Here is a 57,671-nt window from a genome sequence, read left to right as displayed (position 1 = left end):
TAAAGGGTAATTTTTTTTAATGCATTTGTCATGTGACCTTCAATGGTATTGGTAGAAATACTTAAAATTTCGGACACCTGTTTATAGCTGAACCCCTCATTTTTTACCAGTCTGTAAACCACCTGGCATTTAGGAGGTAAGCTATCAATAGCTGTTTTCAAATGATGCTCAAGTTCTTTCTCAATAATGTGGTCAACCGGGCTTGCATTGCTTACCGGCATTAACTCCAGATCATCCAGTCCTACATAACGGAGGCCTTTATTTTTTTTCAGATGGTTGAAGGCCGAATTTTTTACCATAGTGAATAGATAAATTCTAAAATCTATTACCAGCTCCAATTTTGGTCCCATAAACCAGATTTTCATCATGGCATCAGCATACAATTCTTCAGCAAGTTCTTCAGAATGTACTATGGCTTTTGCAAAACGGATGACAGGTGTATAAAACAATACAAACAATTTGCGGTAGGCAGATTCATCCGCATTTCTTGCCACAGCGGTTTGTAAAGTAAGTATATCTGTTAAATCGGGCGCCATGCTTTGGTTTGTATTTTCTTAAGGGGCATCCAAACTTACTGATTTCTAATTAATATATTTTAAGGCTATTTGGAAATGCCTTTTAATAATTCTTTGGCCGGAATAGATTTTACATTTCCATCCTTATCACCAATGATTAAGCTCTCGTTATTTAGAGCGGCTTCTTCGGCCAATTTTCGCAAAGCTTTTTTGAGCCCAATCATTACCTTTTCAGTGAATGTAGAATTCAGATTTATAGGGTCAGGGTTTTTCATGGCTTTGTTGTATTAATATATCCCAAAGTTCATCATTAAAAATTACTTCGCAAAATTGTCGCTTTTAGCAATAACTTTCGGTATTAGGGCTACGCCCCAGTCGATTAGCTTTGTTCAACATGATTCAGATAACGTGGTAAATATTACTAAGAACCAATTCTTAAGCGAGCAACTATTTGTGTAAACAAAAAATTACGCAAATAAAAATATTGACAATCAGTGTGTTAATTGTCGTTTTCAGAACTAAAGGGTCAGATGTATTTTAGGGATCTGATAAGGCATCATTATTGAAACCGTTTCGGTACACACACAAATAAACACATGTATGAAAAAAGTAATTTTAATCTGCCTGGCGGTAGTGGCTTTAGGCTGTAAGAGCATGTCCTATCAAGAATCGCCAATTAAGATCGGTATGACAGAAAATGAATTCAAACGAACTAACCGTTCTGCAGAATTGATGTCGATCGATAATAGTGGGACAAATATTTATCGCATTACCTCCAAATCATTTGTTCCCAAAACTGAACCTTATTCATTCTTTTATTTTTATGAGGGGAAATTGACACGTTTTGTAAAATCAGATCGTATAGATGATTATAAATTTATTTGGTAAATCTGAAGCAAACGTTCTCATTTATTGAACTCACAAAGCCTCCAGAAATGTGAGGCTTTTTTGTGTTAAAAAAACCTATACTTTCTAGGAAATTTTAAAACCAATACCTGTTTTTGTTGTTTAGTTGGTACAATACATTTTAACTACGAGACTATGACTATTCAATTGAACACCGACAAAAACTTAACAATACATCAGGAATACGAAGAAAAAATTAAAAATGAAATCAATGAAGGTCTCGGGATGTTCGATGATTTAATCACCCGGCTGGAGGTGCATCTATCAGATGAAAATGGAAGTAAGGAGGGCTTAGATGACAAACGTTGTTTATTGGAGGCAAGAATTTCAGGTAGAGAACCTGTTGCTGTTTCCAGCTTAGGAAACAGTTATGATTTTGCTCTTCGTGGCGCCATTACCAAGCTAAAAAGCAGAGTGGAAACAATAGTCGGCAAAATTAAAGCCCGCTAGCAATACGTGTCTGAGCGATTTGTTCCAGCTCAACACTATAATTTATAGACTGGGTTTGAATCTCAGCAGGATCACACACAGCCTCACAGAAATGTGGGGCTGTGTACGTTTATACGTTGCGCGATAAGAAACCTATATCAGGTCAGTCCTTGTGTAAAAGTATTTTACATAGCACCGGCTCATTACCTACAAAATCTAAAATCTCGCAGCAAAAAGGCTTGTCTGTTTAAAATAAGGCTTAGATACTAAAATAATTATGGATATTTTTGTACCGAAATACAATTCCATTTTGACTACAGATCTTTTCCTTGTTACGCCACCCTTTACACAACTGAATACACCGTATCCAGCAACCGCATATATCAAAGGTTTTTTAAATACTAAAAATATCTCCTCAACTCAGGCTGATTTAGGTATTGAAGTGATTTTGGCCTTATTTTCCAGAAAAGGTTTGGAAGATCTTTTTACTCATGCAGAGGGGCTATCGGATCAGTCAAAAAGCCCAAATTCAAAACGAATCCTCGCCTTAAAAAACGAGTACATCAAAACGATTGATGCAGTTATTGCATTTTTACAAGGCAAAAATCCAACCCTAGCTTTGCAAATCTGTCAGGAAGACTATTTGCCAGAAGCTTCAAGGTTTGAGCAATTGGATGAGTTGGATTGGGCATTTGGTACCATGGGGACTCAGGACAAGGGGAAGCACCTGGCGACGCTATACCTTGAGGATATTTCGGATTTTATCATTGAGTGTATCGACCCTAATTTTGGTTTTAGTCGCTATGCCGAAAGATTAGGTAGGAGCGCAAACTCATTTGATGAGCTTTACGGCGCTTTAAATCAGGAGTGTACCTATATGGATAAGCTACTGATGGCTATTTTAGAAGAGAAAATTGCTGTTATTCAGCCTAAGTTGTTCGTCATTTCTGTTCCATTTCCAGGAAATTTATATGCCGCTTTCCGTTGTGCACAGTATGTGAAAAGAACTTATCCCAATATTAAAATATCAATGGGTGGCGGTTTTGCCAATACGGAATTACGTTCTCTTTCTGACCAAAGGGTATTCGAATTTTTCGATTATATCTCCCTGGATGATGGGGAATTGCCTATTGAGCTGATCTACGATTCGATCACAAAAGCAGGGGCTTTTCATCTATATAAGAGAACTTTTTTGTTAGAGGATGGAGCTGTAGTTTATAAAAATGATGCTTTAAGGAGCGATTATAAGCAGTTCGATGTGGGAACGCCCGATTATAGTGATTTACAATTGGATCGATATATTTCTGTTATAGAAATTGTAAATCCAATGCATAGGATGTGGAGTGATGGCCGCTGGAACAAGTTGACAATGGCACATGGCTGTTATTGGGGGAAATGTACATTTTGTGATATTTCTCTGGATTACATCAAGGTATATGAACCAGTTGCTGCTAAATTGATCGTCGACCGCATAGAAGAGTTAAGTGAAAAAACTGGCCAGAATGGCTTTCACTTTGTAGACGAGGCTGCACCGCCAGCTTTGATGCGGGAAGTTGCATTGGAGATTTTAAGAAGAAAGATCTCCGTAACCTGGTGGACAAACATTCGGTTTGAGAAAAGCTTTACCAGGGACTTATGCATTTTACTTAAAGCATCAGGCTGTATAGCCGTTTCTGGCGGTTTAGAGGTAGCATCGGATAGGTTGTTAAAGCTAATAGACAAGGGCGTAACGGTTGAGCAGGTTGCGCAGGTTACACGAAACTTTACGGAAGCAGGAGTGTTGGTTCATGCTTATTTGATGTATGGGTATCCAACGCAGACCATTCAAGAGACAATAGACAGTCTGGAAATGGTGAGGCAACTGTTTGAAGCAGGAGTTTTACAATCTGGCTTCTGGCATCAGTTTGCCATGACCGCTCATAGTCCTGTTGGTATGCATCCAGAAAGATTTGGTGTGGTTAAGGAGACAGAAGTGGTCGGAACTTTTGCCAATAATGACATCAATTACATCGATAAAACAGGAATAAACCATGATCAATTTAGTTTCGGACTAAAGAAGTCACTCTTCAATTTTATGCATGGTATCTGCTTCGAATACAAATTGCAGGATTGGTTTGATTTTAAGATTCCGAAAACAACCATTCCTTCAGATTTTATCGAGAAAGCCATAGGGGAGGAAAGTAAGTTGAACACTAAACCCACTGCCAAAGTAGTTTGGTTAGGAGGTAAGCCTGATAAAGAAATCTTTACAAAGTATAAGAAGAACAAGCCTTTGGAGATGTTGATTTTAACCTTTTATGATAAAAAGGAAACCTTTAACATCCAGGTTAATAAAAATGAGGGAGAATGGCTGGCTTCCATCTTACAAAAAACAGCGGTATCCAATACACAGGTTTATACTTTTCAGGAAATTAAAGCCGATTTTGAAAAGACAATGGAATACTTTGAATTGTTCTGGTATTCGGAACCTATTTATAGCTTAAGAGATTTTGGACTGTTGGTTTTATAGCTCAATGATTAAGAAAATCACCATTTAAAGCGCTGGACGGCTGTAATGTCCATTATCTCTAATTTCTCCATTTTCATCCAAATAGATATCCACAAAAGTGTCTCCTTCAAGATAAGTCTCATAGGGTGTATCTTTTGAGGCTTGCATTTCCTGAAGCATTGGGATTAACTGTTGACCAGCCTGTTGCTGTTTTTCTCTTACCTCTTCAGCTTCCTGCTTGCTGAGGACACTCTTGCTTAGTTCTGATAAACTATACCAGCTACTGGCCAGTTCATTTAATTCTTTATTGAGGTTAAGCATAATTTATTTTTTTTTTGAAACATTTTTAGTGGCGATGTGTTTATATCCTTGAGAGCGTTAATTTAGAAACGGTGGGTGATCGGAAGGGTCGTCCACCGTTCGTTTTTAGCCCGAAACCAAAAATGTTTCGGTTGCTCTATATAAACAACGGCTAAGCACTAGTGTTTCAATTTTTTTGAATATTCGCTTAGTGTACCTGCTTAAATGAATCTTTCAATAAACGATTTTCGGGGAATCATATGGAGGTAAGCGTAAGCGCCAGAAAGCTGAGGTCGTTGCTTCAACTGGTATAAGAAATGCCCACCCAGGTCTACAATGATGGGGCATTTAGCCTGGTACCATACAGCATGTGGATGCTTCCAGCAAAAGGAATAGTAATGAGAAGTAAGTTTGATCGTCTTTAATTCCGCATGATAGAAGTTTAATCTTTTGGCATTGTTGCCTAATAGCAAATGATCTGATTTGCGGACCATAGAAAGATGATCCGTATGACAAAACTCATAACCATCAAGTCTGGGATCATCCACATCTGGCAAACTTTTAAGAATCCTGAATCCTTTAAACTTTTTACCGTTCAATATCCAGATCAACTTGGGATAAAACGCCTCTCTGCTTTTCAGTTCCGCCATGCTGATTGGGGAATTTTGAAATTCGAGAGTAGTGCCGCAAGGTGTATGTACATCTGCACGATGAAGGTCCCCTAACAATTTGTCCGGAAAACTAATCTCCCGGAAAGTAGGGGGAAAGGCAAGTTTCCAGTTTTTATGCCAAGGCGTTTCACCAGGATAACATCTGGGTATATCTAAGTTTAAATTCATCTGAACACTGCTAAAACACCAACGGGCTTCAAATTTATACTAAAATAATTAGTATTCAAAAAATTAGATAAAATCCCATATTTTTGGGTTCTATTCCATAATAATAACTTTCTAGCTATGAATATTGAAGATTTGCGTGATTATTGTCTTAGTAAACCTGGAACCACCGAAGGAATGCCGTTCGGAGAACAGACACTGGTATTTAAAGTAGGGGGTAAGATCTTCCTGTTAATTGGATTAGAGCAAGCCAACCGATTCAATGTTAAATGCGATCCTGAACGCGCTATAGAATTACGGGAACAGCATCATGAAATTATCCCCGGCTTCCATATGAATAAGAAACATTGGAATACCGTTTATCTGGATGGTGGTCTAAGCCCGGCATTAGTCCGAGAATTGATCGACCATTCTTATGAGTTGGTATTGAAAAGCCTACCTAAAAACTTGCAGAACTTGTAAAGTAAATTCCCATAACCGATAGACTCATTTTTTTATTTTTATTATCTTTGGATATGAAATTAACGTCACTTATGCTCTCTGCATGCTTTTGTATGGCTTTATCGAATGCCGCTCTAGCACAAAATGATTATATAATTACCCTGAAAAATGATACGCTAAGGGGTGGAATAACGAAGCCGCTGATTGGTAAGCATAGGTTCAAGGAAACGGAGGAATCAAAACCGATCGTGATCAGCGAAAAGAATACCAAGGTTTACCATCGGACTTTCAGCACAAAAGAGCCGGAAACTTTTGTAGCCAGAGCTTTGCCCAATCAATCGAAGCTGAGATTTTTGCAGTTGCACGAGCAGGGCGAGATTCAATTATATGAATTTGAGAGGACAAGCCCTGGTAAGTATGGTAATGTTACCGTTACTTCCTGGTATGCCAGTAAGGGGGATGGCCTTTTGCTTAGTATAAAAACGGATGCGCTTTCTTTTTCCCGTGCTGAGAAGGAAAGCAATTTCGAACAGTTGTTGGGCGATAACCCTACCTTATGGGCAAGGTTTAAAGCCGAAAAGAGTTTTAGCTTTGATGTACTGAGAAATTACATCAAATTATATAACGAAGAGAAAAAAAATACTACTACAACTAAGTAATTGTCACATTGAAATGAGATCTAAACGTTTTGTATTTATAGTAGTTACAGTTTTTGGGGCTGTACTTTTGATAAGTGGATGTGAAAAGAAAGGGTGTCCTGATGGTATGCATGAGCAAACCATTGCCGGTGGTTCGACTATATGTGTGCCAGATGATCTTGGAAAACGATAGTTTTTTCTGATTATAATGATCATTCTTTATTAATATGCTTCATATGAGTAATTTAAAGATAGCATTTCCTCCTATCGTAAATAAGAATAGCCGAATCCTTATTTTGGGGACTATGCCAGGTGATAAATCCTTAAAGTTGCAGCAGTACTATGGTCATGCTGGTAATCATTTTTGGAAAATCATATTTACTCTTTTTGATCAACCATTTTCAAAGGATTATGAAATTAGGAAGCAGCTATTGCTTGATAATGGTATTGCGCTTTGGGATGTTTTAAAAGCCTGTGAATGTGAGGGCAGTTCCGACAATAACATATTGAATGAAGAAGCGAATGATTTTCAATCATTCTATAATAAGTATCCGGAAATAAAAACCGTTTTTTTTGGAAGCCAGAAAGCAGAGACATTTTATAATAAATATGTTCTCAAATCTCCTAATAAGTCATATTATAAATTGCCTTCTCCAAGTAGTGCAAACACATGGAAAACATTTGAACAGAAACTGGACGAATGGAAATTAATCAAACATTCTTTATTCCTTTCTGTTTATCAGAAGTTATAAAGAATTCCCCCGAAGTCTATTGATAAATAATAACTCATGGAAGAAAGCAAACAACACTGGGAAAATATCTATGGGCATAAACAGCCCAATGAGGTCAGCTGGACACAGGAAGTTCCTGAAACCTCTATGAATTTTATTAGTAGCTTTAAATTACCTAAAACAGCAAAGATCATAGACATTGGTGGTGGCGACAGTAAGCTAGTTGATTTTTTAATAGATGAGGGGTATGAAAACATCACCGTGCTGGACATCTCGGAAAAAGCATTGGAACGTGCAAAAGAACGACTTGGTCCTAAAGCAGATAAAGTAACCTGGGTAGTGTCGGATATTCTTGATTTTGTCCCGGAAGGGCAATATGATGTTTGGCATGACCGCGCTGCTTTTCATTTTCTAACCAGTCCCGAACAAATTTCAACGTACCTGAATATCGCAACGGCTGCAGTCACAAGTCGCTTAGTGATTGGGACTTTTTCTAAAAATGGACCACTGAAATGCAGTGGGCTACCTATCAAACAATACTCCGAAGCTGAATTGCAAGAGACATTTGCATTAGGGTTTGATAAAATCAACTGTATCACTGAAGATCATATAACGCCCTTCGGTACCAAACAGAATTTCCTGTTTTGCAGTTTTTCTAAACGTTAAGCTTAAGAAAGGGTAAATAATCGCTGATGCCTATTCGGCATCTTCATTCTTCCATCGTCGCCCTAAGCAGATTCACCCAACCACAAACCTAAACATTCGTGATCGGGTGAATGATTACTCTGTTAAAGCAACTCCGCTTTTATGGTTTTAACAGGATTGCCTCGTTCAAGTGCATTATGCTCTTGCCAATGACTGTGCTGCTTTTCCATTAACTGGGCCGCTTGCCAAACCAATAGTTTGGCCTCAAGCCTTGCCAGACAAAGCTTCTTGTTTTCCAGTTGCGAACGCGTATCCATTGCCATTACCTGTAAGCCAGATGGTAGGTGAGTGCCTCTTACAGCAGTTTCTACTTTGTTTACATTCTGACCGCCAGGACCGGATGAGCGACAGGTTTCCAACTTCACATCTTTAGCGTTCCATTGCATCAAATCCTCAACATCAAAAGCAGCTACACCAACAAACCAGTTTTTGCGCTTATGGTACTTTCTGTAAGGACTTTGTGCTATCCATTGTATAGTGCCAACCCATTCTGTTATAAAAGCACCCAAGCTATCTCCTGTTGCCATCATCGTTGCGGATAATAGCGTTCTGTTTAAATCACCAGCCTTATTTTCCAACACCTGCAATGCTATGCCTTGCTGTTTAGCCTGTTTCATCATTAGACTTTGCACACAAGCTACAACCCGGCAGCATTCTGCCGGGCCTTTGCCTGATGTGATTTGTATCATCATCTTCTTCATGGCTAGTCCTTATTCATTCTAACGATCCGTGGAAAAAACTTGCCTTGAATATCAACCAGCTCTCTTTGAGCTGTGATCACAGCTTCGATATCCTTATATGCTAAGGGATTTTCTTCAACTGTTCCGCCAATTAAGGCGACACCTGCACTGCTTAACAATTTCTTCATCGCAGAAACGGTCATGCTGTCTTTTGCCTTTTGGCGACTCATCGCACGACCTGCGCCATGCGAAGCTGAGAACAAAGCATCTACCGAACCTTTACCCGAAACCAGATAGGCAGGGGTAGTCATGCTGCCCGGAATAATGCCCAATTCGTTCTGATGCGCCGGTGTGGCACCCTTGCGGTGAAGAATCACTTCTTTGCCGTCAGCAAGTTTGTCCTTCCATGCAAAATTATGATGGTTTTCTACAACATGTAAAGCAGTTAATCCTAATGCTTTTAATAAATTGGCATGTATGCGCTCATGACAGGCTTTTGCGTAATCTCCAGCCAAGGTCATTGTGAGCCAATATTCCTGTCCGGCTTCGCTGTTCATGTCTAACCATGCCAACTGTTGCGCGTGGCGTGGAAGTTTACAAGTGTTCATGGCAATCTGGGTATAGTGCCTTGCAATGGCCGAGCCCAAACCTCTGCTTCCAGAGTGAGTTAATAAAGCCGTATACCTTTTAGCAGGTAGCCCCAAGGTGTTATCAGGCAGCATTTCAATCTCACCGAATTCTACAAAGTGGTTTCCGTTGCCAGAAGTTCCCAATTGCCTTGCCGCTTTACCGCGCAAGGGTTTTAAAAAAGGAATCTCATTAAACACTTGACTATCCAAAACCTCATGTTCCTGTCTGATATCCAGACCACCTTCCATCCCGAAATGAGTATGGCTTTTTAAAGCCTGTTTGATCTGGTATTCAAACCGCTTCAGAAAACCATCACTCTCGTCGATAATAGAGAGTGCCATTCTACAACCAATATCCATTCCTACTGCGTAGGGGATAACCGCATTATCAGTAGCCAGCACACCGCCAATTGGCAAGCCGAAGCCCATATGCGCATCAGGCATTAGCGCACCCTGTATACTGATTGGTAGCAGGTTGGCCAACTCCATTTGCTTTTTAGCCGACGACTCAATATGCTTCCCACCGTAGGTTTTACAAAACACAGGTTCATCTCTCAACTCATAAGTTTTGAAGGATGGTGTATTAATCTTGCCTATAATTTTTTCAGCTATTTTGGTCGTTAATTCATTATCCAGAAATGCTTCCGGATCGTTTTTTATATCCACTAACAGATCCAGCAATTGCTGTTTACTGTAGTGTTTAAAATTTTTGGAGGCTATGCCAATAACCAGGCTTCGCAGCTGATCATTATGATAACCTATTTTACTTAAATCTTTTGTTCTTAAATTGCCCATGTGGCTTATATTTCTGATTCCAGGAACGCTTTTTTTATGCGCATACCGGGATATGTTATCAATTTGGTTTGTCCGTAGGACTCCCAATTAATTTCTTTTAAAATTGATTTTTGATTTCGATTCGTCCTTGAGAAAGGATATACCCTTTTTAATGGGCTCAATGAAATCCAATGAATTGAAGCAGGCAAAATAAGTTATAGGGTTACCAATGTAACCCTCAACGCATTCAATAAAACACAGTGTTTTCCTGCCTAATTAGGCAATGAGCGAAAGGGGCGATATGTAGATTTGCTCTGTCATGATTCCTTGATATTTAAATGTTAACAAATCAGGAATTGGCTGCAAATATATAGAATTAATTTTAAAAGCATTATAATCATTCGATATGCAAACCGATCCAGTAATGATATATCAAACTACAGAAGGCGAAACTGCTATTGATGTTAAACTGACAGATGAAACCGTTTGGCTTACTCAAAATCAAATAGTAGAGTTATTTCAATCCAGTAAGGCTAATATCAGTGAGCGCACATTAAATCTATCTTTCAATCAAAAGAATTGATAAAAGACTCAACTGTTCGGAAATTCCGAACAGTTAAAGCGGAGGGTGCGCTCTCTTCGGAAATGAAAAGGACGATTCTTTGAAAGGGTCTATCGGTGCTATTTATCAAACTTTTGGTGGCTTGGATTTATATCCCAGTGTGGAAGAAAAGGCTGCTAATCTCTTATATTTCGTGGTTAAAAACCATTCTTTTTCTGATGGTAATAAACGAATTGCTGCTTACCTTTTTGTTTGGTTTTTGGAAAAGAACAGAATCCTCTACAGAGCTGATGGTTCGAAACGTATTGCCGATAATGCGTTGGTCGCGCTAAAATTAATGATTGCTGAAAGTAAATCAGATGAGAAGGGTTAAAATGAATGAGAATAACTCCCGAATCTATATCTCGGACCCCGCAAGTTACCCTGCAAGTTATCCCGCAAGTTACCCCGCAACTTGAAAAACTATTTTTTATGGCTTACATCTGCTGCATGCAGTATATCCGTTAGCTATAGCTTCCTTTTTTGTGGTTTTAATTTTACTTTGTCTAAGGTAACTGCAGCCTTCAAGATGGTATTTTTCGCCTGTTTTAGTAGTGTATACAACTGTTTGGACTGTCTCAACGAAATTCACTTTTGGATGAGTGTATCCAGGTTGAGATGGACTAAGCATAAGACATAGAGATGTCAGTACTAGAAGCATTAATTTATTCATAGTCAGTTTGTTGGTTGTAATAGTACAATATATGTAATTCAGAACAGTATATTGGAATTTTATACAGTTTTTTGTAGAAATAAATACAACTGCGAATTAAACCACTCAATTCGACAATGAGCGAAAAAGCGCAATTGCTGACTTGGTCTTTAGAGTATCAGGAATTGCTAGCAAAATAAAAAATTAATTTACCCAGCATTATATCTCGATAATAATCTTGCTTTACTGGAATAAAATCCCAAACTTAGAGCATCGAAACAACCAATACGCTACTCATTCATGAACAATCTTACTTCTGACTACTGTTCTTCAGTATGTTCCTCAACATCAAACTCTCTACATCTAGATTATTTGAAGAGCAATGTTCATTTTCCCAAAGCAAAACATCACTAAAATCATAAAACATAATGAAGAATTATTTTATAATGCTATTATTTCTTAGCCCTCTTTTTGTTACTGGACAGAATAAAGAATCCGAAACGAGGAAGTTTATTGGGGAAGGAAAGTTTACTCAAATAAATAAAGATTGGAATATAATAGCCGAGTTTAGCTCTGGAATTGGGGAGTATGTTAATTTCTTCCCGATAAATGTAATCAATTTAAAGACTAATGAAGCTCAGAAAGCTCTGGAACTTAATATGTATATTAAAAAACCTGAGGTGTATAAAACGGCTTGGGTTGGTTTAGATGAAATAGATGAGTTTATATTTTTTATAGAAAAGCATGTTATTCCAAACTTGAATTTGAAGTTTAAGAAGAAGTCAACAGAATACATTTTCAAAGCTAAAGAAATGACTTTCTCATATTTAGTAGATGAAAAGCAAAAACGGATCTCTATTAGCTTAAATAATTATGAAAAGGATGGCCTAGTGAATTACTATTTCTGGACCGAGACTCAGGTCAATAAGATACCAGAATTACTTAAGGTTCTAAAGGCAATTAAATAGTATAAAAGAGCTGAAATTCCAAGTTCAATAGAAGAAGTCGCTATTGATTAGTATCTGAAAAAATATATAATAAAAGGTAAATAAATGATGAATAATACGCAGGTTCAACAATCCAATTCAAAAACATATACTTTAAATGATCTATTTGATTCCAACTTTTTTATAATCCCTGATTATCAAAGAGGATATTCCTGGGAAACGGAGCACTTAGAAGATTTGGTAAAGGATATTGAAAATATATCCAGATTAGAGAATTCTCATTATACAGGTACTATAGTTGCGACACTTCATAATGTATTACCAAATACTTATGAATTAGTAGATGGTCAGCAAAGGTTGACTACCCTTGTTATATTGTTGAGCGAAATTTATCATTCTGATCCACTACAATTTAAAGAAATTGAATCTTTGTTTCTTGTGCGTGGGAGTTTAGGTAATGAGCGTACTGTGTTTACACCAAATAAAGAGACTCGGGATTGTTTCGAACAGGCAATAATTAACCGTAATGTAACATTACCCTCCATTAAATCTCATGAAGCTATTTTAAATGCTCAATCTTTTTTTAAGAAATGGTTGTTGCAGGGGGATGCAAAATTGATTTACTATACGATTGTAAAAAAGCTTAATTTCTTGTTTTTTACTCCTTCTTATAATAAAGAAATCGGGATTATGTTTGAGGTAATCAATAACAGAGGAAAACAGCTTTCTGAGCTTGAGAAGATTAAAAATTTCTTTATTTATTATTCTACAATTTTTGATAAAAATAAACTCAGGGATGATATAAATCTAAGGTGGGCAGATATTCAAAAAAATCTAAGCCTGGCCCATAGGACTAGTAACGATGATGAAAATGCTTTTTTAAGAAATTGTTATTTGGTCTATTTTGCAACTAGTAAAGACAAAAGCTGGTATGTATATGATGAATGTAAAGTAGAATTCGATGTAAAAAATGATGATCCTCTGCAAGGGGATATTTCTGTTGCAAAAATGAGAGGATTTGTGGAGTTCCTTGCGAATGCATCATTACATTATGCGTGGTTTTTTAATAATAGATATTTATTGGCAAGCTATAGTGGTGATTTAAAGGATGAACTATATAAATGCATAAAATATTTAAAGTGTCAGCCGGTATTTGCCTCAATAATGCCGTTGTATCTGTCAATTATGACTAGGTTAGATAAGCCAGAGCAGGTTGTTAGGATGCTAGAATTGCTTGAGATAGTTAATATGCGTTTGTATGTGCTTCCTGATGTATTTAGACGATCGGATAGTAAACAGGCTGATCTTTTTGGCTTTGCTTATGAATTTTATAATGATCAGGGTTGGAACTCTGAAACGGACCCAGCAATTACAGCTTATGGAAGCATTCAAATAGAAGGTGATATTTTCGAATGGCTTTATCATAATCTGGCGCAGATTACTTATACTTTTTGTAGTTCTGATAAGTTTATTGACAATTTATTCCTTGATGATACCGAGCAGTTTAATTTTTATCAATGGCAAGGGGTTCGCTATTTTTTGGCTTGTTATGAGGAAGAAATTAAAAATAAGCGTGCTAAACGATCCTTTAACATTGAGCGGATCTTGAGTGGTAAGAAAAGCGTAGGTGAAAACTTTAACGATCAACTTTCATTAGAACATATATGGGCATCAAAAAACAGGGAAGATGAATTTCCTACATATTTTCATACTAAGAGGCGGTTGGGCAATTTTGTTTTATGCGGTTTAAGTAGTAATATTTCATTAAGTAATAGCGATATCCCAAACAAGATCGAATTGCTTACAGCTAATAATAAAGTTGGTGATGGCGCATTGGATATGTTGCAAATATCGGAGCTAAGTAAGATTTTGGATATAGTAACGGGAGAAATGACAGATTACAAGAGGCAAACCAAAAATTATTGGCGAGATATGGCAATTAAGATCTGTGATAAACGGGAAGAGTTATTTTTAAATTTTGCTTTAAAGAGATGGCGTCTACCAAATGAGAAGATTCAAAAAAGGAGTTAAACTGGGATTGCTTGTTATGGAAACAGAAGCTATTGGAAGGCATTAATTATGTATTATTGGTAATGTTCGCTCGAAAGAAATTCGTTCCTATAATATTAGCAAAATAAAAAGGAAGTATAACAAGATTACTTTAAGATTCACTATTTTTTTCACATTTCAAGATTTATATAATGAACTTTATTCGATGGAATAATCTGATAGGTGGATATTTCTTTAAACCAGAGCATGCTGGGAAAGATGTACATCTCTTTATGACGAAAGGTGATATCATTGCTCTTGGGAAACCCAATATGAAAGATGATCACACCGATGAGGAAGTCTGGCAAAACTTTCTGTGGACACTCCGATACGGATTATCAGGGTCAGGCAATGTATCTATATTTGAAAAGGCTCTTTATGCCGCTGAGAAATGGAAAACCTCAGGTTTTAGGACCATTGAGTCCAAACCGCAGCAATTTCCACCTTATATTTCCTACCTTGTATTTACTGTATTGCCGTTGACTGAGGTGCAAGGAGATTATAATTCTAATAATTATTATGACAGATTGGCCGAGTTTATTACCGTTAATCAGATTTTCGAACTTACTCCAGGGAGAGTTAAGAAATTGCAGAATCTCAAAAATAGATTGCGCGAGATCGACTGCCTGTGGGACGAACTTTCGCAATGGGCTAATCATAGGATGAATGGGCAATTAGGCAACTTCCATGTTATCTCTTTCAGCCATAGTACTTGGAAGTTTGTAGGAAAGCCTTTTTCACAGTGTGTACTTCCTCCAAAGTCACTTAAGCAAATACCTAATTTCTTTTACCAGTCTGATCTCGTGCCCAATACCTTTTATCGGGATGATATATTCAAACGCTTGTTGTTAAAGAATGGTGTATCACTGTTAGGTCTCAAAAATAGCGTGGTTGAGCTGATTAGGAAAGGTGAAAAGGATGAAATAGGTAGATCGGTGATTGGGATGGTTCGCGCAGAGTTTCTGAAATGGACTGGTGAGGCGCATGATACAGTCCTCAAGGACGGAAAGCAGAGAGAGATTAGAAAAATGACTGTGGTTCCACTAAAATTACAATTTAAATTAAGCGAAGACGGCGAACTAATATTTTCCTACAGGGCAAAATATGCCAGTGAGCCACCCTCATCATTAAAACTAGGTGAGTATGAGGATATATACGAAAATGAGAATTGGTCTAAAACTCTTGCGGTAGGCTTTAGCGAATCAATTGTGCTTAAAGACCTAGTTAATAAATGGAAGGCTTTATTTGATGTCAAAAGAATACACTTTTTCATTACAGGTTCATATTTTAATATGAATAATCGCTTTTGGATTGAAACAGATGTGCTTTCTAAAACAGAAAGAATGTATATGCTTTGCAAGATAGGTATTCGTGATATTATATCAGGATGGGGCAGGGAAAGCTGTCAAAGCTTTAGGGAGGAGTTAAGGTTCAAAGGCCTGCCAAAAGGTTATTCCCTTTTTTCCTTTCTTGGCCCAAAAAGTAGTCATCAAACCCTTAGTGAGCTAACTGTATATGACCTAAAGGAAGTTTCAATTAGGGAAGGAACTGGTCTGAGGGTTGGATATTTAAGCTACCTTAACAGATTGCTGCCTGAAGTTGAGATAACCAATGCCGATGGGGATGAAACGGTGTTTATCCAATATGCCGATGAACAGGAACATATTATACTAAAACAGCACCAGGATCTAAAAAACATCTGGCTTTTGCCAGCTGATCTCCACCTATATAAGAGGTTTACTATACAGGTATTAGGCTCAACCATTTTTGGTTCGAGCAAAGCATATCAGCTCTTAGATAGTTTCCATGAACATTTGGATTCTACAGATTTTCCTAAGCGAAATAGATTCTTTAGCGAGGACGAACTGGCAAAGGACTTTGTTATGGGTAATCAGGTTGAGTTGAGCAGAAAGATCAATATTGACGGGAATATAAGTTATTTTTCTTCTTCTATAAAAGTTGGGGATGATGCCCAAGAAGAGCTGGAAGTCAATGGAAGTTTTCTTTTGGATTGGTTGCTCGCAGTCAAAGACTGCAAAATAAATCGATTTTATGAGGCTTTTGGTGTCGTCCATCAGCATCTTTATCCAGAGGACAATGACCATATCCAGGAGAAAAGGAAAGCAAGCGTCAATTTGCTCGATTATCTTGGATTTATCGACTTTGACTATAGGACAGAAAATATTTTTGCATTACCTCCAAAATTGATCTATGTAACGACAGATAAAGGCCGAAAGGCCTTATTAATCGGATGTAGGAATAAACGACTTATTGATAAAATGGTTGAATATTGCAGGAAAAGTAATGGTGGAATCAGGATGTCGATAAAGCCACAAACGAAGTCGAACCAGTTAAAGCTCATTCCGGAGGCAATCACATTAGAAAGCAATTATGAACGTGAATTTAAAGGCATCGCTGAATATTGTGGAATTGGTTTCGATGATTGGCATATTTTGAAGTTAAAAGAGCTTGTTCCATCTCTTGGCGAGTACGTTGAGTTTATGAAGTCTAATGGGACAACGGAACCATGGGACAGTAATGTTACAACAAGTATATTCAATAAAGATAGTTTGAAGTTTGTGCCCATAGAAGAATATCCAAAGGTTTTTACCCTTTGTGAGTATAGACCAAGATATGCGCCAGAGTATGGTATCTGGATTGATAATAACCATTTTGTAGTCGATAAGAGCTGGGGAAAGTACATGCTGTTAAACCATAACGCTGCAAAAATAGCCGGTTGGGAACCTGGTAGTGAATTTGCCAAGACAATGGAACTATTTTTTAACGGTTCCAATATTGCCATACCAACATCATTGCCGTTTCCGAAGCTTTTCTCAAGGATGATTCTGCAGCTCAGTGGAGTAGCCCCCGAGTTCAAGAAAATGAACTTGAAGGGGAAGGAAGTGTATTACAACGTTTACAGGAGTATACCGAGATTATTCCTGGAAAATTTTTTGAAAAAAAAACTCAATATTTTAATCGAGTCAACAAAACAGCTTTTATGAAAGATCCAATAGGTTCATTTGAAACCATTAAAAATAACTTTATCCGTTATGTGGAGACTGCCTTTGCCACGAAGTTTAAAGGTGTCGAGTTAGAACGTAACGATTTACTCAATAGAGATAAAGTTTTATACCGTAAACCTTGGATGGAGCCATTGCCAGATTATGTAAGTAGCGAGCTCACAATAGATGATATTACTTCAAGTTACTTTAACGAAACAATGAATGAAGCACAGGTAGACTTATTTCGTAACCTTACAAAAAATGGTCTTTTTCCTGAAAAAATGAAAATGCATGCTCACCAAGCAAAAATGCTTAAAGCTGCTATGGCAGGTAAGAATTGTATTATCACCTCTGGTACAGGGTCCGGAAAAACAGAATCCTTTCTGTTACCACTATTTGCACAGATCTCTAAGGAGTTTGTCAAGTGGCCAGCCGCAGACGAGAAGAGCCAAAATTCAGACTCATGGTGGAAAGCCAGGAAAGGACTTACCCCCCGTAATATCACAGATTCAACCCGACAATGTCTTAGCAAAGAGGCAGCCCAACGATCTCAAGATAATAGGCCAGCCGGCATGCGCGCACTTATATTGTACCCAATGAATGCCTTGGTCGAGGATCAGATGAGCAGACTTAGAAGAGCATTGGATTCTGATGAGGCAAGAGAGTGGCTCCAGCGGGTTGGAAAGGGGAATGCAATATATTATGGACGTTACAATAGTGATTCACCAGTTGCAGGAGAGTTGTTTAATTCGAAAGGTGAAAGGAATGACAGGAAAATAGCAAAGCTCAAAAATAGGCTCCAAAAAATTGATGATGAATTCTCTAAGGTAATCGACTATATTAAAGATAGTCTTCCTCAGGAAAAAGAGTTTGTTGAGCTTTCTGAAGAAAAACAAAAAGAAAAAATCAAGGAACTGAAGTCATTTTTTCAAAGATTGGATACTAGTTCGGAAATGCGCTGCCGATTTGATATGCAGATAGCTCCCCCGGATATCCTTATTACCAATTATTCGATGTTGAGCATTATGCTCATGAGAACAATAGATTCGGGAATTTTTGAAGAAACCAAGCGTTGGCTCAAATGCGAGGACCTTCCTCTATTGGAAAGAGCATCAGAGCGCCCGAATCGGGTATTTCATCTCATTATTGATGAGTTGCACTTATATAGAGGGACGCAAGGTACAGAGGTTGCTTATTTAATCAGGCTGCTACTTGATCGATTAGACCTCGATCCTGATCATAGTCAACTCAGGATATTGGCCTCCAGTGCTTCCATTGTTGCGGATGAGTCTATAGAAGGAAAGAAAAGTCAACAGTTTTTACAGGACTTTTTTGGGGTAAATTGGAAGGTGAATCCATTTACTATCATCACTGGAGATAAAACCCCTGTTGATTCTCTTCCTGAAGACTATAAGAAATTGCCAATTCTTCCTTTTAAAGAAATTGCAAAAAAATTCTCTGAAGTTGGAGGGGATATTACCGGTGTTGAGTTTGATATTACCTGTGAAATGGCGGCAAGTGTATTAAGTAACCGTTTTGGGATCGTAAAACAATCTCAGGGGGTGGAAGGGCTACTCAAGGTACTTGTTGACCCAGTGATGATGCTTAGAGAAAGGCTTTTCTCACCATGTGGAAATTACCAAGCAGTGTGTTCAGTCAAGGCAATAGGAGATCTCTCTTCTGAGAAATGTTACGCCGAGCAAGTTTTTGAGGGTTCTGACAATGAGGGTGATTATCGTGATGCTTTGAGAGGACTGCTCATCGCAAGGGGGGTGATCGATAGTGATAAATATTCAAAAATTATTCATATTGCCGATGACAAGAAACTACCACGATTCCGATTCCATTATTTTCTTAGGAATGTTGAAGGAGTCTGGGCTTCGGTAGACCCTGATGATATAGATAGAAAGACCGGATATGGTGACGGTAAGAGAACTATCGGAAAGCTGTATCCTAGTATGAGGATCACCTCTGGCAAAGGAAATCGTGTCTTGGAGTTGTTGTATTGTGACAATTGTGGGACGACGATGTTTGGAGGAAGTCGATCTCTTGGTCGTGGGGCTTTCGAAATGCTTCCATTAAGCCCTAAAATAGAGGGAATCCCAGAAAAAACACCTGGAAAACTCGTGGAGCAACGGAGTTACCAGGAATATGCAATCTTTTGGCCGCAAGGCACACAGAGTTTTGTGCCTAATGCTCGGCAGCGAGGACCACACTCCGGGCAAGAGGCTGATGATTGGAATGATCAAACCCTCATTATTCCAAATAATGGAATGGAGTACATCTCCAAATGGGAGCCGGCGATACTCCATAAAAAATCAGGTGATGTTGATTTTGGACAAATAACTGAAGCAGATAACCCAGAAGACTGGGTGATTGGACGGGTTTTTCAGATTACACATAACAGGACAGATATCTCAAAGGAAAGCTGGCTTAGCTACAATAATCTCACCGAGACCCATAGTGCTCTTCCATGCGTGTGCCCAGGATGTGGAACCGATAACTCAGAGAAGCGAAATAGGCAAAGTACTATACGGGCTTTTAGAACCGGTTTTGCAAAGACTAGTCAGATCTTCGCTAAGGAACTTATGCTACAACTTCCAGATAAGGAGGATGAGCGAAAGCTTGTAGTATTTTCCGATAGTAGAGAAGACGCTGCGCAAGTGGCAAATGGAATAGAAAGAAATCACTTTACAGATTTGCTGCGAGAAACACTTCTTGTAGAGCTCCACACCAACCTCTTGATCAGCTTTCAGATTATAAATGCAGTTGAGAACAATGATCAAAATACCCTTGGACGGCTAGAAGAACAGCATGAGAAATTGGTTGGGGAAATTGAGTTACTGATTATGGAATCGAAGCTAAGTCGTCATCCCAAACGACAGGAACCCGCCCTAGAAACTATTTCCAGGCTTAAGCGAAAATCTATTAGGATATTAGACTTAGTAAATATAAACAATTCAGATGAACTGGCTCCACTGATCTTGGGGCTTGCCAAACTTGGCGTCAACCCAGGCGGGGTTGATATCGACATTAGCCGACAATTATTGGCCAATCGATGGACAGATTGGTTTGATCTAATCGATTTCAAAAGAAAAGCATGGGAAAATAATGCAGATTTAGAATCCTTTATTAAGGATGTCAGGAGTAATATTTTCGAAGAGCTTGGTAAAATGTTTTTTGGTCAGTTGTTCTACTCATTCGAATCCTCGGGCTTTGGTTATCTATCTATAGATCCTAATTCGGTTCATTTGAACAAAAATGCCAAAGCACTAGGCATGGATGATAAATTATTTTTGAGTATTATAAATGGTGCGATAAGAATACTTGGTGACAAGTTTAAACATAATTATTCGGAATATAAGAACAAGACACTCTTCGATAGCTACCAAGTCCTGCCTGCGGCATTGCGTAGATGGATAAGAAATGTCGCGGCCAAGAACAATCGCGATGAGCAGGATTTGGGGATGGCAGTCTTTAATACTTTGGTCGATTCTAATACTATGCATCGTAATGATGGGTTGGTGATTGAAAACTTATATATAACTGTATGCGAAGAGAATGACCTAGTGTGGATGGGATCCTTGGTTAACCGACCGCATCTTCATCAGGCTGGAGGGATTTGTACTTTTGCTGGTTCAATGCGGGAGGATATTCACAAAATAGCTCTAGAAAAAAGTTCTGAGGTATGCGTTGAACTATGGGAAAGAAATTACCTTTCTTATAATTCCTTGATCAAGAAGCGCAAGCCCATCAGGTTGCATTGCGAGGAGCTTACCGGACAGACTGATAACCAGTTTGAAAGGCAAAGGCATTTCCGGAACATTATCCTACCAGAAGAAGGGAAAAGGGAAGTTAGGAAAATAGATCTTCTAAGTGTAACTACCACCTTAGAGGTGGGGGTGGATATAGGTTCACTCCAAGCGGTAATGTTAGGGAACATGCCGCCACAACGCTTTAATTACCAGCAGCGCGTCGGACGCGCGGGAAGGAGGGGACAACCCTATTCGGTTATTCTTACCTTTTGCAGGGGGCGAAGTCACGACGAATTCTATTTTGCCAATCCTGAGAAAATTACAAATGATTCGCCACCTACGCCATTCCTGACGATGGACCAGGACCGCATCTTTAGGCGACTCTTAGCCAAGGAGGTTCTGAGACAGGCGTATATAGAAACCCCTATTAATATCCCAACTGGAGAAGCTGGAGGAATACATGGAGAGTTTGGTAGTGTTGGGATAAATCAGTCCAGTTGGCTTACCTACAAATCTCAGATTACCAGTTGGATTGATATGAACAAGCCTAAGGTCGTACGAGCTGTGGATGCCTTGCTTACACCTCAACTCCAGGATCTTCGCCAAGAATTTATTGATTGGATCTATCAATTTGACGATGAGAAAAGTATGGTTAATTGGGCACAACGTATAATCGACAATACTGAGATATCCACTGAGGATATTTCTCAAAAATTGGCTGAAGGCGGGCTCCTTCCAATGTTCGGCATGCCAACGACGGTAAAGAACTTATACCATGGACTTAATCAGGATCTGGAACCATTAGTTATTGACAGGGATCAAAGCATGGCTATTTACGAGTTTGCCCCTGGTGCCCAAAAAACCAAGGACAAAGCTATCCACACCGCCATAGGTTTCAGCTCTGATTTTCCAGAAAAGTTTTCAGCCTATGCAGACTCAAATTACAGGGGGGGAGCATTTTACATTAATAGATGGATGACAAGATGTAAGAGTTGTGGCAGTTTTCGTACTTATGATAACGATCATTCACTTGAAGGGTTGCAGGATTATTGCCTAGATTGTAGCGAATCTGGTTCGGCCTACCAAAGGCCTATAATGCTCAAGGCACCACGTGCATATCGAACCAATCTATCTCCAGGAGCGAACTCAAGAGAGGATTCTACTCTATCATTCTCCAGACCTCCTATTTTTGCCGAGTCAGTTCTAGACCACCAGGGTATTACAACTGTTGCTAATACCAATATTTCCATCAGCGATCGAGCGGTCACTTGGAGGGTCAATACTAATGGTGATGATTTCTTCAAGGGACGAACTTATAATACACAGAATATTTTTCCTTATCAAAACAAACCTACGTTCACCTTGAGGGAGCAGTGGCTGCTAGATGAACTTGCGGGAAAATCGAATGATGATAAAGGGCATATGATGAATACCTATGCTAATGATGCAGGGGAAGAAACTATTGCCCTAGGCAGCCATAAGAAAACAGAGGTCCTTAGACTTTCGCCAAATTCGGTCCCATTGTCATTGAACTTAAGTATGTCAAGCAATGAGGAGGATCCCCCACATCTCAAGGCTCAATCCTACGGCGTGAGGGCTGCGTACTATTCTGCAGCGTTTTTATTACAGCGTATAATTGCCGATAAACTTGATGTGGATCCTACTGAGATAGAGATAGCGGACATTTCCAGAAAGTCGCTCAAAGATGATACTGGACGTTTTGTGGCCGAGATTATCTTAACTGATGAGCTGCCAAACGGATCTGGATTTGTTAGGCAGCTATTCAATGAATTTAAGAATATCTTAGCACTGACACTTAAACCTACAGATAAAGAAAAGTACTTAAAGTCTATACAGAGCTCAGATCATGGCGATAACTGTGATAGTGCTTGCTATGAATGCCTAAAAGTATATCGGAACATGAGCTACCATAGTCTATTGGACTGGCGTTTGGGACTTTCTATGATTAGATTATTAAATGACGCGAAATATCGTTGTGGTACGGATAATGAATTCAGCTTACCCGAATTGAAAGGCTGGAAAGATCACGCTAAGGAATTAAGAGATAATTTTGCAAATAGTTTTGGGTATACGGTAATGGAAGAAATATGTGAGCTTCCCATCATCAAATGGGGGGCTGATCGCGAGAATGTTATTGTAATTGTACATCCGTTATGGAATGTTAGTAACATTAACTTTGAAGATGATTGGTTAGCCAAAGTTATGACAGATATTTATTCCTATACTGCAGGATCTAATGGAACAGTGAGTATTATAGATACCTTTAATTTATTCCGCAGGCCGGGGTGGTGTTACGAAAAATTAGTCATTAGGTTGTGAGAACAATAATCGATTTTAAATTCAAAAGACTCAGCAGAATATCGCCTAGCCAGTTTCACGCCATGAAGAATTGCATTTATCGAACGCTCTTGGCTGAAGCATTTGAGCGAAAACCCTTACTTTGTGCATCTCCTAGTGCGTTCTATGGTACGGTACTACACAAAATGCTTGAGTTGATCTCTACTGGAAGAATCAAAACAACAGAAGCATTTGATGAGGCATTTGAAGGGGAGGTTAGGATGATGGAGTTAAGGCTTATTGAAGAAGGAAATTCTTTTCTGACGCCGCTATCTTACAGAGTTAAAGACTTTACTTTGAAAAAGATTTTGGTAAAGAAACATCTAAGTAGTGGTATTGGAAAATGTGAAGAACATAGGTCTGTGGACTTTATCAGTGAGAAATGGCTTGAATCCAAAGACGGTACCGTTGGAGGAAAAGTAGATCTAATCATTGAAAGAGACGGTGAAACAGAGATTGTTGACTTTAAGACTGGAGCTGTTATGAACGTGACAATCTCAGAAGGTAGTGCCCCTCAAGTAGAGGTCAAGACTGAATATATTGATCAGCTCAGACTCTATGCTTATTTATATTTCGAGCAGAAAGGACGCTATCCTGATAAACTAAGTTTAGTTGATCTACACAAAAAAAAATATGAGTTAGATTTTTCTCCTCAGGAATGCGTTACTATCTTTGAGGAAACAAAAGCATTACTTCAAGCGGCGAACGAAAGTGTAGAAAATGGCAATTTCTCTGCAAATCCCACAACGAAAAACTGTCAATATTGTGGGTATCGGCCAGCTTGTAAATTCTATCTTGAATCAAAAGGAAATGCAGTTGACCTTGGAGATGTATCCGGAAGGATCAGCAAGGTTACTGCTTTTCGAAAAGGACAAGTAAGTGTACAACTAGAAACTGATGGCGGAATGCTAACGATTTCGGACTTTCCTGAGCATAGATTCCAAGAATTTGATACTAATGTTGGAAAAATGATAAATATTTTCAATCTTAAAAAGACTTTTATGCCAAACTTTTTTAGTGCGATCAGAACAACAATGGTCTATGAACAACCATAATAATAACATTCCCGTACTTTCTTTTTACTCCGGTGGGGGCTTCATGGACATGGGTTTTGAGCAGGCTGGCTTTAAGACGGTATGGAGTAATGAATTTGATAAAAGTTTTGCTGAACTTCATGCTGCTGGTATTACTTCTTGGAGGAAGTCTCTGGGAAACAATGCAAAAGCGGAGATCTTCAATACTTCCTCCATAGCTGAGGTATCCTCCTGTGATATCATACGTGAAGCTTTTCCAGATGGGCTTCCTACACATTTTGGGATGATAGGGGGACCTCCTTGCCAGGATTTTACCATTAACGGGAAAATGAAAGGTTTCAATGGGGATCGTGGTAAGTTGACGATTATTTACTTAGAAAAGGTAATGGAGCTGAAGCCTTCTTTTTTCGTAATGGAGAATGTAACAGGGCTTATCAAAAATGAAGAATCTCGGGTCTTTTTGCAGAAACTGCTTAAAAAGGTTGGACGGAAGTATTTGATTGATTATCAAATGTTAAATGCACTGGATTTTGGCGTGCCCCAGTCCAGAGAGCGAGTGTTTTTTATAGGTGTCCGAAAGGATCGACTGGAAAAAAAACTGGTAAAAAGGAATCTAAGAAGGAAATGGTTTCCATTTCCTGTTAACAGGGCTTATCTTGGTGCAGAATGTCTATATACCTGGCCTATTACCTCTGAATTAGGTACAAGGCCTGAAGCGCCTGCTGATATTCCTCTAGAACTATGTGTACAGAGTTGTTTGGTAGAGGAGGAGCTGATTTCGACATTGTCGAATTCTAATGAGTTTTTTAACATGCGGGTAGATGTCGAAAAATTGAGGGCGATCAAGGAGGGAGAAACGACCAGGCCTTCCTTTAAGCGGCTTCACAGGTATCGTTATAGTCCTACGGCCTGTTATGGGAATAATGAAGTACATTTGCACCCTTTTTTGCATCGAAGAATTTCAGTTAGGGAGGCACTTCGGATACAAGGTGTTCCCGATGCTTATATCCTGCCAACGGGTACCTCTCTTTCTAAAAAGTTCAAGATGATAGGTAATGGAGTTCCCGTACCTCTAGCAAAGGCGGTAGCCGAGTCTATTAGAGATTTCCTTAATGATAATTTGAAATTAGATATTAATCATTGCGAAAATTGATTCGTTTTAGTATCTGAATATAGATTTAACCTCTGCAATTGTAAGACATGGGTTTCGTTTATGTATTATCGCATGACAGTTTGGACATACGGGTATTAAATCTGTTATGGGGTCAATCACGTAATCTTTTTTGACGAGTGAAATAGGAGTAATGTGATGTACATGAATAAACTGTTTTCCCATCTCTCCGTATTCTTTTTCGAAATCGAATTTACATATCTGACATAAATACCCAAAATGCTCAATGCAGTCTCTTCGAGCCTGTGGATTTCGTTCGTACTTGTTTACGAGGATCTTTTGAGAGTTGCCTTCCCATAATGTTTTCTCTTCTATAGGAATCTCTTCAGGTATTGTTTCGGGTCTACTAAGTTGTCTTCCTTTAAAAGACCAGGTAATTTCAACGGGTGTTGATTCTTTGTAGTCTTGGGCGATACCTTCTCCTTCAAATGTGAAGGGCTTCCCTGAATTTGTTCTTGTAAAAATGAAGATTTTGAAATTATTACTTATTAAATCTTTTATGACATTCTGAGAAACATTCGTTTGACTTTTTCCGTACCAAAGTAAATTATTTCCTTCCCAACGATTATTATAATCGTGACCTGTTCTACCAGCGACCCCAATATTGCAAAATAGATAGAAATCGTCCATGTACCTATTGTATCCTGTGTTCCAATTACCTCCCTGTTTTTCTTGGGGGACATTTAATTTACTATAAATATCTTTTTTTGTATAAACAACTCCAGAGACAAATATTTCCATTAAAATTGAAAGTTAAAGCACTATCGATAATTCAATTAAATTTATCAGTTTATTGACAAATATAACAGAATTATGGATGGTCGGCTAGAATATTGAATCCTTTTGCAAGTGATTTTATCAGTGTTTACGGGTTGCTATTGGTAAAAATGGAGTAAGATTGAATTCGGCTAAAAATCGGTATTTTACTTTTACCATCAGAATAAAGCATATTAATTGTCTCCATTAACAACTCCTTTTTCCGGAATACAGTATAAATGGTAATGAAACACCATTCGACCAGTGGACTCAACGCAGTTCATCCCGATATTAATGCCGTCAGGCTCATATCTTTTTTAAAACCATAGATAGTATTCTTTCTCAACGTCTGTTAAACTGAAGTGATCTGCTTTAACAATATTGGAAATAATCAGTAGGTTCCCTGGTGAAATAGGGATGTTTTTATGAATTAGCCCATTATTTTGTAAAGTGGATTTTACTCCCAGCCACCATGCTCTGGTGATTTATTTAACACCGTAAATATCTTTTCAAATTTATCGCCGCCAAATCGTATGGTTACCTTGAAGGTATGGCCACCATATCTTATTTCCTGTAAAAAATCCACTAATAAAGGTTTTAAAAACTCTATAAATTTTTTACAATATCCTTCAAAGTCAGGACTAATGTATTTCGCTTTGTATGCATCACTAAACTCGACAAAGTTAAACAGGATACCTTGCGCAGAATTAATAACAAATCTTGCTTTATACCTGATGTTATTGTTTAATGGCTGATTTAACCTTATGTAGTTGACCAGCTTATGCTGCAATAAATCGACTGTATCCCTATAGTCAAGTGCTAATTGTATCATGATGATATAAATTTACATCAACAAAATTACTAAAAATATTAGTAATTAAACATGGTGTTTTATTTATTCATTTGATTTTTATTCTTTAGGTTTGCGGCAACTAATTTTATTATACTATGTACGAGATTGAGGCAACGGCATTTGACGAGCTAACCCAATTATTAAGTGAAATTGCTGATTATAAAAAGAAGCTTCAAGCAAATATGCTTCAGCGGTCTTTTTTGGTTAAAAGCATGCTAACGACTACAATTCGTAATTATCAGCAATATTCAGATAGGCAGACGGAAATCGATAATATAAATAGATTGGAGAGGCAGATTGCTGATAAAAAATCAGAGATCAACACTGATTTAATTCCTCTGTTAGAAGAGATAGGTAATCAAGGCAGGCAAAAACTAGCTCTTAGTTTGGTTAAGACATTGGATGATTTGCAATTCGTAATTGACAGTAAGCCTAGATCTTAAGATATCAAAATTTTGTGAATCAATCCAAAATATGATAAATTATCACAATAATTAATATTTTAGAAATATTCGTATCATTTAGTTTAATACATGTATATTTGGTAAAATAAAAATGTATGTAACAAGCTAATATTATATTTTTGCCGAATCTTCAAAATATTTGAAGCATTTAGCACTTTAGAATCTCGTAGTAGAAACCTAGGAAATTTCGATGGAACGAGAGGATAAGTGAAAAGTGCTCACGCTAAAAACGTGGGCCTTGCTTATTCGTTCCAGGGCTTCCTAGGGCCTCTATTGCGGTAAGTAGGGCTCCACGCTTTTGTTAAATAATTTCTGCTTAACGCAGAAAAGTGATGAATAGGATCATCATATCTGTAAATATTCCCTCTTTATCGGATTCCATTAATATCAGCATTAACCTGAAAATGGACTACCAAATGAAAAGATCAAGGAAACCAACTGAACATGTATTAATTAGAGCCAACACCAGTAGTGATTGGGATCGTGTAGAATTTGCTATCATATACGTAACCCCGTCCTGGAAAGCGCTTATTAAATCTCGCTTAGAAGCCATCAGTCAATTTAAAGCTGATGAAGATTTCAGCTGTCATAGTTTTTGGGATGCCTCGCTAAGCTATTATAAGACTGCGGATCAAGGTGCTCTAATGAAAGAAATCTTAACCAACCACGAAGACTGGGCATATGTTACTTTAAGCCCGGAGGAAGAACTCACATTTCAGCATCCAGAGAACCAACAGGAAGCCCATCAACTCCTAATCACTGCAAATGGCATCGCTCATTTTAAGGCCTATGCGAAACATACGTATGAAGTGTATTGGACTGAAGAATTCAACTTAAATAAATTATTGTCACGACCTCGCATCCGAAAGAAGATTTAATTCGTATTTCAATCAATCTCCCCGTTATAACTAATATGAACTATAAAAACGTACTCCCTACATTAATTAGCTGCCTACTGCTTGTGGTAGGTGCAAAGGCGCAACAAACTGATGAACTTTCTTTTCTCTATAGATCTGAACTCAGTAAATGGACCAGGAAAATTCCAACGGATAATTATTATGATATCGAAAGCGGACTGACAACCGGCAAGTACGTAACGGGTGCAATGGGCCTGGCTGATCTTTACAATGTAGCTTATTTTGGGAAATCACGCTGGGGTGATCAGGATGAACTATATGCAAATGTTTATAAGTGGCCGATGCTTCGATCGACAAGTTTTGAGCCTTTTAACACTGATTCTACTACGCTGAAGGGCTTTTATAACTACTCACTAGAGGTGCCGAAGGAAAGACGGAATAAGGCCTATATGCAGTTTGCAATGCAATGTGATTTAAAGAAATACTTCGGATACAAGGTAGAGGAAGAACGAATGAATATGGCTTGCTGGATGATGAGTATTACGGAGCAAGCAGCTCGTAATTTAAAGAGCAAAGTTGCAAAGAGCAGTGCAAAGGGGAATGAGGCCGGCTTTTCCTTTAAGAAGGTAAAGATGGCAAAGGTTGTGCAACAAATATTGTCTTATCAGCAAAATGGCGATCCCATTTTGGATATGACTGGCTTACCTTACGAAATAGATCTAACGATAAAAGCTGATATGACCGATATTGAAGCACTACGTAAGGTGCTAGTTCAACAAGGCATATTATTAACGAAAGTGCAAAAACTAATGACCATTCTGGTGATTTCTGATCCGGAGTCTAACTCTCCCATAAAAACCGAATAATGTATTAATCTGCTACCGTAATCTCTACATATTCTAGACGGCTTCTCCAAGGGTTCTATACGGGTTTAGCCGTAGGGAACCCGTAGAGGAGCCGTACAGGACCCGTACCAAACCCGTAGAGATTAAGGTAGCAGATTCGCTTTGAAAAGGTAGATTAACTTGGGCTTTTTAATTCGTCATTAGCAATACTAGCTGCCAGAATCATCGTATGAAGATATTCGTAAAAAGCGATCAGATTAGCGCGTTCTGCATTAGGTAATATGCGGCTCTTGGTATAAAAACTTTGCTGGATCATTCTCCAGAGATATTCGAGGCTGTCATCAAGTGGATAGGTTTCAAAAAACTCTTTTAATTTAGTTTTCGCGAACGTGTTAAGCTCAGCTTTGGTGCCTGATGGTCTTTTGTGTAGAAATTGGTCGGGTGTATACATATGCTCATTTTTTATTTTTAAAAATGAGTCTCAATTGGGGCTAAAGAAAGCTATAGGAGGACCTTTTGTCCGATAAAACGAAGGAGCACTATAGCGAGCTCTATATACCGTACTAACGGGCTTCTCACGACCTTAGGAACGGATTTACAATAGAGCCCATAACGCTATAGTGCACCGTCAAAAGTACAACAATATTTGTCATGGGCATTAATCTATCGTCTCTTCCGTTTATTTGTGAGAAATTTGTTAGTAGAGACTCTTTAAATTAATACCTCATTTAAGAAGTTTGATCTGTTATTGTTGTTTCTTTATTTCATTGGCTATCTGTTTTTATATGTTGTTTAGAGTTATATCTACTGCAATATAATTAATGTGAATTAATTGAACTATATTTTCTTGTAAGGTTATTGTAATGTTTTTATAGAAAAATATTGAAATGAAATACAATATTTTGGACGCCTCATTCTGTAGAATCAAAGCCTGTCACATCCATAGCCAAGAAGCTGGTTTCTTCACACCTTGTTCACACCTCCTTCACACCAAACCCACAAAAAGGTACCTTTTCGTGAAGGAAGTGTGTCTAATGTGTGTATCATGTGAGGACTAGCCTCCCAAGAGGGTGCAAAGAGGGTGCTGTTGTAATAGGGGCGAACCTGACGCTGAATAATAAAACCATTCCAGAAATTAATTGTTGTTAGGCTATTAATGTTGCTCAGCATCTTTTATAGCTCCGTATGATTAAAACTTTACCTATTGATCTTATTGCAAAAAAACAAGGTAATCTTTTGGCTTGCTTATTATTTTGCTCCTTATCTTTTTTTTGTTTGAATTTGAATGCCCAATCAACAAGCTTGCAGAATTGTTTTGACCTGGCTGTTCAGCACAATATGACCATTAGGCAGGCCCGATCGGCTTTGTTATCTGGTCAGTATAATTTACAGGCCGAGAAAAAGAGCTACCTACCTAAAGTTGATTTATTATCCAGTTATACCTATTTGAGTAGCCCACTTACCATCAATCTGCAAACCGTTAAGGATGGTGTGGTTAATGGATCATCGTCGCAAAGTGTAAATGCGGCTAATGAGGTATTTAAGGAGATTACGGGCAACAACCTTTCTCAAGCTGCTCAGGATAGGATTTTCAATACTTCAAAGAACATCATTGGCGCTATTTATCCTGATTACAATCCTGAATTGAGTAAGCAATCTTATTTTGTTGCAGGCTTAGGGATAAGGCAGCCCATTTTTTTAGGCAATAAACTAGATGCAGCCACAAATCTGGCCCAGTCTTTAGTAAACACAGCAAGTATCAATGTAAATCTGGTCAGCAAGGAAGTCGATTTTTTAATTTCCCTGCAATACATGCGTATATTATACCTGAATACGGTTTTAAATAACCAACAGCTGATTGTTAATGCCCTGGAAAAGAATAAAAACTACGCGGAAGAGCTGGTTAAGAATCAAATATTGCCGCCTTATCAAAAAAGCTGGACCAATGTAGTCCTGATGCAGGCAAACGCGCGTTTTAACAGCATTAAGCTAGATAAACAAAATGCCCATGTGGAGTTGAATAAGCTGCTTGGTGTTGGTTTGGATTCTAATGTGGTGATTACAGATACTTTAAAATATGTAACCGTTAATCCGGTTTTGCCTCAGGGAGATTTTTGGACAGATAACCCAATCTATCAACTGGCCGGAAGTAAAATTTCGTATGCTAAAACCGCAGAGAAGATCAGTAAATCATTTGCGCTCCCTAATATTTTTGCCGTTGGTAATTATAATTTATATCAGCGCGATCTGCCGGTAACAATACCCGATTGGTTTGTTGGCGTAGAGTTACAATGGAGCTTGTTTAATGGGCAAACCCGCAAGCGTACCCTGGCCGCTAGGCAATTGGTAGATGAGGCGAAATTAGGGGAGGAGACCGCTGGACAAGCATTGCAGGTTTTATCCAAAGTTTCGAGGAATAAAATGATCTCTCTTCAAAATGAAGTAATGGTGTTGGACAATGCCAGGAAAGAAGCACATACAACTACGCGCTTAATCACTAAACGGATGGAGAACCAGCTTTCTTCGCCAAAAGATGTAAATGATGCCGTGTTGATAGAGGAAGAAATCGATAAAGCCTATCAGGCAGCAGTTTTGGGTTACTATCTGGCATTGGCCGAATATTTCAACAGTCTGGGAAATCCCAAACAAATCGCTCAATTTATTAAGTAAAAGGTATTGCTGATGCAGGGCAAAAAGGATATAAAAGATACGCAAATGAAGAAAATTATAAAAAATTACTGGGCACTGCTTATACCAATTTTGGTAGTTATAGTGGCTCTGTTTTTCTTTCTCGCTGGTAATAAAGATGAAGATGACCTGATCGGAATGGTTGATGCTTCGAGTGTGGATGTGGCAGCAGAGTTTCCGGGTCGATTGGACTCTTTATTGGTGAAGCAAGGGGATACGGTTAAAGCAGGGCAGCTATTGGCTATTTTGCGATCGAACGAAATTGATGCGATTAAATCGCAAGCTTTAGCGGCAATAGATGCAGCCAAAGGTCAGCAGGAGTTACTAACCCAGGGGGCGAGACCAGAACTGATTGAAGCAACTTCAAAGCTTTACCAGATCAGTGAGGAGCAATATAAACTGTTTAACACTACTTATCAGCGTATGGAGCGTTTGTACAATGCTGATGTGATTTCGGGACAAGAGAAGGATGTGTTTTACTTTAGGTATCAGGCGGCAAAGAAAGAGATGGAGACTGCTAAGTTGAACTTGCAGATGCTTAAAAATGGTACGCGACCAGAGATTCTTAAAACAGCGAATGCGATTGTAAAACAAGCTGAGCAGGCTTATGAGCTGACCAAAGCCTTAGGAGACAATACCAAGGTTCATGCGCCTGCAGAAGGGGTAATATCGAGTCTGGTTACGCATCAGGGTGAGATTGTATCTATTGGATACCCGATGATGACCATAGAAAAGAAAAACTCTTCCTTTTTAAAATTCAATATCCGTCAGGATAAAGCAAAAGATTTAAGAGTAGGATCCCTGGCAAAGGTGACTGTGCCGGGTTGTGAGCCGGAGACTTTTGAGGTGAAGGTATCTTCTATTTCGCCTACTTTAGAGTTTGCCAATTGGGTGCCTGCTAAGGATAAAGGGCAATTTGAGTTAAGAACATTCACCATAGAGTTTAAACCTGAAAACCTTTCGGCCATTAAGGGATTACGTTCGGGTATGACAGCTTCTTTAATCCTGCCCTAATGCAGATCATCAGTCATATCATTTTAAGGGAATGGAAACGGATACTAAAATTACCCGTTTTTTACCTGGTTATGCTGGTCATTCCTGGCCTCTTGTTTTCATTTTATGCCTTAATTTATGAGCAGAAGGACGCGAAGCATTTAGCTTTTGCCATTTGGGACGATGATAAATCTGCGGTAAGCCGACAGCTTATTTTCTTGCTGGAGCAACGCGAAACACTCCAGATTACACGGAGCGTAAGTACTGAGGCGGAAGTGAAAGACTTGATTCAAAAAGGAGAGATATTGGGCGCAGTACACTTTCCTGTTCATATGCAAGCGGATATTTATAGCCGGCATCCGGCTAATGTAACACTTTATACCAACGCCGCATCACTAGTGCCAGCCAAGCTTGTATATAAAGCTGTTGCGGAAGTAATTATTACGGGGAGTTCGGGAGCGGTATTGAATAAATTGATGAAAACAGGAATGAAACCCGATCGGGCAATGGCGCTGGCCAATCCAATTAAGCTCAATTCTTACCAGTTGTACAATTCGAATTACAATTATCAGGAGTACCTTGTTCCAGGCTTAATTACGGTGGGCATGCAGATGATTCTCATCATCAGCAGTATGTTGGCGCTTAATTACGAATGGAAAACGAATACCATGCAGGAACTGTACGAGCTAAGCAATGGTTCGGCATTCCTGGTCATCACCGGAAAAACCATTGCACATCTGGTGGTAAGCTGGCTTAATTTCTTTTTAATTGCTTTTGTCATTTTTCCCTTTTTCGGAATCGGGGTTTGGGAGGCAACAGGTAAATTCTTTGTGATGTATACCTTGTTGTCTGTAGCTTGTTTGGGTATAGGCATGTTTATTTCTGCCTTATTTAAGGATGTGATGTTGTCGGGGGATGTGGCTTTGTTTTATACTTCTCCTGCATTTGTTTTTAGCGGCTTTACCTTCCCCAGATGGGCAATGCCATGGTATGATCAGTATTATGCTACGATAATGCCTTACACGCCTTTTCTGGATGCCTTTTTTAAGGTTTATTACATGAATCTACCCATGCGTTATGCTCAGGCTGATATTTATAAGTTGCTTTTGTTTGCTGCGGTTATGTTTCCAACTGCCTTAATATTGTTTCAGCGTCAATTTAATACGAGTAAAAATGAGCAAGAAGTCCGGACCCTCGCTAATTAAGCTATTTTTAAGGGAAACTTCGCTGGTAGCAAAGGATCACAGTTTGCTGCTTACGCTGCTCATTGCTCCGCTATTGTACGCTTTTTTTTATGGGAGTATTTACATCAATAAGGAAGAGGAGAATGTAAAGCTTGCGGTAGTTGATGACGACCAGTCGCGCTTATCCCGTTTGTTACAGCAAAATATTGACAATTCACCAATGGTAGAGCTGATCCATTTCCCTAATCTGGAAGAAGCAAAAGAGTATATGTATCAAGGCGTTTGTCAAGGTTATTTATATATTCCTAAAGGAACACAAACTAACTTGCTAAGTCTTAAGCAAAGTAATGTAGTACTTGCGGTAAATGCAGCAAGGTTTCTGCCTTCTAGTGATTTATTAATGAGTGTGCAGCAAATCTGTCTCACCATTGGGGCGGGAGTAAGGCTGCAATATATCGAAAAGACGGAAGGTTTAAGTACAGCTATGGCTACGCAAAATGTGATGCCCATTAGTTTAGATTACCGGCCTTTGTTTAATGAAAGGTCGAGTTATGGCGCATTTTTATTGCCGGCATTGTTGGCCTTGATTTTACAGCAAACCCTATTGATTGGGCTATCAGAAAGTGTGGCTGGTGAACGTCAGCACGGAACTTTTAAGGAATGGCTTAGTGGGGGTGTCTCGACTGCAATATGGGGTAAAGGCTTGTTTTACCTTTTTGTTTTTGGCGCCTATGGTTTCTTTTTTCTGAATGTAAATTTTAAACTGCTGGGCTTGCCGATGCGGGGTAGCGGCTTTCAGTTGGGAATATTGGTGTTTGTGCTGTTGCTTACGCTCATTCCGATGGCACAATTTATTGGCTCCTTATTTAAAAGCCAACTGCTGTGTTTACAGATCATGGCATTTTCAACTTATCCTATTTTTCTAATTACGGGTTACACCTGGCCTTTTGAATCACTTCCACTGGTTGTACAATGGCTTTCGATGTTATTGCCAACAACTCCATTTATTAAAGTATATACGGCTATTGTGCAATCGGGAGCCAGTTTATCCAGTCAGATGGGACCTGTGTTGCATTTATTAGTATTGTGGTTGTTTTATAGTAGTATCTGCTATCTGAGGTTTAGAAAATTAAGTACCTCTTAATACTGCTGAAATTTCTTCTCCAATCTGAGATACAGTATCTTCACATAAAACTATGTCTAGTCGTTCGGCTTCTAAATCTGGTTGGTATAATGGTAAATCACCAGGTATGATGTCTTCATCGGGTACTTGTTCCCAAAGTTCGCCATCACTATCCATTCTAACTGCTCCAATGATCCCACCGGAGTAGAGCACTAAATATTGTTCCTTACTGGTTGGCAAGATAGTTAATGTTACTTCTTGTTCACCAAAACCAATTTTTATATTGAACGTTTTCATAACTAGATAACATCCAGTATAAGGTTTTGTTTTTCTGCTGGTTACATTATGGTGATACCTGCGTTGAAGCCTAGCCATCCTTTTGTTGACCCACCGAAATTGGTATAGTGATTAGGAATGATATTTTGTTTATACCCTGGGGTAGCTGGCCTTAATTGGGAATCGCCTGTATAAATGGAATAAGTAGGTCCACCGAATATAGTTAAGCCCTTAGCCACTTGAAATTGGATATTGCTTTGAATCCGGTTAATAAAGTTGTCTTCGTTCCAGTCGCCCAGGTAGAGGTATTGTGCGGTCATTTCCAGGCCAATAGCCGTGCGTTTGTTAAGTATAAAATCATGACCAAAACCTATACCGGCGGTATTCACTTTTTCTTGATTTGATAGGTTTAAGCCTGCAAACAATACGGAATATAGCTTTGCATTCCCGGTTTTTAGGGAAATATTGACATTGGTGATTTCGTTGGTATAGAGGCTTATTTTGTGGTAACCGTTTTTTATAAAGTTGAGTAAACCTAAACTGCAACCGGTTGAGGTATCTGCAACATTGATTAAAGCGAATTGAAAACCCTCCAATTTTTTTGCATAATTAAAAAGACCTGCAATTTGTACCCCTTTGACATGTTTAACACCGATATTGCCTGCGCCTGCGAGCTGGAAGCCATCAAAATCTTTGCGGACCAGGTTAATAAGGCCAGCTACTTGTGTCCCTTTCATATTTTTGGCGGCTAAATTAAGTGCGCCGGCCAATTGAAAGCCACCTGCCTTGGCTTTTACATTGTTGATTAATCCGGCTGCCTGGAATCCTTTTGTATCTCCGCGTACATCATTTACCAAGCCGGCCATCTGGAATCCGGTTGCTGAACCGCCAACCTGATTGAAAAGGCCCGCGAACTGGAGTTTCTTTACGTCGCCCTTGGTAATGTTGAATAAGCCAGCCATTTCCAAACCGTTTGAACCTGCTGTGTAACCGCCTAAAACATTGATGGATACTTTATTAATGACTTGTGAACTCATGGTGCCATGGGAACTTAATCCGGGCGTTAGAGAGGCTTGAAAAGGGGTATTCGCAAAGAAATTGGGGATGTTTAAACTCTGGATCCTTTGTCGTGAGGAGATAAAAAACCTGCCCAATCCAGAGTTTTCAATGTCTCCGAATCTTCCATTTCCTTTGTGTACATCAGGATCGTTATATCCTTCAGGCTTTACATTGATATCCGATAGGAAAATCAGGGTAGTATCCCGGTAGCTTTCCTTGCTCGCGGTTAATATAACCTCCTGGTGTTCGCCCTTAAACTTTAACCTAAAATAGCCCTCATTGTCGGTGAGGGTTGATTGTAATAGCCGTTTTTCGTAAACACTGGCCTGTTTAACTTTATGGCCGGTGTTTATGTCGACCACGTGGCCGCTGATCAGGTATAGTTTTTCTGCTGTGGTGATGTTTTCCGGTTCGATGGTAAAATGGTTTCCCGCATAGCGTAAGATGATGTATTCTCCATTTTCCGTATAATCCACTTTGTTGTTGAATAGCTTGTCTAATACTTCTCTTACAGGCGCCTCTCTGACGTTGAGGTTGATTAGGCTGTCTCGCCTAAGTAAAGAGCCACTGTAGGAGAAATAGAAGTTCCCTGCCTTGCTGATCTTATTGAGCACTTCGGATAACTGCTGGCTTTTGGCTTCGATGCTTACCCTTTTTTCTAAATTGTATTTAGATGGGGGAATGGGCATTTGTGCTTTGGCGTATCCTATAAGCAGCAATAGGGCCAGGGTGATTTTGAATTTCATTATTTGTGGTTGTACAGTAGAATTTGGTTCTGGTTACGTTGCATGCTTATAACTAAGGTTTTGCAAATCACATCTAAGTTACGATCTAAGCTTGCAGAGGTTTTTAACGTGGTGTTGAGTGGTAGGTTTTTTATAGCCGGATCGTTAATGACAATGTTCGCGCTGTATTGTTCGTTCAACACTTCTACCATTCTCCATAAAGGTGTATTATTGGCTATAAACTCATTGCTGCGGTAATAGTTATACAATTGATCGGTATTTTGTTCTTTTATCAATTTGTCTGTATGGTTGCTGATCACTACCTTTTCTCCTTTTTGAAGACTAATTTCAGCTTTACCAAAGCTTACTTTTACGATTCCTGTCTCAACAATCACTTCAGTTTGGTTAGCTAAGTGCTTTATATTAAATGAGGTTCCGACAACAAGAACGGAGACTTTGTCTATTTCGATGACGAAGGGCTTTGCTTTGTCGTGTGCAACATTAAAAAACACATCGCCCTGTTGCAAATGGACACTTCTGTTTCTTTTAAAGTTGTTTGCATAACTAAGTCTGGCATTTTTGTTCAGGGTAAGTTCTGATCCATCAGGAAGGGTTTTTGTAGTCACCGTATTGCCTGCGGTAAGGTCGATATAAGAAGCCGGGCTTAGGATGTTGTATAAGGACCAGCCTGCAGCGATGAGCACAAATACAGCGGCAACTTTAAGCCAATTGTATCTAGGCTTTAACTGGCGGGTTATGGTGTTGTTGCTGCCCGTTTTTTGCTTAAACCTTAACCAGGCATCATTTTCATTGACCTGGCTTTGGCCGGACAGTACTTTGCTGCTGTTCCATATTTTTTCGAATTGTAGAAAATAGCTTGCATTGTCTGGACTGGCATCTAGCCAGCTTTGCACGGTGATGCTTTCCACTTCCGTTGTTTCTTTTAATAGAAACTTTATCAATAATTCATCAGTCATGCTGTTTCTTAATTAAAAAAATCCTTGTAATACATTAAGCCTATTAAAATGATGGAGAGGTAATCTGCCAGTTCTAAGCGCAAAATTCTAAGCGCTTTTCCCATTTGGTTTTCAATCGTTTTTACAGATAAGCCCAGCCGATCTGCAATTTCTTTGTATTTTAATTCTTCAAAGCGACTCATCTGAAATATGGTACGGCATTGCACTGGTAACTTGTTTAATGCCAGTCCAATATTGAATGTTAATTCTGTCATTTCTACTTTTGAAGATGCAGGTTCATTTTTTGTGTTCATGGTATAACTTGCAAAGTCCTGGTACTTGCTCTTAATCTTTTGGTGTTTTAAAAAATTTAGACTGTCGTGGTACACACATTTATAGAGGTACGCTTTTAAGGAAGTTTGAACGGTTAATAAATCTCTCTTTTCCCAGAATTTTAAGAACATGTTCTGAACGATCTCTTCGGCATCATCTTCATCTTTCAAAATAGCATTGGCATAAGCATGTAATGCTTTAAAATGAGCCTTGAACAATTGTTCGAAGGCTTGATCATCATACTGCTGATGCTGGTTATTGGGATTGCTGTAATTCAGTTTCAATGTTTATGTCTTATTCAAGAGTGATCAAATCTATGTACTGTAATTTTGGAAACCAAAAAGTGCCCCGGTTAAGCTTTATAAATACTCTTTTTAGCAACACGTTTTTATCTTCATCTTTGATGTATAAGTAATAATTATTGTCAGTTGCGGATCTTTTAAGGTATAATGGCATTTTTTTATAAGCCCGCAGTCTGATCTCATATTCATCATTTCCTATGGCTTTGCTTTGGATGCCGTATTCCTGTCTTTTTTCTCTGGCACTAAGCGGTTCAAGTTTTTGCGCTTGGTTGTTTTTGAGCCAGAAGCCTTTAATTGGGTCGTTAGGGGATAAAGTCCCATTGCTATTATAGTTGAGTTCATAAACGATGGTTTTTGTTTCTGGTGAACGTTGTATGTAGAATAGGCTGCTTTTTGGTATTTGAAATGCAGCCCGTTCTTGTGCATTGGAAAATTGACTTAACAAAAGGATTATCGTAATAAGGATTAGTGCCGTTCTTACTAATCGTTTAGCTATGTTTTTGGGTGAATCAACCAATTGTAAAGCCTTGCCTGGCTTATGCTTATAGGTTTTTGATGGACTGGCACATATAAAGAATAAGAGCTCTTTTAGCCCGTCGTTGTGCTTTACGTCCTGCAGCATATTCCTATAATCATTAAAGCTCGACATGACAAAATGATTAAAGCTTGATGACTTTGCCTAATCCGTTGATGTCTGCATCTACTTCAGGGTTTCCAATGTAATAGATCTTTCCGCTGCCACTGATATCGGCTTTTAGCTTATCCTGCACTTTTACTTTAGCTTCGCCTTTTCCCGATATATCTACCTCAGCTTTTTTGCAGCTTATTTTCTGAAAATCAGCTTTTCCATCTCCTGATATGTCAATTAAAACTTTATCTGATTCGAAAGCATCTTTTACTACAATTTCGCCAGTACCACTAATGGATAAACTAAAGTAATCTGTTGCTGGGAATGGCCCTTCGATGTTTATTTTACTTGTGCCACCGATGGCTACTTTTTTTATTGCAGGTAGTGTAATGTAGACTTCTACATCGTCGTGCTGAACGTTTGCTTTTTCGTAGCCCAGGTACAAGGTACTGCTCATTAGCGTGGTTTTGAAATAGGGAAGCAGATTGCCTGATCCTTTTAGTTCTACTTTGAATTCTGTTCCATAAGTGATGTATACGGGGTTTGTTCCGTTGGTGTTTATTCCGCTAAACTGGCCTGGTGTACGTAACTCCGTTGTTTTATCGCCACTGGCTGTTATCCGATCTTTGCTGCAGCTTACAAATAGCATACTGATCAATGTAAATAGGGTTAAGGTATTTAATTTCATTTTGTGATGTGTTTGAATGAGTTGTGTTTAAGGTTTAGAAGATATATTGGATTCCGCCACCATAACCAAGGTATAGGGCCTGGAAGTTGCTTCCCCATTTGTTTTCCCAGGTAGTGATGTAATCTTTGTGCAGCTTTAGTCCTTCAATGGTATTGGTGTTTAGGTAGTTTAAGGATGGACCGCCAAAGATTTCAAGGTTGCGTGTGATTTTGAAAGCTGGTAGAAGCCTTAATGATGTTTTGAAATATTCGCCTGCCTTGAAGCTTTCTAAGCCAGTACCTACAATTTCTGTATTTAACCTGAAGGACTTGGTTTGGAATAAGTGTGCGCCTAATCCGGCTTCGAATGCATAGACTTCATCTGAATTTTTGAAGTTGTACCCCATGCCGATAATTCCATAAAGCACTCTGCCGCCTGATCTGAAGGAAAGCATCGTGGTAAGGGTTTCGTCTGTGGTTAAGCTGATGCTTTTCTCGCCGTTTTTAATGAGGTTTATGATGCCAATAGGGTAGTCGCTACTGTCGGCCACATTGATAAATCCAGCAAACTGGGTACCTTTAACTTTTCCTGCAACATTGATAAAACCGGCTATTTGTGATCCTTTAACGTCCTTGGCTTTGTTGATGAAGCCGCCAACCTGGCTGCCGTTGATGTTTGTGGCTTTATTCATAAAGCCGGCTACCTGCAAGCCTTTCACATCTTTTGTTAGATTGGCAAAACCTGAAATTGCAGTGACATCACCACCACCATAGCTGTTTAAAAGACCAGCAACTAGCGCTCCCTTGGCTTGTTTGGCTATATGGTTGGAAACGCCAGCAATTTGAAAGCCTTTGCTGTCGTTGCGAACGATATTGGAAATACCCGCGATAGAAGCGCCTCGCTCTGCAGCCGAAACACCGGCGAGCAGGTGGATGGATAGCGTGTTTGTATCAAGCGGTGCATGGGTGCCGTTGGTGCTAAGCGGATAGATAATACCAAAATGCACTTTAGGCTTATCCTGAGCAAATGATTTTGTTGCTGCCAGGCATAAAATCGTGCATAGGATAGTCTTGAATGTGGGTGTTTGAATGGTTGTTCTGTAAGGTGTAAAGTTCATTTTCGTCTTATTTTAAAATAGGACAACCAAATGAATCTTTACCCCTACGTGGGTTGCAAATATTTTTTTGAGCTTAGGAGTGCTGGCTGATCTTCTGCTTTCCTAAATACAAAACTGTAAGGGCGAGTACCGAACTTAGCACCATGACGCTTACGGTAGGCACAGCTGATTTGACAGCAAAAAGGCTAACGCCAACTGAAGCTAAAGCGCCTACACCCATTTGGATGGCGCCCATTAGGGCTGATGCACTGCCTGCATTTTTTGTAAATGGCAATAAGGAGAGTGCAGAGGTGTTCGGACTTACAAAGCCCAGGCAGCATAAAAATACAAAGAGTAATGCCGTTGTTTCGGTTAGTCCGAACCAACCGTAGATGCTTCCTATAAGAAAAACTACTGCGGTGATGACCTGTATAATTAATGCTGCAGAGATCAACTGTTCGCTGGTATAGCGTCTAAGCATTAATGTATTGACCTGACTTGATCCAATAAAACCTAAAGCAAGGAGTGCAAATATCCATCCGTAGGTTTCTTCGCTAACCTGAAATATCTCCATAAACAACAATGGAGACCCGGAGATATAGGCAAATAGTCCGGAAAAGGCCAAAGCACCTGTTAGCGCATAGGTATAAAACTGTGGTGTTTTAAATACAATCCAAAAATTATTGATGATGGGTTTGGGTTTTAAAGAAAGATTGGTATCGGGCTTATAGCTTTCTGGTAACCACAGCCAACTGGCTATTAAGTTAAAAGTACCTAAACCGAGTAGGATTAAGAATATGGTGTGCCAACCAAATGCAACGGTCACATACCCACCTAACGTTGGGGCCACCATCGGCGAAACGCCCAATACAAGCATTAGCAGTGCAAAGACTTTGGCGTTATCCTTAACTGGAAATAAATCACGTACCATAGCAACTGAGGCTACTGTGGCAGCACAACTACCTAATGCCTGAATGAATCTTAAGCCGATTAAAGTATCAATAGAGGTAGCGACAGCACATCCTGCAGAAGCAAGGATATACACCAATAAGCCAATGTAGAGGGGCTTTTTTCTGCCGAATCTATCCAACAAAGGACCGTAAAGCAATTGTCCGGCTGATATGCCGATAAAAAAACTGGATAGTGATAAAGCTACTCTTGAGGTATTGGTTTGTAGATCTGCTGCAATTGCAGGAAATCCGGGAAGGTACATGTCAATAGAAAAAGGCCCAAGGGCGGTAAGTGAGCCTAGTATCAAAATCAGGCTATAGTATCGTTTTTGAGTCATTGCTTTTTAATAGGGTTAACACAATTTGATGCTACTATAGGGATGCATGATTTTGTGAAGGTTTGCAAATATAATAAATGTGGAGTTAGGGAGTTTGTTTTGCTTTGGTTAGATTAGTGTAACGATAACGTGAAAGGTCTAATTAGATTAATTATTGCTTTATCTTTGTTGAAAGTGCCGTTTGGGCTATAAAATATTAATTGACCGTCTATGTTGTTATATGTTAAGAATATGGTTTGCGACCGTTGTATCATGATAGTGAAACAGCAGTTAGAGAATTTTGGTTTAAAGGTGAATGAAATCACATTAGGCAAAATTGATGTTGAGCCAGCTCCGGATGCGAATAAGTTACAGGACATCGCTTCTGCAATGGAGGTTTTGGGCTTTGAGTTGATTGATAAAGAAAAGGATCAGTTGGTGGAGCAGATTAAAAATCAGGTTATTGAGTTGGTTCATTATTCTGATCTGAACACCATGGACCATAGTTTAACTCAGGTAATTGCCGATAGATTGAATAAAGATTATGCTTATTTGAGCAGACAGTTTTCGGAGGTTGAGGGATTAACTATTGAAAAATATATCATTCAACAGAAAATTGAGAAAGTGAAAGAGTTAATGGAGTATGGAGAACTAAATTTAAATGAGATTGCTTATAAAATGGGGTACAGCAGTAGCGCCCATTTATCTACTCAATTTAAATCGGTTACCGGGCTTACTCCGAGTAAATATAAATCAACAGAATTGAACAATAGAAAGCCCCTGGATAAGATAAATTTGTAACATTAGGGTTTAATATGAGTCGAACCCTGTAAAATATACGCTGAAGATGCCTTTTTATAAACATTATTCCTTTGACCTTTGGTTGACCTTGATTAAATCTAATCCGGCTTTTAAGTTGGAAAGGACAAGGTATTTTTATGATAATTTTAATACTAAAAATAAGACGATAGAAGAAGTTGCCCATATCATTAGGCAAGTAGACCTGATGGTGAATGCCATTAATGAAAAAGCTGGTAAGAACATTGATTCGGAAGAGATGTGTCTTATGGTGATTAGCATCATTAATGATTATTCTACTGCATTTCAGGATATCGATCTGGATAAACTGTATGATGATATGGAGGCTTTAGTGTTTAAAAATATGCCTTTATTATACGGTTCTGATTCTATCGACGTTTTATATAAACTGAAGGAAACTTATCAAAGTACGATTAGTATCTTAAGTAATACAGGATTTATAAAGGGTAGAACTTTAAGAAAGGTATTGAAACATTTGGAATTGGATAGTTTTATTGATTTCCAGCTGTATTCGGACGAAGTACGAATGTCTAAACCCAATTTAAACTTTTTCCAGTTGATGTTGGATAGTATTGACAGGGAAAAGCATGCTAATATTAGTTTAAGCGAGATTATACATGTAGGGGATAACCCTCATGCAGATATACGTGGTGCCGAAGCTATAGGTATTCATAGCTTGCTGATCAATTCAAATCATTTATCCATTTCAAATTTACTCTCATGATCCCATATACCTATTCTTTGCACAAAATTGACAACAGCAGCAATTTTGGTTTTCATCCCGATAATTACAGTAAGTTTAAGTTCGGTGATGACCTTGTAGCCAGGGCCTTTGGGGAAGCGCTAGCTGATGGATTTATTAAGGATACTTTGGTTGATAATCCCATTACGGATCAAATTGTAGTGATTTCGAGTCCGTATTGCTTCATCCCTACCGCAACTTTTGCGATGAAAAATTATTTTGTCTACCAATTGAATCACTGGCTGGCAGAAAACGGGATGCCGGTAGCTCAGGAAGCAAAAGTACATCGTACCATTACTTATAAGGAAGATTATGGGGAACTAAGCGCAGAAGATAGAATGAAATTGATCGGTAACGATTCCTTTCATATTGATAAGGACTTTCTAGCTGGTAAGATTTTAGTTTTTTTGGATGATATTAAAATAACAGGGAGTCATGAAAGGATGATCCTGAGAATGGTTAAAGATTATTCGTTGAAAAACGAAATACATATGTTGTATTTTGCTGAGCTGGTAAATCACGATATTCATCCCAATATAGAAAACCACTTAAATTACCATAGCGTAAAGTCGATCTTTGATCTGGAAGGAATTATTAAAAGTGGTAATTTTTGTTTTAACACCAGGATTGTTAAATATATCTTAAATTGCGATTTTAGTAGCTTCTCTATTTTCCTGGAACGGCAGAGTAATGATTTCATTAGAAATCTTTATAACCTCGCATTAGGGAATAGCTACCATACGATAGAAAGCTATTCTAAAAATTTAAACTTTATAAAGAACTACTTAAATAATAAAAAATATAAATTGATTTAATATGGCCATTAATCTTCAAAAAGGACAAAGAGAAAATATTGATGCTCCTAAATTCACTATTGGTTTAGGATGGGATACGAATAGTTCTACAACTGGAACTGCTTTTGACTTAGATGCTTCTGTTTTTATGTTGGATGCAAACAAGAAATTGGTTTCGGATGAACATTTGGTATTTTACAATAATTTAAAGTCGCCAGATGGCTCTGTTGAGCATACTGGTGATAATTTAACAGGTGATGGTGATGGCGACGATGAGCAAATTAAAGTTGATTTGACCAAAGCAGGTGGAAGTGTAGCTGAAATCTGTATTGTAGTTACTATTCATGATGCGGAAAACAGAAGACAGAATTTTGGACAGGTAAGAAATTCATTTGTACGGATTTTTGATGCTGTTACCAATGAGGTGCTGCTTAAGTATGAGTTGGAAGAAGATTTTTCTATCGAAACGGCTGTTGAATTCGGAAGGATTTACAAACGTGATGACAAATGGAAATTTGAAGCAGTTGGAATGGGAATGAAAGGTGGTTTACAGGATTATTTAAATAAATATCAATAAGAAATTATGGCAATTAATCTTCAAAAAGGACAACGTATTAGTCTTGAAAAGAGCAATGGTAGCAAACTTCAGAGTGTTTGTGTAGGTATCAATTGGGGCGCGATAGAGAAAAAAGGAGTGTTTGGCTTTGGGAAAACCAAAGAGGCAGTTGATTTGGATGCCAGTTGTGCTTTGTTTACTGAAAATAAAGATCTTGTAGATGTAGTTTATTTTGGTAGCCTGCTTTCGAAAGACGGTTCTGTAAAACATAGTGGTGACGATTTGACTGGTGATATGGGCGGTGATGATGGTTTGGATAATGAAGTGATCACACTTGATTTTTCTAGGCTAAATGCTAACGTAAACTATGTGGCGTTTGTATTAAACAGCTTTAGAGGTCATGATTTCGGAACTATTCCTTTTGCATCGATTCGTATTTATGAAGGTACACCTAAGCGTGTGAATGAGGTATTTGCAACCTATGATATTGCAAATGGTTCTAACTTCGCTGGTCACGTTTCTATGGTGATGGGTGTATTTTACAAGAAAAACGGTGAATGGAAATTCAATGCAATAGGCGAGCCTACTAAAGATAAGAAACTGGAAGAAACAGTTAAAACCGTAACTCAAAGTTATTTATAAGGGTTAACCTTGATTATATAAAACTATGGAAACAAACCAAAATACTACTCAGTCGCTTACTCCGACAAAGATTGATAAGGAAGGTAATGTTGATCTGACTGTTCTTTCTGCTGAGGATGAGCAAAAGTATAGGGAGATGAGCAAGTCTTTGGAGCCATCTGACGTTAATTCTATTTTGAATTATGGGGTAGAGGCACAAAACTCTATGGAGAAGTACAGTAACGATTTTTTATCGTCTGTGCGTACTTACAATAGTGGTGAAGTTGGTGGTTTAATTAATGAATTGCTTACGGAACTGAATTATATTGATGTTTCTGAGTTAGAGCAAAGCGGTTTTAAATCTTTTATCTCTAAAATTCCATTTTTAAAGAATTTGGTGGTTGATGTTAAAAAACTATTTCAGAAATATGATGTAGTAGTAAATAACATTGATAAGATTACGAATAAGGTTAAAGCAGGGCGTTTGAACTCTATTAAAGACAACAGTTCTTTGCAAACCATGTTTGATAGCAATGTAGGCTATATTCATCAGATGGAGGAGTTGATTATTTCTGGTCAGTTTAAGTACAATGAGTTGAGTACTAAACTAGCTGAAATGGAAGGCCGACCTGCGGATTATCAGGATTACGAAATTGCTGATCTTAGGGATTTTATCAGTAGACTTGATAAAAGGCTGGCAGATATGAAAATAGTAAGGTTTATTATGTTGCAATCTCTTGCTCAAATCAGAGTGGTACAGAACAACAATACTTCTATCGCAGAAAAAGCCCAGTCTATCGTTTCTACGACTATTCCTGTTTGGAAAAACCAGTTGACTATTGCTGTGGCTTTACAAAGGCAAAAGGCCAATGTTGAGATGCAGAAAAAGATTTCGGATACTACGAATACGATTTTGCAGAAAAATGCAGAGATGCTGAAACAGAATAGTATTGATGTGGCTAAAGAGAACGAAAAAACAGTAGTTTCATTGGATACATTAAAAAGAACTACTCAGTCATTAATCGAAACCTTAAATGAGGTTAAGAAAATTCATGAGGAAGGCGCTCAAAGCAGAAGGGTATTGGATGGGGAATTGAAAACTTTAGAAACTGAACTGAAGAAGAATGTGACCCGCGTTAATTAGGTTTAACAAATGGATGAACGCCATGTAAATATTTTAAGAGAATCACGTACAGAGATCAGCCGTTTACAGCTGCTCTCTGTATTTTTCGAGGAGGAAGCTGTATATAAAATTTATTTACGGAGTCAGGTAATTCATCAGCTATTTGAAAATAATGATGAGCTCGATATTGATAAGCTTGAATTGTTTCATGTTCAGTTTACAAGTAGTTTAATTGAACTTTTAAGGAAGATCAAAAAGAGTAACGAAAAGAATGTTACGCTTATTTATGATGAAATTCAGCTGAATAAGGAGCTGATTGCGAATATGGGTGATTCTGTTTTTACAGAAAAGAATTTTAACCTGGATAAGCAAAAACAGGCGCTCAAAATCAATTTGTCTTTAAGAAAGTTGTTTCAGTCGCTTTCTGACTTTACCGAAGAATTTCCGTTTGCCAAGCATATCAATACTTTTAGCTCTAGATACTCGAGAGATTTTTACTATGATATTTCTGCTGAGCAATTGGGGTTATTGATTGATTACGATCCTAAGGATGTGTATGCGGATACGCATGCTGTGATCCATAAAAAATTAATGGGCTTATTGTGTAAACATGATTTCAGAACTGAGTTTTTTGCTGGATTGAAGGCGGGTCAATTGATTATTGAAGTGTATAAGTTTGTTGATGTTGATCGCTACTTTATTTTTTTTCCGAGCAGGAACTTGTTTTTGTTTTGTGATCTGACAAAACTGGACGGGATTGACTGGACCAACCACTTATCTGAAAAGGGGAGGTTGATTCAGGAATTGTCTTACAAGAACGATAAGCTGGAAAGCGAAGCGGTGGCACTGAAGACTTATATTCCAAAGGAAATCATCACCTTGCTTGAAGAGAACTATGTGAAGATCTCGGACATTAATTTCCTGGATCACCTGAATAATTTTGATGTTCAGGCCAATATTTTAAAATCGATGCTGAAAACTGATCTTTTTTAGCATTTTTATTACCAGTATCACACAATAAAGAAATATAAATAAAAGATGGATAATATGATTAATCACCCCGGTGTTATTATCGGGTTTGCAGTTGTAGTAGTAGTAATGCTGCTTTTAGATTTGGGCGTTTTTAATAAGAAGGTGCATGCCGTGACCAGTAAGGAGGCTGCGATATGGTCGGTAGTTTGGATTTCCTTATCCATGCTGTTTAGTGGTGTAATTTATCTGACTTCTGGTTTTGAGAAATTTACCCAGTTCCAGTCGGCATATTGGATAGAAAAGGCCTTATCGGTTGATAACCTGTTTGTTTTTATATTGGTTTTTGGCTTTTTTAATGTACCTAAGGAATTACATCATAAGGTGTTGTTTTGGGGCATTATCGGTGCATTGTTATTCAGAGCCATCTTTATTTTTGCAGGTGTAGGATTGATTAATCTTACTTATTTGCCTGAAATGAGCATATTTGGCTTCCTGGTAAAGATCAATATTGTATTGCTTCTTTTTGGTTTGTTTCTTATTTATGCTGGTATTAAATCCTGGGTTGCGAGTGATGACGATGATGAGGAAAAGGATTTTAGTAAAAGCCCTGGTGCCAGAGTGATTTATAAGTTTTTTAAAGTGAGTAAGGAGTTTGATGGTGGCAAATTTTTTACTGTTGAAAACGGAATTAAAATGGCTACACCTTTATTGGTTGTTGTTGCGGTAATTGAGTTTACGGATTTATTGTTTGCGGTAGATTCTATTCCTGCGATTTTTGCCATTGCTCCGGATGATCCTTTGATTTTATATACCTCTAATATATTTGCCATATTGGGTTTAAGAGCACTTTATTTCCTTCTGGCTAACTTTATCCATATGTTTAGCTTATTGAAATACGGTTTGGCAATTATTCTGGCGTTTATTGGTGTTAAAATGGTTATTGCTCCGTTTTACCATATCTCATCTCCATTGTCGCTATCGATTGTAGGCGGGGTATTGATTCTTTCGGTTATTGCATCGCTTATCTTTGCACCAAAAGAAGAGGCTGTAGCTAAAAAGCTTGATTAAGTAATCTTTAATATAAAAAAGGGCGGCCGTATCGTATGATACAGCCGCCCTTTTTTATTGGATGAATCTATTGATTAAAACAATGAAAACTCAACACGACGGTTTTTCTGACGACCTTCGGCTGTTTTGTTTGAAGCTATTGGTTGGTTTGGACCGTAACCTGTTGCTTCAATACGTGAAGCATTTGCTCCTTGTGATACTAAGTAAGCTTTGATTGCTTCTGCTCTATCTTTAGATAAACGTAAGTTTAATGCCATTGAACCTGTGTTATCTGTATGACCAGCTAGTTTTAAGCTAAAGTTTTTGGCAACCAATAATTCTGCTACTTTGTTTAAAGTTGCATAAGAAGTAGGGCGGATAGTAGCTTTACCTAAGTCGAACTCTAAGTTTTTGATGGCTTCATCAACAACTTTACGATCTGCTTCTGTAACTACAACTTTGGTTTCTTTAATGATTTCACGTTGAACTTTGATTGGGCAACCTGAACCATCTACGACTGTACCAGATTTTGTACCTGGACATTTATCGAATTTATTTGCAACACCATCGTTGTCTTCATCGCCCATGTCTTTAGCATATTGCGCTCTGTCTCTTTCTGCATTTTGTTCAGCAGTCGACAATGCTCTTCTCAACTCAGCACTTTCTTCAGCAGTTTGGGTACGTAAGTTAGCCAATGAACTGTAGTTTTGTAATTGAGGTTTTTCTTTGCTCCCCAATGCAAATTCTAAACCAGCGTGTCCATAAGAGAACTTATCGAATTTACCGGTATTAAGACCATCAAAATCTCCTCTTTTAACGAAGTTAACATCGTAACCAAAGTCTAAATTGATGCCTTTAGCGATACCCAATTTAAAACCAGCTCCTACAGGAATGAAATACCCGTCTTTGTATGGTTGGCCATTAACCGTACTTCCGGTTGTAACATCCGCGCTTGCTGATAAATAACCTGCTCCAGCTTTTACGTAAGGAATAAGTATTGCGTTTTCTTTGTTGATGTTAATGTTAGCCAGATTGTAAACTGCTGTTAAAGCTGCAGACCATTCTAGTTTTGTTTCAAAGCTTGTATTGTTAGTGTAAGTAGGGTTGTTATTTCCATCCAAACCACTGAACGCTCTTAAGCCTTCTACTTTACCAGCTAAGAAATCAGCTTGTATACCTAAAGCAGGTAAGATTTGTTTTTTGATGTAACCACCATATCCAAGTGCTTCTTTAGCAGCTTGATAATCACGAGTGTTGCCATTAAAGATTGTATTTGAACTTAGTACGCCTGCATGTGCGCCAACTGACCACGTGCGAAAACTCTTTTCTGAAAATCTACTTGCCGGTTGGTCCTGTGCAAATAGTTGCGTTGATAGCCCTATAAGGGACAGCGCTAAGGCTGTTTTTGTAATTTTAGAATTCATATCCTTCTATTTATATGTTAATTGTGCGGCTTTAATATTACCGAACGATTACCTACTTGTAATAACCTTGCCAAAGCTATTTTTCTTAATTATTAATTTTGAATGATCTAATAATCAGTGCTTTATTTGGAATGTGTTATTTTGAAGAAGAAATGTTTTTATAGTTTACGCGACGGGAAATATGTATAGTATTTGCTACAATTTTAGCTTTTGGTCGAGAATCTACAGCTCATAGGTATCACCCTTTTTAGGTATCTCGACTTGATAGTGCTCTTGTTCCAGTGCGGCTGACAAGTCATGAAGACATTTTATATCACCATGAACTAGAAATACCTTTTTTAAAGTTTTTGGATCTTGCTGTTTGACTGTATTTAAAAGATCACTTTGATCTCCGTGGCCACTTAGTAGATCTGTTTGCTTTATCGTAGCATATACCATAAGATCGCGATTGCGCAATCGTACGATAGGGTCGCCTCTTAGTAGTCTGTTTCCGAGTGTGCCTTTGGCGCAGTAACCAATAAATAATATGGTGCAATAGTAATTTTGAATGTTATAGTATAGATGGTCTTGTATTCTACCACCTTCGAGCATTCCGGCAGAAGATATAATGATGCAAGGTTCGTGATAGTTGCTTATTGACGTGCTTTCTCGCTTATCGTGTACATAGGAAAGTTCTTTAAACTCTGATTGCCCATCCTGAGTGTTATAGAAGTCTTGCGCTTCTTTATTAAGATAAGGGAGATGTTGTTGATAGATCTCTGTAGCTGAGCTGGCCAGGGGGCTATCTATGAATATTTTTACCGGGGGCAATAGCTTTTTGCTGAATATTTTATTTAGGGCGTAAGCCAGTGCTTGTGTCCGACCTATACTAAATGCGGGAATAATCAGTCTTCCTGGAAATTTAATGCAGGACTCCGTGATGGTTTCTATTAATTTTTGTTCGAGTGTGGTGTCGTTATTATGAAATCTACCGCCATAAGTAGATTCGGAAACCAGATAATCTACTTGTGGGATGGGTTGTGGATCTACAAGGAGGGGGTAATTCTTTCTACCTATATCTCCGGTAAACGCAATTTTTTTGGTAATGCCGTTTTCAATTACGGTTAAAACTATTGCCGCCGCCCCTAGCAAGTGTCCGATTGGGATGAAGGTTAAGGATAGCTGGTCATTTATACGGAATTCTTTATTGAAATCGATGGTAATGAAGCGTTCGACAGTTTCTTGGACATGTTTATGTAGGTACAATGGTTCTGGGCCTGATCTGTGCTTTCTGGATCGCGACTGACGGTTTTGCTTGCTTAGAAAGATGTTTACAGAATCTAATAAAAGTACATTGGTCAAATCTGCCGTTGGCGGAGTGCATAGGATTTGTCCATTGAAGCCCATTCTGACCAGGGTAGGGAGGTTGCCTGAATGATCAATGTGGGCATGGGTTAATATGACAACATCTATGCTCGCCGGATCGAATGGAAAGTACAGATTTTCCCTTTGAAAGGTCTCTTTCTCATAATCAAGTCCACAATCAATGAGTACGTTATAGTTGTTTAATTGTAACAGATGCATACTTCCAGTTACCTGTTGGGCTGCACCTAAGATTGTCAGTTTCATAGTTAGATGTCTTTGTTTAACCATGTTATCCAGTTGGATACACGGTAATGGTAGTTTAGTAAAGGCAATTGAGTGCTAGATACTATTTTCCAAGTTAGTAATTCATTTTTAAAAGTGGGGAGGGCTAACCTGGCTTTTAGGGCTGCTGTAGTATAAAACTCTTGTTTGCTGGGGTGATCAGGAGCAGCGGCATTAAATGTCTGTCCGAATGCGTTATTTTTAAGTATACTTAAGCTGATACCAATACAATCATCTAAATGGATGAGATTAATAGGTGCTTTACCATTTGGTACTTCTGTTTTTCCTGCAAAAAATCTTGCTGGATCTCTTTTGGGGCCCACTAAGCCTGCAAATCGAAGGATGGTAGTGCTGAAGGCTGTTTGCGTTTTTAGCAGGTGCTCTACTTCAAGCATGGCTTTTCCTGATTCGGTTTCGGGTTTTGGTAGGTCTAATTCTGTTACCGTTGTATTTGTATCACCATACACAGCTGTTGAGCTGATGAAAATCAGTTGGGGCGTGTTATTGAGCTTTGCTGCATTTACAATACGTTCTATTTTGTATTTGTAATCTGCTTGTTCTCCGGAACTTCTTTTGGGTGGTATGCAAATAAATAATATATCACTTTGAAAAAAAATAGGGTCGTAATGTTCTTCTCCTTTTTGAAAGTTGATTAAGAAGGGCTGAATTTGATGGTTGGCCAATACTTCAAGTTTTTCTTTTGTTGTACTTGAACCTTTAACCTGACAGCCTTGGGCAACTAGTGCTTTTGCTAATTCTAAACCATACCAACCGCAACCTAATATGCTTATTTTTTTTGCAGCTAATGTTGCTGTCGAATTGTTCATTTAATTTGCTTTTAATCAAAAAGGGAGAATGTTTTGGACATTCCCCCTTTTTAAAAAATTAAGTTAGCTCTTATAGTACTGTTACGTTAGATGCTTCAGGACCTTTTTTGCCATCATTTAATTCAAATTCAACACTGTCTCCTTCATTCAATTCTCTGAATGAATCTCCTGCGATTGCAGAAAAGTGTACGAAGATATCTTTACCTCCATTCTCTGGAGTTATAAATCCAAACCCTTTGGCAGAATTAAACCATTTAACTGTTCCTGTTGTACGCATATTATTTTGATATATATTTCGATGTGAAAATAATCAATTGAATTTTAATATCAAAATAATAGGTTTTAACTGTTTAGAGCCTTTAAACGAGCGAAAAAAGAGATATGTTGATAGGTTTTTGAAAGGAAAATAGGCTTTGGCATCATATTTCGTATAATACTACGTTAGTTCATTAGATAATTTAGTTATGAAGAAGATACTTTTAGTTATGATAACAGGGATAATGTTGTCAGCTTGTACAAATAACGCTAAGGAAGAGGCCCTTATTAAACAAAAGGCATTAGTGGCAATTAAAGATAGCTTAAGGTTGGACAGCTTTAATAAGGCTGAGGCTAAAGTTAAAGAAGAGGAGCAACAAAAATTGGAACAAGCTAAAGAAGAGAAAGCGGCTGCTTTAGCTGTAAAGCAAGATAGAGCGGTATCTGCAAGAAATGTAAGTACATCGAACAGTGGTGGAACGGCTGTGCCTGCTAAAAAGAAAGGTTGGAGTCAGGCTGCTAAAGGTGCTGTTATTGGTGCAGGAGCAGGTGCTTTAGGTGGTGTTCTTATTGATAAGAAAGATGGTAGAGGTGCAATAATTGGTGGCGTAGTAGGAGCGGGGACGGGTTATTTAATTGGACGTGGCCAGGATCGGAAGTCGGGACGCGTACAACCAAAGAATTAATTAAGGCTAAAGGTCCCTTTAATATGGGATCTTTAGTTTATTTGACTATTAAGCCTATTGCTGTTTTTATCTCTTGTCGGGTTGATGACAAGAGGTTATTAATTTCGGTTTCATTGTAGGTACTGATTGATCCTATTTTTTTAGCGATAACCGCCAGTGCGGTCAGGCCAGAGACGATAGCTGTATCGTACATTTTATGACCTAATTCCTTGATTTTATTTAAATCTTTATGGGTGGTGTGTTCTTTAAACTCCTTAGAGAAGTTCATCAGCTCGGTTCTTAATAAGGAAAGAACTTTTGTTAATACACCTGCATCATCGCCAACGTATTCTTTTAACAATTCAATATTAAAGTGATAATCGGTGTTTTCGGATGGCGATAAAGAGAAATCACTATGAGGATCTTCTTTTGGATTTTTTAACCATTTTTTTAGGGAAAGTGCAATGGTGTGTGCAACGACTGGTTTTGATATAAAATCGTCCATGCCGGCTGCAAAGCATTTTTCTTTTTCTCCTTTCACATTCCCTGCAGTAAGTGCAACTATAGGGGTATGTGCTTTGTGTTTAACTGATCTTATCTTTTTAGTGGCTTCGTAACCGTTCATTTCCGGCATTTGAATATCCATTAAAATAATATCAATTTTTGTGTTTTTATAATGCTCGAATGCTTCGAGGCCGTTTTTGGCTTCGAATATGGTTGCATTTGGTGCAATTCTTCTGACTATGGTTTTTGCCAAAAGCATATTCACAGCGTTGTCTTCCGCAATTAAAACCTGAATAGGGTCGTCCATTCGTTCCGACTCCTGGATTGATGCACTGCGTTTCTCCGTTTTTTTAGAAATAACCTGGAAAAGTGAAGTGTACATATCTTTAAGCTTGATCGGCTTTAACAGGCGATGATTGACATTTAAAGCTTCACAAGCTTTAATGATCTTTTCATCCGAAGAGCTGTGTAATAAGATAATCGGTTGGTCTTTAACCGTGTCTTTTAGGATTTCTCTTATTCTTTTTATGGTTTCCAGCCCATCTATATCAGGCATATGGTAGTCCATTAAGATGACATCGAACCGTTCTCCGTTTGTGATTAATTCTATCGCTTCTGTACCACTGTTTGCTTCTACTGAATTAATTTGCTTCAGTGAAAGCATTTTATTGATGATTAGTCTGTTGTTCTTGTTGTCGTCGACAATAAGGACTTTTTTAATTGTGTCCAGGTTCTGGATTTCAATAGACTCACCAGGTTCAGACTGTAGCGTTATTTCAAAGTAAAATGTACTTCCTTTCCCGGGAGTGCTTTCTACCTGCAGCTTGCTATTCATGAGCCCTAGTAACTTGTTTGAAATGGTTAAGCCTAATCCGGTACCGCCATATCTTTTTGTTGTTGATGCATCTTCTTGTGAAAAAGCATCAAATATTTTGAGTTTTTTATCTGGATTGATGCCGATACCTGTATCTCGCACGGCAAAACGATAATTGATTTCTCTTTGTGTAGGGTCGGTGAGTGCTTCGACTTTTAGTTCAATTTCACCTTTTTCGGTGAACTTTACTGCATTACCTAATAAGTTGATCAGGATTTGTTTGAGTCGGAGTTCATCAGCCCAGATGTATTTGGGTAGGTCTGACGATATGTTTAATAACATTTCCAGTCCTTTACTTTGTACCTGGTATTTTATGACATCAGCAGATTCTTCTGCCATTTCGTAAAGATTGAATTTTGACCGGTTCATTTCTAATTTTCCGGCTTCAATTTTAGAGAAATCTAAAATGTCGTTAATGGTGTTTAGTAGGGCATTGCCCGACTGGGTAACTATAGATAGGTATTGCTGTTGGGTTTCGTTCAGTTGAGTTTTAATCAATAGATCGGTGAAACCTATAATTCCATTTAGGGGAGTACGGATTTCGTGACTCATATTTGCCAAAAATTCAGATTTGGCCTTATTGGCTAGTTCGGCATCTTCCTTGGCAGAAATCAAGCTGGCTTCCATCTGCTTGATTTTTGTAATGTCCTGTATCGTGCCTCTTATTTTATGGCATCTATCTTCGTAAAATTCAGGAATACCGATTGATCTTATCCAAATGTCGTTGCCTTTGGCTGTTGATAGTTCTAACTCGAGATCCCATTTGCTTCCCTGGAGTACTGCGGCATTGAGGGCATTAAAACGGCTGTCTCTGCTTTGTCCGGCTTTGTAAAATAACAATTCATTATCTGGGTTGGGTTCAAAACTAGGGTCGACTTCAAATATATTCCTTGTGACATCTGACCAGACCAGCTTTTGCTGACTTAAATCTAATTCCCAGTTGCCCAATTTTGCGATGCTGTTGGATTCTTCGAGCTTTTTACTTTTATCTTTTAATTCCTTTACTAAATTGTGTCTTTCGGTGATGTCGATAGAGTTACATATAATATAAGGCTTATTGGATATCGTATTTTCGAGGACGCAGTTGAAAATCCAAATGACATGATTACCGTTTTTGTGCTTGGTGGTCATTAAACCCTCAGCATTTCCTTTGATTTTGATTTCCTGCAGGTAATCGGTAACTGAAGTATGGTGTTCTTTTGGGGTCAAGTCATACAAGGTCATACTTTGCATTTCTGCTTTAGAAAACCCCAAGTGGCGCGCTCCGTTATTATTGATAAATAATAAGTTGCCTGATAAGTCGTGGGTGAACATGAAACCTTGCGTATGCTCAACAAATGACTTTAATTTACTTTCGCTTACTAAGATTTTTTGTTGAAGATTTTTTTCTTTGGTAACATCTCTTGCAATAGCGAGCACTTTATGAGAATCTGTTTCTGAAGTAGCGCTCCATTGTAAGGTTTTGTATTCGCCTTTTTTTGTTTTAAAACGATTTGTGAAATTTATAGTGTTTTTGCCGGAACTTAGTCTTTTGAATTCATCGCTGGTAGACTGTAGGTCGTAAGGATGAATAAAGTTATAGAAGGGGAGGTTCAATAAATCCTGCTCAGACCATCCTAAAGTTGTACTAAATGCAGGGTTTATTCGCTTTAAAGTTCCCGAAGTATCTGCTTCACAAATTAGATCCTGAGATAGTTTATAAAGCTTTAGGAAGTGGTTTAGCTCCTTTTTGCTTTTAACTTCGTTTACTAATGAGATGATCTCGTGTGATAATAGCTCTATTAATCTTCTTTGCTTGGTTGTGAGTTCGTTTCTTGGCTTAGTATCGAATACGGCTAGGGTGCCTATGTTTTCTCCGTTGGAATCGATTAAAGGGATGCCCGCGTAGTAGGCAATCTTAATATATTGGTGGCTTGGGCTTGTTCTGAATTTTATGTCAGTTGCTGTATTTAAGACTTCTAGCAGGCCTGAACCTTTTACTGTTTGCTTAAAAAAATCATTTTCGATAGCAATTTCTTCGGCCGTGAAAATTTTGTTTGATCTATACCACTGTTTATTTTTATCTATTAAGGTGATAAAAGCAATGTGAGTGTCACATACAGAGGA

The 57,671-nt window shown here is 38.4% G+C and carries 53 protein-coding genes (2 of these 53 only partly in view); 31 read left to right on the top strand and 22 right to left on the bottom strand.

Going from position 1 to position 57,671, the window contains the following annotated elements:
* Together BLS35_RS06045 and BLS35_RS06040 are read right to left on the bottom strand one after the other, a co-directional pair.
* Positions 1-536, bottom strand: partial view of a sigma-70 family RNA polymerase sigma factor gene (locus BLS35_RS06045; RefSeq protein WP_090778812.1) — the 5' portion only. It extends 25 nt beyond the left edge of the window; only the first 536 of its 561 coding nucleotides appear in the window; it begins with the start codon at positions 534-536; the stop codon falls past the left edge of the window.
* Positions 537-601: 65 nt separating this feature from the next.
* The gene (locus BLS35_RS06040) at positions 602-790 is read right to left on the bottom strand and encodes a hypothetical protein (protein ID WP_090778810.1); all 189 of its coding nucleotides are present in this window, start codon (positions 788-790) and stop codon (positions 602-604) included.
* A 325-nt stretch (positions 791-1,115) separates the two neighbouring features.
* Between BLS35_RS06040 and BLS35_RS06035 the strand changes: the two genes are divergently transcribed.
* The 3 genes from BLS35_RS06035 (at position 1,116) to BLS35_RS06025 (ending at position 4,359) form a co-directional block, all read left to right on the top strand.
* Complete coding sequence (locus BLS35_RS06035; protein WP_090778809.1) at positions 1,116-1,403, top strand: hypothetical protein; 288 nt, start codon at positions 1,116-1,118, stop codon at positions 1,401-1,403.
* Positions 1,404-1,556: 153 nt separating this feature from the next.
* Positions 1,557-1,871, top strand: coding sequence for an HPF/RaiA family ribosome-associated protein (locus BLS35_RS06030; RefSeq protein WP_090778807.1), 315 nt, complete (start codon positions 1,557-1,559; stop codon positions 1,869-1,871).
* A 256-nt stretch (positions 1,872-2,127) separates the two neighbouring features.
* Positions 2,128-4,359, top strand: a complete 2,232-nt coding sequence (locus BLS35_RS06025; RefSeq protein WP_207909090.1) for a B12-binding domain-containing radical SAM protein — start codon at positions 2,128-2,130, stop codon at positions 4,357-4,359.
* 24 nt (positions 4,360-4,383) lie between these two features.
* Here BLS35_RS06025 and BLS35_RS06020 read toward each other — a convergent pair whose 3' ends face one another.
* Together BLS35_RS06020 and BLS35_RS06015 are read right to left on the bottom strand one after the other, a co-directional pair.
* Complete coding sequence (locus BLS35_RS06020) at positions 4,384-4,659, bottom strand: hypothetical protein (RefSeq protein WP_090778805.1); 276 nt, start codon at positions 4,657-4,659, stop codon at positions 4,384-4,386.
* A gap of 200 nt (positions 4,660-4,859) precedes the next feature.
* On the bottom strand, positions 4,860-5,477 hold the full coding sequence (locus tag BLS35_RS06015; protein ID WP_090778803.1) for a competence protein CoiA family protein: 618 nt from the start codon (positions 5,475-5,477) through the stop codon (positions 4,860-4,862).
* A 117-nt stretch (positions 5,478-5,594) separates the two neighbouring features.
* On the opposite strand from BLS35_RS06015, the gene BLS35_RS06010 reads away from it, so the two are divergent.
* The 5 genes from BLS35_RS06010 to BLS35_RS05995 are packed head-to-tail and all read left to right on the top strand — an operon-like array spanning position 5,595 to position 7,950.
* Positions 5,595-5,936, top strand: coding sequence for an MmcQ/YjbR family DNA-binding protein (locus BLS35_RS06010; protein WP_090778801.1), 342 nt, complete (start codon positions 5,595-5,597; stop codon positions 5,934-5,936).
* A gap of 53 nt (positions 5,937-5,989) precedes the next feature.
* Positions 5,990-6,574 (top strand): hypothetical protein, encoded by a 585-nt coding sequence (locus tag BLS35_RS06005; RefSeq protein ID WP_132225941.1) that lies wholly within the window; start codon positions 5,990-5,992, stop codon positions 6,572-6,574.
* Between the two features lie 13 nt (positions 6,575-6,587).
* The gene (locus tag BLS35_RS27680) at positions 6,588-6,746 is read left to right on the top strand and encodes a hypothetical protein (RefSeq protein WP_165973233.1); all 159 of its coding nucleotides are present in this window, start codon (positions 6,588-6,590) and stop codon (positions 6,744-6,746) included.
* Positions 6,747-6,789: 43 nt separating this feature from the next.
* Positions 6,790-7,305 carry a DNA-deoxyinosine glycosylase gene (locus BLS35_RS06000; protein ID WP_090778797.1) on the top strand — a complete coding sequence of 172 codons (516 nt, stop codon included), beginning with the start codon at positions 6,790-6,792 and terminating at the stop codon, positions 7,303-7,305.
* A 36-nt stretch (positions 7,306-7,341) separates the two neighbouring features.
* Positions 7,342-7,950 (top strand): class I SAM-dependent methyltransferase, encoded by a 609-nt coding sequence (locus BLS35_RS05995; RefSeq protein WP_090778794.1) that lies wholly within the window; start codon positions 7,342-7,344, stop codon positions 7,948-7,950.
* 122 nt (positions 7,951-8,072) lie between these two features.
* On the opposite strand, the gene prfH is transcribed toward BLS35_RS05995, so the two are convergent.
* Together prfH and BLS35_RS05985 are read right to left on the bottom strand one after the other, a co-directional pair.
* Positions 8,073-8,681 carry a peptide chain release factor H gene (gene prfH / locus BLS35_RS05990; protein ID WP_254778696.1) on the bottom strand — a complete coding sequence of 203 codons (609 nt, stop codon included), beginning with the start codon at positions 8,679-8,681 and terminating at the stop codon, positions 8,073-8,075.
* A gap of 11 nt (positions 8,682-8,692) precedes the next feature.
* A complete protein-coding gene (locus BLS35_RS05985; RefSeq protein WP_090778790.1) occupies positions 8,693-10,093 on the bottom strand; it encodes an RtcB family protein in 1,401 nt (466 codons plus the stop codon).
* A 641-nt stretch (positions 10,094-10,734) separates the two neighbouring features.
* On the opposite strand from BLS35_RS05985, the gene BLS35_RS28035 reads away from it, so the two are divergent.
* The 7 genes from BLS35_RS28035 to BLS35_RS05945 all read left to right on the top strand — a co-directional run bounded on the left by BLS35_RS28035 (position 10,735) and on the right by BLS35_RS05945 (position 25,626).
* The gene (locus tag BLS35_RS28035; RefSeq protein ID WP_207909089.1) at positions 10,735-11,007 is read left to right on the top strand and encodes a type II toxin-antitoxin system death-on-curing family toxin; all 273 of its coding nucleotides are present in this window, start codon (positions 10,735-10,737) and stop codon (positions 11,005-11,007) included.
* Positions 11,008-11,753: 746 nt separating this feature from the next.
* The gene (locus BLS35_RS05970; RefSeq protein ID WP_090778787.1) at positions 11,754-12,293 is read left to right on the top strand and encodes a hypothetical protein; all 540 of its coding nucleotides are present in this window, start codon (positions 11,754-11,756) and stop codon (positions 12,291-12,293) included.
* An 84-nt stretch (positions 12,294-12,377) separates the two neighbouring features.
* Entirely contained in the window at positions 12,378-14,303 is a 1,926-nt protein-coding gene (locus BLS35_RS05965; protein WP_090778784.1) for a DUF262 domain-containing protein, read from the top strand.
* A 170-nt stretch (positions 14,304-14,473) separates the two neighbouring features.
* Positions 14,474-17,326 (top strand): hypothetical protein, encoded by a 2,853-nt coding sequence (locus tag BLS35_RS05960; RefSeq protein WP_090778781.1) that lies wholly within the window; start codon positions 14,474-14,476, stop codon positions 17,324-17,326.
* Positions 17,323-23,421 (top strand): DEAD/DEAH box helicase, encoded by a 6,099-nt coding sequence (locus tag BLS35_RS05955; RefSeq protein ID WP_090778779.1) that lies wholly within the window; start codon positions 17,323-17,325, stop codon positions 23,419-23,421. Before BLS35_RS05960 ends, BLS35_RS05955 begins: the two co-directional genes overlap by 4 nt.
* On the top strand, positions 23,418-24,494 hold the full coding sequence (locus tag BLS35_RS05950) for a PD-(D/E)XK nuclease family protein (protein WP_256375285.1): 1,077 nt from the start codon (positions 23,418-23,420) through the stop codon (positions 24,492-24,494). Before BLS35_RS05955 ends, BLS35_RS05950 begins: the two co-directional genes overlap by 4 nt.
* On the top strand, positions 24,481-25,626 hold the full coding sequence (locus tag BLS35_RS05945) for a DNA cytosine methyltransferase (RefSeq protein WP_090778775.1): 1,146 nt from the start codon (positions 24,481-24,483) through the stop codon (positions 25,624-25,626). The genes BLS35_RS05950 and BLS35_RS05945 overlap by 14 nt, the downstream gene beginning before the upstream one ends.
* Positions 25,627-25,632: 6 nt before the next feature.
* Here BLS35_RS05945 and BLS35_RS28030 read toward each other — a convergent pair whose 3' ends face one another.
* Together BLS35_RS28030 and BLS35_RS05935 are read right to left on the bottom strand one after the other, a co-directional pair.
* Positions 25,633-26,385, bottom strand: coding sequence for an HNH endonuclease (locus tag BLS35_RS28030; protein ID WP_090778773.1), 753 nt, complete (start codon positions 26,383-26,385; stop codon positions 25,633-25,635).
* Positions 26,386-26,857: 472 nt separating this feature from the next.
* Positions 26,858-27,232 carry a hypothetical protein gene (locus BLS35_RS05935; protein ID WP_090778771.1) on the bottom strand — a complete coding sequence of 125 codons (375 nt, stop codon included), beginning with the start codon at positions 27,230-27,232 and terminating at the stop codon, positions 26,858-26,860.
* A gap of 116 nt (positions 27,233-27,348) precedes the next feature.
* Between BLS35_RS05935 and BLS35_RS05930 the strand changes: the two genes are divergently transcribed.
* From BLS35_RS05930 to BLS35_RS05920, 3 genes are all read left to right on the top strand, one after another.
* Positions 27,349-27,696: a hypothetical protein gene (locus BLS35_RS05930; RefSeq protein WP_090778769.1), complete on the top strand. Its 348-nt coding sequence runs from the start codon at positions 27,349-27,351 to the stop codon at positions 27,694-27,696.
* 353 nt (positions 27,697-28,049) lie between these two features.
* Positions 28,050-28,595 carry a hypothetical protein gene (locus tag BLS35_RS05925; protein WP_090778767.1) on the top strand — a complete coding sequence of 182 codons (546 nt, stop codon included), beginning with the start codon at positions 28,050-28,052 and terminating at the stop codon, positions 28,593-28,595.
* 35 nt (positions 28,596-28,630) lie between these two features.
* Positions 28,631-29,440: a hypothetical protein gene (locus BLS35_RS05920; protein WP_090778765.1), complete on the top strand. Its 810-nt coding sequence runs from the start codon at positions 28,631-28,633 to the stop codon at positions 29,438-29,440.
* 154 nt (positions 29,441-29,594) lie between these two features.
* Here the strand turns inward: BLS35_RS05920 and BLS35_RS05915 are convergent, their stop codons facing one another.
* Positions 29,595-29,870 carry a hypothetical protein gene (locus tag BLS35_RS05915; protein WP_090778762.1) on the bottom strand — a complete coding sequence of 92 codons (276 nt, stop codon included), beginning with the start codon at positions 29,868-29,870 and terminating at the stop codon, positions 29,595-29,597.
* An 824-nt stretch (positions 29,871-30,694) separates the two neighbouring features.
* On the opposite strand from BLS35_RS05915, the gene BLS35_RS05910 reads away from it, so the two are divergent.
* The 4 genes from BLS35_RS05910 to BLS35_RS05895 are packed head-to-tail and all read left to right on the top strand — an operon-like array spanning position 30,695 to position 35,428.
* Entirely contained in the window at positions 30,695-32,089 is a 1,395-nt protein-coding gene (locus tag BLS35_RS05910) for a TolC family protein (RefSeq protein WP_254778693.1), read from the top strand.
* 45 nt (positions 32,090-32,134) lie between these two features.
* Positions 32,135-33,121, top strand: coding sequence for an HlyD family secretion protein (locus tag BLS35_RS05905; RefSeq protein ID WP_090778992.1), 987 nt, complete (start codon positions 32,135-32,137; stop codon positions 33,119-33,121).
* The gene (locus BLS35_RS05900; RefSeq protein WP_090778758.1) at positions 33,121-34,305 is read left to right on the top strand and encodes an ABC transporter permease; all 1,185 of its coding nucleotides are present in this window, start codon (positions 33,121-33,123) and stop codon (positions 34,303-34,305) included. The genes BLS35_RS05905 and BLS35_RS05900 overlap by 1 nt, the downstream gene beginning before the upstream one ends.
* Positions 34,274-35,428 (top strand): ABC transporter permease, encoded by a 1,155-nt coding sequence (locus BLS35_RS05895; RefSeq protein ID WP_090778756.1) that lies wholly within the window; start codon positions 34,274-34,276, stop codon positions 35,426-35,428. Before BLS35_RS05900 ends, BLS35_RS05895 begins: the two co-directional genes overlap by 32 nt.
* On the opposite strand, the gene BLS35_RS05890 is transcribed toward BLS35_RS05895, so the two are convergent.
* The 8 genes from BLS35_RS05890 to BLS35_RS05855 form a co-directional block, all read right to left on the bottom strand.
* Positions 35,414-35,704, bottom strand: coding sequence for a hypothetical protein (locus BLS35_RS05890; protein WP_090778754.1), 291 nt, complete (start codon positions 35,702-35,704; stop codon positions 35,414-35,416). The two genes, BLS35_RS05895 and BLS35_RS05890, sit on opposite strands and share 15 nt — an antisense overlap.
* A gap of 41 nt (positions 35,705-35,745) precedes the next feature.
* Complete coding sequence (locus tag BLS35_RS05885) at positions 35,746-37,488, bottom strand: peptidase associated/transthyretin-like domain-containing protein (RefSeq protein ID WP_090778752.1); 1,743 nt, start codon at positions 37,486-37,488, stop codon at positions 35,746-35,748.
* Positions 37,488-38,444 (bottom strand): FecR family protein, encoded by a 957-nt coding sequence (locus BLS35_RS05880; RefSeq protein WP_090778750.1) that lies wholly within the window; start codon positions 38,442-38,444, stop codon positions 37,488-37,490. Before BLS35_RS05880 ends, BLS35_RS05885 begins: the two co-directional genes overlap by 1 nt.
* Positions 38,445-38,452: 8 nt before the next feature.
* Positions 38,453-39,040, bottom strand: coding sequence for an RNA polymerase sigma-70 factor (locus BLS35_RS05875; RefSeq protein ID WP_090778748.1), 588 nt, complete (start codon positions 39,038-39,040; stop codon positions 38,453-38,455).
* 10 nt (positions 39,041-39,050) lie between these two features.
* Complete coding sequence (locus BLS35_RS05870) at positions 39,051-39,707, bottom strand: DUF4833 domain-containing protein (RefSeq protein ID WP_090778746.1); 657 nt, start codon at positions 39,705-39,707, stop codon at positions 39,051-39,053.
* Between the two features lie 10 nt (positions 39,708-39,717).
* Positions 39,718-40,374, bottom strand: coding sequence for a GIN domain-containing protein (locus BLS35_RS05865; RefSeq protein WP_090778744.1), 657 nt, complete (start codon positions 40,372-40,374; stop codon positions 39,718-39,720).
* A 34-nt stretch (positions 40,375-40,408) separates the two neighbouring features.
* On the bottom strand, positions 40,409-41,470 hold the full coding sequence (locus tag BLS35_RS05860) for a hypothetical protein (RefSeq protein WP_090778742.1): 1,062 nt from the start codon (positions 41,468-41,470) through the stop codon (positions 40,409-40,411).
* Between the two features lie 73 nt (positions 41,471-41,543).
* Positions 41,544-42,737, bottom strand: coding sequence for a multidrug effflux MFS transporter (locus tag BLS35_RS05855; protein ID WP_090778740.1), 1,194 nt, complete (start codon positions 42,735-42,737; stop codon positions 41,544-41,546).
* A 210-nt stretch (positions 42,738-42,947) separates the two neighbouring features.
* On the opposite strand from BLS35_RS05855, the gene BLS35_RS05850 reads away from it, so the two are divergent.
* The 8 genes from BLS35_RS05850 to BLS35_RS05815 are packed head-to-tail and all read left to right on the top strand — an operon-like array spanning position 42,948 to position 49,411.
* A complete protein-coding gene (locus BLS35_RS05850) occupies positions 42,948-43,517 on the top strand; it encodes a helix-turn-helix domain-containing protein (protein ID WP_090778737.1) in 570 nt (189 codons plus the stop codon).
* Between the two features lie 46 nt (positions 43,518-43,563).
* Positions 43,564-44,259, top strand: coding sequence for an HAD family hydrolase (locus BLS35_RS05845; protein ID WP_090778735.1), 696 nt, complete (start codon positions 43,564-43,566; stop codon positions 44,257-44,259).
* Positions 44,256-45,092, top strand: coding sequence for a phosphoribosyltransferase family protein (locus BLS35_RS05840; RefSeq protein WP_090778734.1), 837 nt, complete (start codon positions 44,256-44,258; stop codon positions 45,090-45,092). The genes BLS35_RS05845 and BLS35_RS05840 overlap by 4 nt, the downstream gene beginning before the upstream one ends.
* 1 nt (position 45,093) lies before the next feature.
* Complete coding sequence (locus BLS35_RS05835) at positions 45,094-45,648, top strand: TerD family protein (protein ID WP_090778733.1); 555 nt, start codon at positions 45,094-45,096, stop codon at positions 45,646-45,648.
* Positions 45,649-45,654: 6 nt separating this feature from the next.
* Positions 45,655-46,269 (top strand): TerD family protein, encoded by a 615-nt coding sequence (locus BLS35_RS05830; RefSeq protein ID WP_090778731.1) that lies wholly within the window; start codon positions 45,655-45,657, stop codon positions 46,267-46,269.
* 25 nt (positions 46,270-46,294) lie between these two features.
* Positions 46,295-47,392, top strand: coding sequence for a toxic anion resistance protein (locus BLS35_RS05825; RefSeq protein WP_090778729.1), 1,098 nt, complete (start codon positions 46,295-46,297; stop codon positions 47,390-47,392).
* 9 nt (positions 47,393-47,401) lie between these two features.
* Positions 47,402-48,364 (top strand): hypothetical protein, encoded by a 963-nt coding sequence (locus tag BLS35_RS05820; RefSeq protein WP_090778728.1) that lies wholly within the window; start codon positions 47,402-47,404, stop codon positions 48,362-48,364.
* Between the two features lie 45 nt (positions 48,365-48,409).
* The gene (locus BLS35_RS05815) at positions 48,410-49,411 is read left to right on the top strand and encodes a TerC/Alx family metal homeostasis membrane protein (RefSeq protein ID WP_090778726.1); all 1,002 of its coding nucleotides are present in this window, start codon (positions 48,410-48,412) and stop codon (positions 49,409-49,411) included.
* Between the two features lie 74 nt (positions 49,412-49,485).
* Here the strand turns inward: BLS35_RS05815 and BLS35_RS05810 are convergent, their stop codons facing one another.
* The 4 genes from BLS35_RS05810 to BLS35_RS05795 form a co-directional block, all read right to left on the bottom strand.
* On the bottom strand, positions 49,486-50,814 hold the full coding sequence (locus tag BLS35_RS05810; RefSeq protein WP_090778724.1) for an OmpA family protein: 1,329 nt from the start codon (positions 50,812-50,814) through the stop codon (positions 49,486-49,488).
* A 222-nt stretch (positions 50,815-51,036) separates the two neighbouring features.
* Entirely contained in the window at positions 51,037-52,422 is a 1,386-nt protein-coding gene (locus BLS35_RS05805; protein WP_090778990.1) for an MBL fold metallo-hydrolase, read from the bottom strand.
* Between the two features lie 2 nt (positions 52,423-52,424).
* A complete protein-coding gene (locus BLS35_RS05800; RefSeq protein WP_090778722.1) occupies positions 52,425-53,267 on the bottom strand; it encodes an SDR family oxidoreductase in 843 nt (280 codons plus the stop codon).
* Between the two features lie 70 nt (positions 53,268-53,337).
* Positions 53,338-53,544 carry a cold-shock protein gene (locus BLS35_RS05795; protein ID WP_090778720.1) on the bottom strand — a complete coding sequence of 69 codons (207 nt, stop codon included), beginning with the start codon at positions 53,542-53,544 and terminating at the stop codon, positions 53,338-53,340.
* 187 nt (positions 53,545-53,731) lie between these two features.
* On the opposite strand from BLS35_RS05795, the gene BLS35_RS05790 reads away from it, so the two are divergent.
* On the top strand, positions 53,732-54,208 hold the full coding sequence (locus tag BLS35_RS05790) for a YMGG-like glycine zipper-containing protein (RefSeq protein ID WP_090778718.1): 477 nt from the start codon (positions 53,732-53,734) through the stop codon (positions 54,206-54,208).
* Positions 54,209-54,245: 37 nt separating this feature from the next.
* On the opposite strand, the gene BLS35_RS05785 is transcribed toward BLS35_RS05790, so the two are convergent.
* Positions 54,246-57,671 carry the 3' portion of a response regulator gene (locus BLS35_RS05785; protein ID WP_090778716.1) on the bottom strand. The gene runs 114 nt beyond the window's last position, so only the last 3,426 of its 3,540 coding nucleotides appear in the window; its start codon lies beyond the right edge, outside the window; its stop codon occupies positions 54,246-54,248.

The organism is Pedobacter sp. ok626, assembly GCF_900100435.1.
Classification (GTDB): Bacteria; Bacteroidota; Bacteroidia; order Sphingobacteriales; family Sphingobacteriaceae; genus Pedobacter.
The sequence above is the reverse complement of the archived record's forward strand: the minus strand, read 5'-3'. Positions and strand labels throughout refer to the sequence as shown.

Excerpts from the sequence above, each read along its gene's own strand:
- BLS35_RS06040 (WP_090778810.1), bottom strand. The coding sequence starts at position 790 with ATGAAAAACCCTGACCCTATAAATCTGAATTCTACATTCACTGAAAAG.
- BLS35_RS06035 (WP_090778809.1), top strand. The coding sequence starts at position 1,116 with ATGAAAAAAGTAATTTTAATCTGCCTGGCGGTAGTGGCTTTAGGCTGT.
- BLS35_RS06030 (WP_090778807.1), top strand. The coding sequence starts at position 1,557 with ATGACTATTCAATTGAACACCGACAAAAACTTAACAATACATCAGGAA.
- BLS35_RS06025 (WP_207909090.1), top strand. The coding sequence starts at position 2,128 with ATGGATATTTTTGTACCGAAATACAATTCCATTTTGACTACAGATCTT.
- BLS35_RS06020 (WP_090778805.1), bottom strand. The coding sequence starts at position 4,659 with ATGCTTAACCTCAATAAAGAATTAAATGAACTGGCCAGTAGCTGGTAT.
- BLS35_RS06015 (WP_090778803.1), bottom strand. The coding sequence starts at position 5,477 with ATGAATTTAAACTTAGATATACCCAGATGTTATCCTGGTGAAACGCCT.
- BLS35_RS06010 (WP_090778801.1), top strand. The coding sequence starts at position 5,595 with ATGAATATTGAAGATTTGCGTGATTATTGTCTTAGTAAACCTGGAACC.
- BLS35_RS06005 (WP_132225941.1), top strand. The coding sequence starts at position 5,990 with ATGAAATTAACGTCACTTATGCTCTCTGCATGCTTTTGTATGGCTTTA.
- BLS35_RS27680 (WP_165973233.1), top strand. The coding sequence starts at position 6,588 with ATGAGATCTAAACGTTTTGTATTTATAGTAGTTACAGTTTTTGGGGCT.
- BLS35_RS06000 (WP_090778797.1), top strand. The coding sequence starts at position 6,790 with ATGAGTAATTTAAAGATAGCATTTCCTCCTATCGTAAATAAGAATAGC.
- BLS35_RS05995 (WP_090778794.1), top strand. The coding sequence starts at position 7,342 with ATGGAAGAAAGCAAACAACACTGGGAAAATATCTATGGGCATAAACAG.
- prfH (WP_254778696.1), bottom strand. The coding sequence starts at position 8,681 with ATGATGATACAAATCACATCAGGCAAAGGCCCGGCAGAATGCTGCCGG.
- BLS35_RS05985 (WP_090778790.1), bottom strand. The coding sequence starts at position 10,093 with ATGGGCAATTTAAGAACAAAAGATTTAAGTAAAATAGGTTATCATAAT.
- BLS35_RS05970 (WP_090778787.1), top strand. The coding sequence starts at position 11,754 with ATGAAGAATTATTTTATAATGCTATTATTTCTTAGCCCTCTTTTTGTT.
- BLS35_RS05965 (WP_090778784.1), top strand. The coding sequence starts at position 12,378 with ATGATGAATAATACGCAGGTTCAACAATCCAATTCAAAAACATATACT.
- BLS35_RS05960 (WP_090778781.1), top strand. The coding sequence starts at position 14,474 with ATGAACTTTATTCGATGGAATAATCTGATAGGTGGATATTTCTTTAAA.
- BLS35_RS05955 (WP_090778779.1), top strand. The coding sequence starts at position 17,323 with ATGAAAGATCCAATAGGTTCATTTGAAACCATTAAAAATAACTTTATC.
- BLS35_RS05945 (WP_090778775.1), top strand. The coding sequence starts at position 24,481 with ATGAACAACCATAATAATAACATTCCCGTACTTTCTTTTTACTCCGGT.
- BLS35_RS28030 (WP_090778773.1), bottom strand. The coding sequence starts at position 26,385 with ATGGAAATATTTGTCTCTGGAGTTGTTTATACAAAAAAAGATATTTAT.
- BLS35_RS05935 (WP_090778771.1), bottom strand. The coding sequence starts at position 27,232 with ATGATACAATTAGCACTTGACTATAGGGATACAGTCGATTTATTGCAG.
- BLS35_RS05930 (WP_090778769.1), top strand. The coding sequence starts at position 27,349 with ATGTACGAGATTGAGGCAACGGCATTTGACGAGCTAACCCAATTATTA.
- BLS35_RS05925 (WP_090778767.1), top strand. The coding sequence starts at position 28,050 with ATGAATAGGATCATCATATCTGTAAATATTCCCTCTTTATCGGATTCC.
- BLS35_RS05920 (WP_090778765.1), top strand. The coding sequence starts at position 28,631 with ATGAACTATAAAAACGTACTCCCTACATTAATTAGCTGCCTACTGCTT.
- BLS35_RS05915 (WP_090778762.1), bottom strand. The coding sequence starts at position 29,870 with ATGTATACACCCGACCAATTTCTACACAAAAGACCATCAGGCACCAAA.
- BLS35_RS05905 (WP_090778992.1), top strand. The coding sequence starts at position 32,135 with ATGAAGAAAATTATAAAAAATTACTGGGCACTGCTTATACCAATTTTG.
- BLS35_RS05900 (WP_090778758.1), top strand. The coding sequence starts at position 33,121 with ATGCAGATCATCAGTCATATCATTTTAAGGGAATGGAAACGGATACTA.
- BLS35_RS05895 (WP_090778756.1), top strand. The coding sequence starts at position 34,274 with ATGAGCAAGAAGTCCGGACCCTCGCTAATTAAGCTATTTTTAAGGGAA.
- BLS35_RS05890 (WP_090778754.1), bottom strand. The coding sequence starts at position 35,704 with ATGAAAACGTTCAATATAAAAATTGGTTTTGGTGAACAAGAAGTAACA.
- BLS35_RS05885 (WP_090778752.1), bottom strand. The coding sequence starts at position 37,488 with ATGAAATTCAAAATCACCCTGGCCCTATTGCTGCTTATAGGATACGCC.
- BLS35_RS05880 (WP_090778750.1), bottom strand. The coding sequence starts at position 38,444 with ATGACTGATGAATTATTGATAAAGTTTCTATTAAAAGAAACAACGGAA.
- BLS35_RS05870 (WP_090778746.1), bottom strand. The coding sequence starts at position 39,707 with ATGTCGAGCTTTAATGATTATAGGAATATGCTGCAGGACGTAAAGCAC.
- BLS35_RS05865 (WP_090778744.1), bottom strand. The coding sequence starts at position 40,374 with ATGAAATTAAATACCTTAACCCTATTTACATTGATCAGTATGCTATTT.
- BLS35_RS05860 (WP_090778742.1), bottom strand. The coding sequence starts at position 41,470 with ATGAACTTTACACCTTACAGAACAACCATTCAAACACCCACATTCAAG.
- BLS35_RS05855 (WP_090778740.1), bottom strand. The coding sequence starts at position 42,737 with ATGACTCAAAAACGATACTATAGCCTGATTTTGATACTAGGCTCACTT.
- BLS35_RS05850 (WP_090778737.1), top strand. The coding sequence starts at position 42,948 with ATGTTGTTATATGTTAAGAATATGGTTTGCGACCGTTGTATCATGATA.
- BLS35_RS05845 (WP_090778735.1), top strand. The coding sequence starts at position 43,564 with ATGCCTTTTTATAAACATTATTCCTTTGACCTTTGGTTGACCTTGATT.
- BLS35_RS05840 (WP_090778734.1), top strand. The coding sequence starts at position 44,256 with ATGATCCCATATACCTATTCTTTGCACAAAATTGACAACAGCAGCAAT.
- BLS35_RS05835 (WP_090778733.1), top strand. The coding sequence starts at position 45,094 with ATGGCCATTAATCTTCAAAAAGGACAAAGAGAAAATATTGATGCTCCT.
- BLS35_RS05830 (WP_090778731.1), top strand. The coding sequence starts at position 45,655 with ATGGCAATTAATCTTCAAAAAGGACAACGTATTAGTCTTGAAAAGAGC.
- BLS35_RS05825 (WP_090778729.1), top strand. The coding sequence starts at position 46,295 with ATGGAAACAAACCAAAATACTACTCAGTCGCTTACTCCGACAAAGATT.
- BLS35_RS05820 (WP_090778728.1), top strand. The coding sequence starts at position 47,402 with ATGGATGAACGCCATGTAAATATTTTAAGAGAATCACGTACAGAGATC.
- BLS35_RS05815 (WP_090778726.1), top strand. The coding sequence starts at position 48,410 with ATGGATAATATGATTAATCACCCCGGTGTTATTATCGGGTTTGCAGTT.
- BLS35_RS05810 (WP_090778724.1), bottom strand. The coding sequence starts at position 50,814 with ATGAATTCTAAAATTACAAAAACAGCCTTAGCGCTGTCCCTTATAGGG.
- BLS35_RS05805 (WP_090778990.1), bottom strand. The coding sequence starts at position 52,422 with ATGAAACTGACAATCTTAGGTGCAGCCCAACAGGTAACTGGAAGTATG.
- BLS35_RS05800 (WP_090778722.1), bottom strand. The coding sequence starts at position 53,267 with ATGAACAATTCGACAGCAACATTAGCTGCAAAAAAAATAAGCATATTA.
- BLS35_RS05795 (WP_090778720.1), bottom strand. The coding sequence starts at position 53,544 with ATGCGTACAACAGGAACAGTTAAATGGTTTAATTCTGCCAAAGGGTTT.
- BLS35_RS05790 (WP_090778718.1), top strand. The coding sequence starts at position 53,732 with ATGAAGAAGATACTTTTAGTTATGATAACAGGGATAATGTTGTCAGCT.